General features: G+C 66.2%; 38 protein-coding genes and 2 pseudogenes (1 of these 40 running past the window's edge). 17 read left to right on the top strand and 23 right to left on the bottom strand.

Features of this window, described 5'->3' with window-relative positions:
* Positions 1 to 205: 205 nt before the first annotated feature.
* The 6 genes from CHB74_RS10545 to CHB74_RS10520 all read right to left on the bottom strand — a co-directional run bounded on the left by CHB74_RS10545 (position 206) and on the right by CHB74_RS10520 (position 6,597).
* Positions 206 to 1,441, bottom strand: coding sequence for a threonine synthase (locus CHB74_RS10545; protein ID WP_089219587.1), 1,236 nt, complete (start codon positions 1,439 to 1,441; stop codon positions 206 to 208).
* Positions 1,438 to 2,220 (bottom strand): alpha/beta hydrolase family protein, encoded by a 783-nt coding sequence (locus CHB74_RS10540; protein ID WP_144033768.1) that lies wholly within the window; start codon positions 2,218 to 2,220, stop codon positions 1,438 to 1,440. The genes CHB74_RS10545 and CHB74_RS10540 overlap by 4 nt, the downstream gene beginning before the upstream one ends.
* A gap of 95 nt (positions 2,221 to 2,315) precedes the next feature.
* Positions 2,316 to 4,367 carry a TonB-dependent receptor gene (locus CHB74_RS10535; RefSeq protein WP_089219585.1) on the bottom strand — a complete coding sequence of 684 codons (2,052 nt, stop codon included), beginning with the start codon at positions 4,365 to 4,367 and terminating at the stop codon, positions 2,316 to 2,318.
* 19 nt (positions 4,368 to 4,386) lie between these two features.
* Positions 4,387 to 5,037 carry a maleylacetoacetate isomerase gene (gene maiA / locus CHB74_RS10530; RefSeq protein ID WP_089219584.1) on the bottom strand — a complete coding sequence of 217 codons (651 nt, stop codon included), beginning with the start codon at positions 5,035 to 5,037 and terminating at the stop codon, positions 4,387 to 4,389.
* Complete coding sequence (locus CHB74_RS10525; RefSeq protein WP_089219613.1) at positions 5,024 to 5,773, bottom strand: molybdopterin-binding protein; 750 nt, start codon at positions 5,771 to 5,773, stop codon at positions 5,024 to 5,026. The genes maiA and CHB74_RS10525 overlap by 14 nt, the downstream gene beginning before the upstream one ends.
* The gene (locus CHB74_RS10520; RefSeq protein WP_089219583.1) at positions 5,770 to 6,597 is read right to left on the bottom strand and encodes a cytochrome b/b6 domain-containing protein; all 828 of its coding nucleotides are present in this window, start codon (positions 6,595 to 6,597) and stop codon (positions 5,770 to 5,772) included. The genes CHB74_RS10525 and CHB74_RS10520 overlap by 4 nt, the downstream gene beginning before the upstream one ends.
* 166 nt (positions 6,598 to 6,763) lie before the next feature.
* Between CHB74_RS10520 and CHB74_RS10515 the strand changes: the two genes are divergently transcribed.
* The 5 genes from CHB74_RS10515 to CHB74_RS10495 all read left to right on the top strand — a co-directional run bounded on the left by CHB74_RS10515 (position 6,764) and on the right by CHB74_RS10495 (position 14,194).
* Positions 6,764 to 8,002 (top strand): acyl-CoA dehydrogenase family protein, encoded by a 1,239-nt coding sequence (locus CHB74_RS10515; RefSeq protein WP_089219582.1) that lies wholly within the window; start codon positions 6,764 to 6,766, stop codon positions 8,000 to 8,002.
* 101 nt (positions 8,003 to 8,103) lie between these two features.
* Positions 8,104 to 8,877, top strand: coding sequence for an SDR family oxidoreductase (locus tag CHB74_RS10510; RefSeq protein WP_089219581.1), 774 nt, complete (start codon positions 8,104 to 8,106; stop codon positions 8,875 to 8,877).
* On the top strand, positions 8,874 to 9,704 hold the full coding sequence (locus CHB74_RS10505; protein ID WP_245842817.1) for an SDR family NAD(P)-dependent oxidoreductase: 831 nt from the start codon (positions 8,874 to 8,876) through the stop codon (positions 9,702 to 9,704). The genes CHB74_RS10510 and CHB74_RS10505 overlap by 4 nt, the downstream gene beginning before the upstream one ends.
* 21 nt (positions 9,705 to 9,725) lie before the next feature.
* Positions 9,726 to 11,768: a 3-hydroxyacyl-CoA dehydrogenase NAD-binding domain-containing protein gene (locus CHB74_RS10500; RefSeq protein WP_089219580.1), complete on the top strand. Its 2,043-nt coding sequence runs from the start codon at positions 9,726 to 9,728 to the stop codon at positions 11,766 to 11,768.
* A gap of 98 nt (positions 11,769 to 11,866) precedes the next feature.
* Positions 11,867 to 14,194 (top strand): arylsulfatase, encoded by a 2,328-nt coding sequence (locus CHB74_RS10495; RefSeq protein WP_218821418.1) that lies wholly within the window; start codon positions 11,867 to 11,869, stop codon positions 14,192 to 14,194.
* Between the two features lie 39 nt (positions 14,195 to 14,233).
* Here the strand turns inward: CHB74_RS10495 and CHB74_RS10490 are convergent, their stop codons facing one another.
* Positions 14,234 to 14,596, bottom strand: a complete 363-nt coding sequence (locus tag CHB74_RS10490; RefSeq protein WP_089219579.1) for a VOC family protein — start codon at positions 14,594 to 14,596, stop codon at positions 14,234 to 14,236.
* 84 nt (positions 14,597 to 14,680) lie between these two features.
* Between CHB74_RS10490 and CHB74_RS10485 the strand changes: the two genes are divergently transcribed.
* Complete coding sequence (locus tag CHB74_RS10485; protein ID WP_089219578.1) at positions 14,681 to 15,997, top strand: cystathionine gamma-synthase family protein; 1,317 nt, start codon at positions 14,681 to 14,683, stop codon at positions 15,995 to 15,997.
* Between the two features lie 144 nt (positions 15,998 to 16,141).
* Positions 16,142 to 18,091 carry a pyrroloquinoline quinone-dependent dehydrogenase gene (locus CHB74_RS10480; protein ID WP_089219577.1) on the top strand — a complete coding sequence of 650 codons (1,950 nt, stop codon included), beginning with the start codon at positions 16,142 to 16,144 and terminating at the stop codon, positions 18,089 to 18,091.
* A 178-nt stretch (positions 18,092 to 18,269) separates the two neighbouring features.
* Here the strand turns inward: CHB74_RS10480 and CHB74_RS22775 are convergent.
* The 3 genes and pseudogenes from CHB74_RS22775 to acnA form a co-directional block, all read right to left on the bottom strand.
* Positions 18,270 to 18,374 (bottom strand): annotated as a pseudogene (locus tag CHB74_RS22775) (PEPxxWA-CTERM sorting domain-containing protein); the annotation flags it as partial.
* Positions 18,375 to 18,452: 78 nt separating this feature from the next.
* Positions 18,453 to 19,319 (bottom strand): annotated as a pseudogene (locus tag CHB74_RS10475) (NF038122 family metalloprotease); the annotation flags it as partial.
* Positions 19,320 to 19,706: 387 nt separating this feature from the next.
* Positions 19,707 to 22,385, bottom strand: coding sequence for an aconitate hydratase AcnA (gene acnA, locus CHB74_RS10470; RefSeq protein WP_089219575.1), 2,679 nt, complete (start codon positions 22,383 to 22,385; stop codon positions 19,707 to 19,709).
* A gap of 258 nt (positions 22,386 to 22,643) precedes the next feature.
* Here acnA and CHB74_RS10465 point away from each other — a divergent pair, with 258 nt between their 5' ends.
* On the top strand, positions 22,644 to 23,513 hold the full coding sequence (locus CHB74_RS10465) for an LLM class F420-dependent oxidoreductase (RefSeq protein ID WP_089219574.1): 870 nt from the start codon (positions 22,644 to 22,646) through the stop codon (positions 23,511 to 23,513).
* A gap of 127 nt (positions 23,514 to 23,640) precedes the next feature.
* Positions 23,641 to 24,429: a metallophosphoesterase gene (locus tag CHB74_RS10460; RefSeq protein WP_089219610.1), complete on the top strand. Its 789-nt coding sequence runs from the start codon at positions 23,641 to 23,643 to the stop codon at positions 24,427 to 24,429.
* Positions 24,430 to 24,668: 239 nt separating this feature from the next.
* Here CHB74_RS10460 and CHB74_RS10455 read toward each other — a convergent pair whose 3' ends face one another.
* From CHB74_RS10455 to CHB74_RS10425, 7 genes are all read right to left on the bottom strand, one after another.
* Entirely contained in the window at positions 24,669 to 24,935 is a 267-nt protein-coding gene (locus CHB74_RS10455; protein ID WP_089219573.1) for a hypothetical protein, read from the bottom strand.
* 205 nt (positions 24,936 to 25,140) lie between these two features.
* Positions 25,141 to 26,169, bottom strand: coding sequence for a M48 family metallopeptidase (locus tag CHB74_RS10450; RefSeq protein ID WP_179220802.1), 1,029 nt, complete (start codon positions 26,167 to 26,169; stop codon positions 25,141 to 25,143).
* A 13-nt stretch (positions 26,170 to 26,182) separates the two neighbouring features.
* On the bottom strand, positions 26,183 to 27,187 hold the full coding sequence (locus CHB74_RS10445; protein ID WP_089219571.1) for a fumarylacetoacetate hydrolase family protein: 1,005 nt from the start codon (positions 27,185 to 27,187) through the stop codon (positions 26,183 to 26,185).
* Between the two features lie 67 nt (positions 27,188 to 27,254).
* Positions 27,255 to 28,574 carry a UDP-glucose dehydrogenase family protein gene (locus CHB74_RS10440; RefSeq protein WP_089219570.1) on the bottom strand — a complete coding sequence of 440 codons (1,320 nt, stop codon included), beginning with the start codon at positions 28,572 to 28,574 and terminating at the stop codon, positions 27,255 to 27,257.
* A gap of 269 nt (positions 28,575 to 28,843) precedes the next feature.
* Positions 28,844 to 30,280, bottom strand: coding sequence for an efflux transporter outer membrane subunit (locus tag CHB74_RS10435; protein ID WP_089219569.1), 1,437 nt, complete (start codon positions 30,278 to 30,280; stop codon positions 28,844 to 28,846).
* Positions 30,273 to 33,428, bottom strand: coding sequence for an efflux RND transporter permease subunit (locus tag CHB74_RS10430; protein ID WP_089219568.1), 3,156 nt, complete (start codon positions 33,426 to 33,428; stop codon positions 30,273 to 30,275). Before CHB74_RS10430 ends, CHB74_RS10435 begins: the two co-directional genes overlap by 8 nt.
* Before the next feature lie 4 nt (positions 33,429 to 33,432).
* Positions 33,433 to 34,632 (bottom strand): efflux RND transporter periplasmic adaptor subunit, encoded by a 1,200-nt coding sequence (locus tag CHB74_RS10425; RefSeq protein ID WP_179220801.1) that lies wholly within the window; start codon positions 34,630 to 34,632, stop codon positions 33,433 to 33,435.
* A 161-nt stretch (positions 34,633 to 34,793) separates the two neighbouring features.
* Here CHB74_RS10425 and CHB74_RS10420 point away from each other — a divergent pair, with 161 nt between their 5' ends.
* Both CHB74_RS10420 and CHB74_RS10415 read left to right on the top strand, forming a co-directional pair.
* Complete coding sequence (locus CHB74_RS10420) at positions 34,794 to 35,450, top strand: TetR/AcrR family transcriptional regulator (RefSeq protein WP_089219566.1); 657 nt, start codon at positions 34,794 to 34,796, stop codon at positions 35,448 to 35,450.
* A complete protein-coding gene (locus CHB74_RS10415; protein ID WP_245842815.1) occupies positions 35,447 to 36,217 on the top strand; it encodes an NUDIX hydrolase in 771 nt (256 codons plus the stop codon). Before CHB74_RS10420 ends, CHB74_RS10415 begins: the two co-directional genes overlap by 4 nt.
* 60 nt (positions 36,218 to 36,277) lie before the next feature.
* Here the strand turns inward: CHB74_RS10415 and CHB74_RS10410 are convergent, their stop codons facing one another.
* The 4 genes from CHB74_RS10410 to hisS all read right to left on the bottom strand — a co-directional run bounded on the left by CHB74_RS10410 (position 36,278) and on the right by hisS (position 40,484).
* Positions 36,278 to 37,039, bottom strand: coding sequence for a DUF4167 domain-containing protein (locus CHB74_RS10410; protein WP_089219565.1), 762 nt, complete (start codon positions 37,037 to 37,039; stop codon positions 36,278 to 36,280).
* Positions 37,040 to 37,337: 298 nt separating this feature from the next.
* Positions 37,338 to 38,162 (bottom strand): peptide chain release factor N(5)-glutamine methyltransferase, encoded by an 825-nt coding sequence (prmC, locus tag CHB74_RS10405; RefSeq protein ID WP_089219564.1) that lies wholly within the window; start codon positions 38,160 to 38,162, stop codon positions 37,338 to 37,340.
* Positions 38,152 to 39,237, bottom strand: a complete 1,086-nt coding sequence (prfA, locus tag CHB74_RS10400) for a peptide chain release factor 1 (RefSeq protein WP_089219563.1) — start codon at positions 39,235 to 39,237, stop codon at positions 38,152 to 38,154. Before prfA ends, prmC begins: the two co-directional genes overlap by 11 nt.
* The gene (gene hisS / locus CHB74_RS10395) at positions 39,237 to 40,484 is read right to left on the bottom strand and encodes a histidine--tRNA ligase (RefSeq protein WP_089219562.1); all 1,248 of its coding nucleotides are present in this window, start codon (positions 40,482 to 40,484) and stop codon (positions 39,237 to 39,239) included. Before hisS ends, prfA begins: the two co-directional genes overlap by 1 nt.
* A gap of 87 nt (positions 40,485 to 40,571) precedes the next feature.
* Between hisS and ppa the strand changes: the two genes are divergently transcribed.
* Together ppa and CHB74_RS10385 are read left to right on the top strand one after the other, a co-directional pair.
* A complete protein-coding gene (gene ppa, locus CHB74_RS10390; protein WP_089219561.1) occupies positions 40,572 to 41,120 on the top strand; it encodes an inorganic diphosphatase in 549 nt (182 codons plus the stop codon).
* A gap of 61 nt (positions 41,121 to 41,181) precedes the next feature.
* A complete protein-coding gene (locus CHB74_RS10385) occupies positions 41,182 to 43,305 on the top strand; it encodes an AsmA family protein (RefSeq protein WP_089219560.1) in 2,124 nt (707 codons plus the stop codon).
* A gap of 112 nt (positions 43,306 to 43,417) precedes the next feature.
* On the opposite strand, the gene hisN is transcribed toward CHB74_RS10385, so the two are convergent.
* Entirely contained in the window at positions 43,418 to 44,185 is a 768-nt protein-coding gene (hisN, locus tag CHB74_RS10380) for a histidinol-phosphatase (protein WP_089219559.1), read from the bottom strand.
* A gap of 283 nt (positions 44,186 to 44,468) precedes the next feature.
* Here hisN and CHB74_RS10375 point away from each other — a divergent pair, with 283 nt between their 5' ends.
* Positions 44,469 to 45,722, top strand: coding sequence for a glycosyltransferase family 39 protein (locus CHB74_RS10375; RefSeq protein ID WP_144033767.1), 1,254 nt, complete (start codon positions 44,469 to 44,471; stop codon positions 45,720 to 45,722).
* A 6-nt stretch (positions 45,723 to 45,728) separates the two neighbouring features.
* Here CHB74_RS10375 and thrS read toward each other — a convergent pair whose 3' ends face one another.
* Complete coding sequence (thrS, locus tag CHB74_RS10370; RefSeq protein ID WP_089219608.1) at positions 45,729 to 47,726, bottom strand: threonine--tRNA ligase; 1,998 nt, start codon at positions 47,724 to 47,726, stop codon at positions 45,729 to 45,731.
* Positions 47,727 to 47,810: 84 nt separating this feature from the next.
* On the opposite strand from thrS, the gene CHB74_RS10365 reads away from it, so the two are divergent.
* The 3 genes from CHB74_RS10365 to recQ all read left to right on the top strand — a co-directional run.
* Positions 47,811 to 48,551 (top strand): alpha/beta fold hydrolase, encoded by a 741-nt coding sequence (locus CHB74_RS10365; RefSeq protein WP_089219557.1) that lies wholly within the window; start codon positions 47,811 to 47,813, stop codon positions 48,549 to 48,551.
* Complete coding sequence (locus CHB74_RS10360; protein ID WP_179220800.1) at positions 48,548 to 49,294, top strand: tetratricopeptide repeat protein; 747 nt, start codon at positions 48,548 to 48,550, stop codon at positions 49,292 to 49,294. The genes CHB74_RS10365 and CHB74_RS10360 overlap by 4 nt, the downstream gene beginning before the upstream one ends.
* Before the next feature lie 73 nt (positions 49,295 to 49,367).
* A protein-coding gene (recQ, locus tag CHB74_RS10355) for a DNA helicase RecQ (protein WP_089219556.1) crosses the window boundary here: on the top strand, positions 49,368 to 49,494 show its start. Its footprint extends 1,640 nt past the window's final position; only the first 127 of its 1,767 coding nucleotides appear in the window; the start codon lies at positions 49,368 to 49,370; its stop codon lies beyond the right edge, outside the window.

Below are 49,494 nucleotides of genomic sequence, written 5' to 3'. Positions count from 1 at the left end.
CCCGTTACGACAAGCTCGCCGCCAACTTCCTCGGCTTCGTCAAACTCGCCAGCATCATGCTCTGGATCAAATAATTAAATCGTCACTACAGCCTAAAGCGATTTCAAGTCGGGTGACATTATCCGGCGGCACGGAAATCGCGGTATATCAACAAAATAGAGCGGCGGATCCGGTGCAAGCAGATCGGAAACCGCTCTACGTTGCGTCACAGCGCGGCGTAGTCGATCGGCGCGTTCAGGTCGATCACGCCCGAATGGTCGGCCAGCGGATATTTCAGGCCGGTCGCGCAGTTGAACAGCAAGGCGCGATCATCGGCGCCCACGTCGCCGGCGGCCAGCGCCTTGGCATAGGCCGCCAGCGTTGCGCCGCCTTCCGGGCAGAGCAGCACGCCATCCTCCCGACCGACGCGCACGACCGCCTCGGCAATGGCATCGTCCTCCACCGCGATCGCCTTGCCGCCGCTCGCCCGCACCGCGTCGAGGATCAGGAAATCGCCTACCGCCTTGGGCACGCGGATGCCCGATGCGATGGTGTGGGCATTGTCCCAGCGTTCCGCATGGCGTTCCCCGGCTTCGAATGCGCGCACCATCGGCGCGCAGCCGGCGGCCTGCACCGCGAACATCTTGGGCCGCTTCGATCCGATGAAGCCCAGCGCCTCCAGCTCGTCGAACGCCTTCCACATGCCGATCAGGCCGGTGCCGCCGCCGGTGGGGTAGAAGATCGCGTCGGGCAGTTCCCAGCCCAGCTGTTCGGCCAGCTCCAGCCCCATCGTCTTCTTGCCCTCGATGCGATAGGGCTCCTTCAGGGTCGACAGGTCGAACCAGCCATTCACCTTGGCGCCTTCGCCGACGATCGCCCCGCACTGGTCGATCAGGCCGTTGACGCGATAGACGCGCGCGCCCTGCGCGGCGATCTCGCGCACATTGATCTCGGGCGTGTCGTCGGGGCAGAAAATCACCGATTCCATGCCCGCGCGCGTCGCATAGGCCGCCGCCGCCGCGCCGGCATTGCCGTTGGTCGGCATGGCGATTGTGCGGATGCCCAGTTCCTTCGCCATCGAAATCGCCATCACCAGCCCGCGCGCCTTGAACGATCCGGTCGGCAGCCGGCCTTCGTCCTTGACCAGCAACTGGGTGGCGCCCAGCCGCTTCGCGGTCGCCGGCAGGTCGAAAATCGGCGTCTCCTGCTCGCCCAGGCTCACCACATTCTCACTGCGCCGCACCGGCAGCAGCTCGCGCCACCGCCACAGGTCGCGCGGCCGATCACGCAACGCCGCCTTGGTCAGCGCCTGGCGCACGCCATCCAGATCGTAACGCACCAGCAACGGCCGGCCGGCATTCGACAGGCCATGGACGCGATCCGCTTCATAACGCGTGCCGGTCAGCGAACATTCGAGATGGGTGACGAAGGTGGGGCGCTCGGGGAAGGTGGGGAAGGTCATGGCATAAGTGTCCGATCGAGATAATCGCGCAAATCCATGGTTGGCTTGTTCGTGGTGGAGCCAAAGCGGGTACGTGGGTGACGATTGTCCGGCCGGAACATGGTTTGGGTCTCCACGTTGGTGCCTTGGTTTTGTAGTGCTTTGGCGAAGCTTGTCGCCGCGCTCAGGCGGCCTACCGCCGAGTCGACCGATAGCAGATAAAAGCTCGGTGCATTGATGCCTTCGACATGGGCTTTCGCCTCCACGACGTATTCGCTGTCGTCGGTCAGGTCCGGATCGACCAGCGCAACGCCCTTCAGTGCGTGGAATGCCAATACCCCGTCGCCGATGGCCGGGTCGGTGCCGATCAACGCTGCGATCCATGCAGCGCCGCCACTGGCCATGATCGCGATCGCGTTGGGCCGAATATCCTTCTGAAACTCTGATCCTTGCAGCATCGCAATGCCCCGGGCGACATCCTTGGCCGCCTCACGTGGGCCCACCTCGTCCGGATCGCGATAATCGATGCAGGCAACGGCATAACCATGACGCGACAGCATGTCGGGCATCCAGTCGTCGAGCACGCACCCGCGGCCGACCATGGCAATCAAGGGGGCCGGTCCGCGCTTGCTGGCGCGAATCAAGCTGAGCAATTGCCATTTATCGGGGCCGTAGCGTTTGGTTACCCCCTGGCGTCTGGGTGGGTAGAGTTCGTCAAATTCTAGCGCTTGAGCCGACAGGCTGGAGGCCGGCATCAATACGGCTGCGAACATCAGCAAGGCACGTGTCACGAACCGCATCGGTCTGTTCCCCCGGATGCCTGCTAAACCTGTCGCGAAATTGCTGAGGATCCTAGCTGTTTTCTGGTGCTTTGCTGGGCAGTTCGTCAATAGGTTCACCGCCCGCCATAGCGCAGCCCGATCCAGATCGTGCGCGGCGTCGCGCGTTCCACGATGTCGGCGCCGGAAATCCCGGCTTCGACCCGCGTATCGGCCAGATTCTCGGCGCGTGCCTCGATCGCGAAGCCGGCGGCGACGGGCAGGCTGAAACTGGCGTCGAAGGTTGTCGCATCGTCCAGCCGGCGCAGATTCTGGTCGTCTTCATATTGGCCGGAAAGATGGCGGGCGGTCAGCGATGCGGCGGCGCCGTTCGCCGGCAGCCAGGCCAGTGTCGCGCTTGCCTGATGGCGGGGCGTCTGCGCGGGGCGCAGACCGTCGAGCGCGGCCGCCGCCCCCGTCCCGCGCACTTCGGCGTCGATCAGCGTATAGGATGCCGCAAGCTGCCACGGCCCATGGCGCGCGGCGGCCTCCAGTTCGATGCCCTGCGAACGCACCGCATCCAGATTTTGCCGCTGGCGATAGGCACCACCCGCCGCGACGAAGCCGACGCCGGGGAACAGCCCCGGCCCGTTGCCCAGCGTCACGTTGGCGATGGCGTTGTCGAGCCGGTTGTAGAAGGCCGTCGCCGACAGGCGGAAGCCGGGCAGCGGGCGATAGTCGAAACCGGCGTCCACGCCCTTCAGCCGTTCGGGCTTGAGCAGCGCATTGGCGGCGGTGGCGTCGGTGCCGGCGCGGAACGGGCGGTAAAGCTCGTTCAGGCTGGGCAGGCGCCAGCCGAGATAAGCGGCGCTGCGCAGCGTCACCGCCTGCGCCGGCTTGAACGCGATGCCGCCGCGCGCGGTCGGCTCCCAGCCCGAACGGTCGGCAAAGGCGTCGTCGGTCAGCGTTGCACCCGTGGCGATGGTCTTTTCGAACAGATGGCCATTCTCGATCCGCCAGCGGTCGATCCGTCCGCCCGCGGTCAGCGTCCAGGCATGGTCGGGCGTGAAGCTCGCTTCGGCAAAGCCGCCCAGCGTGCGCGTGCGTCCACCCGCCTGGCGCAGCCGCGTCGGCGCGCCGGCGACAAAGCTATAGCGTTCGCGGGTTTCGCCGGTGGCCTGCCGCGCATCGGCGCCGATCCGCAATTCGATCCCTTCGCCGATCGGCGGGCGGATTTCGAAACGCGCGCCAAGGCCGGTGGCGGGCACGGCATATTGGTCCAGCGTCGGGTTCACCTCGGTCCGCGCAGCGTTGACGCTGGCGAAGCCGCTCGAAAATTCGCGCAGCTGCGCCCATGCGCTCGCTTCCCAGCCCCAGCGGCCACGCCCCACCAGCCGCACGCTGGCATCGGCGCCAATATTGCGGTTGGGGGTGAAATCCACGCCCCGGTCGCGCCGGTCGAGGAGGCCGAGCAGGCTTGCCTGAAACTCGGTGTCGGCGCCGATCGCGAAGGCGCTGCGGGCCGACAGGCTCGCCTGCTCGTAAAAGGCCGGGCGGTCGACCGGGCCGCGATCCTCCTTCACCACCGGGGTAAAGCCGTCGCCGCGCGCATAATTGCCCGACAGCGTGGCATAGCCACCGGCAAAGGCACCGCTCAGCCCGGCATCGGCGGCCAGGCTGTCGCGGCTGCCATAAGCCACGCCGCCCCACAAAGGCGCCAGTTGGTCTGGCCCCGCGCTCATCAGCTCGATCGTGCCCGCCAGCGCGCCCGGCCCGGCGACGCCGCTGCCGCCGCCGCGCGTCACCCGCACCAGACCCAGCCTCTCGGGCTGATAGGCGGACCAGGGCAGCCAGCCGCCGAACGGATCGGTCTGCGGCACCCCGTCGAGCAGGATGAGCGCGCGGGCCGAGGCATTGCCGCCCAGCCCGCGCAGCGTGGCGCCCTGCGTCGTCGGGTGCGCCGATCGCGAATCCGAACGGCGGAACTGCTGGAAACCGGCCACGTCGCGCAGCACGTCCTCCAGCCGCCCGCTCGCCGATCGGGTCAGCCGATCGCGATCGATCAGGCTGACGTCATAAGCGGCGAGGCCCGCCGGCTCGGTCAGCCCCGCGCCGGTGACGATGATGTCGCCGGGATCGGCATAAGCCACGGAAGGCAGGAAGAAAGCGGTCAGGATCAGATGGCGCATGGCGCGCCTCTATACGGCATCAGCCGGCCGGCGCCACCGCATCAGGATGGGCGGCGGCAAAGGCCGGCAGCGCGGTCAGCGCCGCGTCGATCCGCACCAGATGGGGAAAGTCGTCCAGCGCGACTTCGAAACGGCGGGCATTATACATCTGCGGAACCAGGCAGATATCGGCGATTCCGGGGCTCTTGCCGCCCAGATAAGGGCCGCTTTCCGCCGCCGCCATGGTTTCGAGCGAGGCGAAGCCTTCGCGGATCCAGTGGCGATACCAGTCGTCGCGCGCGGGCTCGGCCACGTCCAGTTCACGCTTCAGATAATTCAGCACGCGCAGATTGTTGATCGGGTGGATGTCGCAGGCGATCATCAGCGCCATGGCGAGCTGGCGGCTGCGCGCGACCGGATCGGGCGATACGAAACGCGGCTCGGGCACGCGCGCGTCGAGATAGTCGATGATCGCCAGACTCTGGGTCAGCTTCAGCCCGTCCATCTCCAGCATCGGCACGAAGCCCTGGGGGTTGAGCGCGCGATAGGCCGGCGCGCTCTGTTCCGCCGCGCGCAGGTCCACGCTCACGCTGTCATAAGCGATGCCCTTGAGGTTGAGCGCGATGCGCACGCGATAGCAGGCCGACGACCGGAAATAATCGTGCAGGCGCACCGCTTCAGATGCCGGCATACCATTCATAATCGCCCCGATCCTCCCAATAGCCGCCTTTGCCGCCGCCGATCGCGGCCAGACTCGCAACCGCCTCGATCCGCTCGACATATTTGGCGTGCTTGTAGCCGAGCTGGCGTTCCACGCGAAGCCGCAGCGGCGCGCCATTGGCGATCGGCAGCGGCTGGCCATTCAGCGCCCAGGCCAGGATCGTCTGGGGGTGGAGCGCATCCACCATGTCGATGCTCTCATAATAGCGCACCGGCCCCATATCGTCGGCGCAGTGGAACACGATATAGCGCGCGCGGGGCGAGGCGCCGGCGCCGTCGAGCAGAAGCTTCAGCGGCACGCCGGTCCATTTGCCGATCGCGCTCCACCCTTCGACGCAATCATGGCGGGTGATCTGGGTGCGCGCGGGCAGCGACCGGATCTGCGCCATCGACAGCGCCAGTGGCCGCGCGACCAGCCCGTCGATGCGCAATCGCCAGTCGGCGAAGCCGGCGGCCGCGTGCGCGGCATAAGCGGGCGATCCGGGGTGGCGCGTGCCGTTCGATCGGAACACCGGCGACAGATCGGCCTCGTCGAATTCGCGGGCCAGCGCGCTGCGGTTGGAGATCAGGCGCTGGGCGGCCATGGTCAGCCCCTCGGCCGCGCGCAGGCCATCGCGAAAGCCCTCGCTATAGGTCAGCCGGTCGCAACCGGTGACGAGCGGGGCGGCGGCCAGCGATCCGATCAGGCGGCGGCGGCTCCACATCAGGCGCGCTCCGCCGGCAGGCGATAACGGCCGGTGATCATCGAGCGGATCTCGTTGATCGGCCCGGCGATCACCACCATCGCCAGATGGACAAGGATGAAGCCCAGCAACGCCGTCGCGCAGAGGAAATGGATCGACCGGGCGGACTGGCGGCCGCCGAGCAGATCGACGATCCACGGCCAGCCCGCGTCCACGCCCGGCGCCATGCCCAGCCCACTCAGCACCATCAGCGGCAGCAGGCCGAAAATGACGGCAAGATAGCTCAACTTCTGCAGGATGTTGTAGCGGGCTGCCGCCTCGCCACCGGGCAGCCGGCCCCGCGCATGATCCTTGATGTCCCGCCAGATATGGCGGGGTGCGAGTTCGCCGCGCGACGGCGCCAGATCGCGCTGGATATGGCGGTTGATCAGGCTGGCGACGCCGTAAAGCGCGCCGCCGATCACCAGCACCCAGGCAAAGGCCAGGTGCCAGCGCCGGGCGCCCGCCAGGCTGTAATCGGTCGGGATCGTCGCCCAGCCGGGGAAGGCGCGGGTCTGGACGACGCCATGGCGGTCGGTCCAGCGGCCGAGCACGCCGGTGGTCGGCAAGGTCAGAGCGCCGACCTTCAGAATCCCTTCCGTGGGTGTCGCGCCGATCTCCAGCCAGGCCGGATCGGCGTTGGCGCCCGCATGCCCCCAGTAAAGACGGGGATGGGCGTTGAAGATCATCAGCCCGCTCATCAGCATCACGATCACGGTCAATGCGTTCAGCCAGTGCCAGGCACGAGTCGAAAGCCGGTGACGGAACACCGTTCGCCCGGCTGTCGACTTCGTTGCGTCTGCCGCCATCTGTCTGCTCCCGTGAAAATCTCTTTCCTATTTACGCCGCGTCAGGGCCGAAAGTTACGTGGTTGATGGCCCGATTGCGATTTTCGCTTCGTGCGGGCGCTGGACGAACGTGCCGCCGCCGCTTAGCGCGGAAGCCAAAGAGTGAATCAGCGGGAGAGGAACGACCATGGATTTCACCCTCAGCGAACGCCAGACCTATTGGCGCGATCGGGTCCGCGATTTCGTCGAGACGCATGTCCGCCCGCGCGATCCCGAATATCACGAACAGCTCGAAACCGGCGAACGCTGGAAGGTTCTGCCGGTGATCGAGGAGGCCAAGCTCAAGGCCAAGGAAGCCGGGCTGTGGAATCTGTTCATGCCGCCGCATTCGGGGCAGTCGCATGTCGACGACAGCTTCGAATTCGAAGGGCCGGGGCTCACCAATCTCGAATATGCGCTCTGCGCGGAGGAGATGGGCCGCGTCTATTGGGCGTCCGAAGCGATGAACTGCTCGGCGCCCGATACCGGAAATATGGAGGTGCTCCACCGCTATGGCACCCGCGCGCAGAAGGATCGCTGGCTCAAGCCGCTGATGCAGGGCGAAATCCGCTCGGCCTTTTTGATGACGGAGCCGGGCGTGGCCTCATCCGACGCCACCAATATCGAGACACGGATCGAACGCGACGGCGATCATTATGTCGTCAACGGCCGTAAATGGTGGTCGAGCGGGGTGGGCGATCCGCGCTGCAAGATCAACATCGTGATGGGCAAGACCGACCCGGGCGCCGCGCGCCATGCCCAGCAGTCGATGATCCTCGTGCCGATGGACGCGCCGGGGATCGATGTCGTCCGCATGCTGCCGGTCTTCGGTTATGACGATGCGCCGCACGGCCATGCCGAAGTGATCCTCAACAATGTCCGCGTGCCGGCCGAAAACATGTTGCTCGGCGAAGGTCGCGGGTTCGAAATCGCGCAGGGCCGGCTCGGGCCGGGTCGCATCCACCATTGCATGCGCACCATCGGCGTGGCCGAGGAAACGATCGGCAAGATGGCGCGGCGGCTGATGAGCCGTGTCGCCTTCGGCAAGACGATCGCCGAACAGTCGATCTGGGAACAGCGCATCGCCGAGGCGCGGATCGATATCGAAATGACGCGCCTGCTCTGCCTGAAGGCGGCGGACATGATGGACAAGGCCGGCAACAAGGCGGCGCAGGCCGAAATCGCGATGATCAAGGTCGCCGGTCCGCGCATGGCGCTCAAGGTGATCGACGATGCCATCCAGGCGCATGGCGGCGGTGGCGTCACCTCCGATTTCGGGCTGGCCCGCGATTATGCGACGATCCGTACGCTCCGCCTCGCCGATGGGCCGGACGAGGTCCACAACCGCGCGATCGCCCGGCTCGAATTCGGCAAATATCGCGCCTGACATTTCCGCGCCGCCGCCGTCCCGGCACGCGGCCGGGAATGCGGCGGTGCCTGGGTGGCCGCACCGTCGCGGCCGGCACGACGATAAGGGGAGGAAAATTGATGTCCCTGTTCGATCTTACCGGAAAAGTCGGCGTCATCACGGGCTCGTCGCGGGGCATCGGCCGCGCGATCGCCGAAGCCATGGCCGATCAGGGGGCCAGGGTCGTCATTTCCAGCCGCAAGCAGGATGCCTGCGATGCGGTGGCCGCCGAAATCAACGCCCGGCACCCGGGGGCCGCGATCGCCATCGCCGCCAGCATCTCGTCGAAGGACGCGCTTCAGGCGCTGGTCGATGAAAGCCGCGCGGCGCTCGGCCGGATCGACGTGCTGGTCTGCAACGCCGCGTCCAACCCTTATTATGGCCCGATGGACGGGATCAGCGACGAACAGTTCCGCAAGATCTTCGACAATAATGTCCTCGCCAACCATTGGCTGATCTCGATGGTCGCGCCGGAAATGCGGGCGCGCAAATCGGGCTCGATCATCATCGTCTCGTCGATCGGCGGCTTGACGTCATCGACGACGATCGGCGCCTACAACGTCTCCAAGGCGGCCGATTTCCAGCTTGCCCGCAATCTTGCGGCGGAATTCGGCGGGGATAATGTTCGCGTCAACTGCATCGCGCCGGGCCTCGTCCGCACCGATTTCGCCCGCGCGCTCTGGGAAAATCCCGAAACGCTGAAGGCGGTGACGCGCGGCACGCCGCTCGCCCGCATCGGCGAACCGCACGAAATCGCCGGCGCCGCCGTCTATCTCGCGTCCGATGCCTCCAGCTTCATGACCGGGCAGGCGATGGTCGTCGATGGCGGCTCCACCATCGGCGTCGGCCTGTGAACGCGCAGCCCGTGGCCGGCCCGCCGGCTGGCCGGCTCGCCGGGCGGGTCGCGGTCGTCACTGGGGCAGGGGGCGGCATCGGCCGCGCCACCTGCCGGCTGTTCGCCCGCGAAGGCGCGACGGTGGTCGCCGCCGATCTGGGCGACAGCGTCACCGAAACCGTCGAACTGATCCGCGATGAAGGCGGCCGCGCCGATCCGCTCCGGCTCGATGCTGGGCGCGAGGCGGATGTCGCGAAGCTTGTCGGCTATGCCGTCGACACGCATGGCCGGATCGACGTGATGTTCGCCAATGCCGGCATTTCGGGCGGGCTCAAAAGCCTGTTCGAACAGGATGAGGGCGATTGGGCGGAAATCCTCCGCATCAACCTCACCGGCCCATTCCTGGCGATCAAGCATGCCGCGCGCCACATGGCTGATCGCCGGCAGGGCTCGATCATCTGCACCGCCAGCGTCGCCGGGCTGCGTTCCGGAGCGGGCGGGCCGGCTTATTCGGCGTCGAAGGCGGGCGTCGTCAATCTCGTCCGCGTCGCCGCGCAGCAGCTTTCGACCAGCAATGTCCGCGTCAACGCGATCTGCCCCGGCCTGATCGAAACCGGCATGACCGAAATGATCTACACCCGCGCGCGCCAGGCCGGCCGGGCCGACATGATCGGCCATCTCAACCCGCTGCGCCGGGGTGGCGAGCCGGATGAGATCGCGCAGGCCGCCTTGTTCCTCGCCTCCGATGAATCGAGCTACGTCAACGGCCACGCGCTCGTCGTCGATGGCGGGCTCTCCACCTCGCACCCCTTCAACCGTCAGGATTTCGGCAAGACCGCGATCTGATTGCCTTTCAGGAGATTGTAGATGAGCGTCATCACCACCCATCGCGACGGCGACGTGCTGGTCGTCGTGTCGAACAACCCGCCGGTCAACGCGCTCGGCTTTGCGGTGCGCGACGGGCTGGCCAAGGCGCTCGACGAAGCCGCCGCCGATCCGGCGGTCAAGGCGGTGGTCATCCGCTGCGACGGCCGCACCTTCTTTGCAGGCGCCGACATCACCGAATTTGGCGGGCCGATGAAGGATCCGCAGCTTCCCGAACTGCTCGAACGGCTCGAAGCGCTCGACAAGCCGGTCGTCGCCGCGATTCACGGCACCGCGCTCGGCGGTGGCCTCGAAACCGCGCTCGCCTGCCATTATCGCATCGCCGTGCCCTCGGCGAAGCTCGGCCTGCCCGAAGTCAAGCTCGGCATCCTGCCCGGCGCCGGGGGCACCCAGCGCCTGCCGCGCGTCGTCGGCGTTGCCGCGGCGCTCGAAATGATCGTCGGCGGCGCACCGATCGGCGCGAAGAAGGCCTCCGACATCGGCCTGCTCGATCGGCTGGCGGGTGAAGACAGCCTCGCCGCCGAAGCAGTCGCCTTCGCCCGCGACATCGCCGAAAAGCGCCCGCTGCCGCGCACCAGCGAAAAGCAGGCCGTGGCCGAACCGGGCGTGTTCGATGCCTTCCGCGCCGCCAATGCCCGCAAGATGAAGGGCTTCGAAGCGCCGGAAGCCTGCATCCAGGCGATCCAGGCCGCCGCCGAACTGCCCTTCGCGCAAGGCCTGGAGGTCGAACGCAAGCTGATCCGCCAGCTCATGGCGTCGGATCAGTCCAAGGCGCAGCGCCACATCTTCTTCGCCGAGCGCGCCGCCGCCAAGATCGACGGGCTCGCCCCCGGCACGCCGCTCATCCCGGTCAAGTCGGTCGGCATCATCGGCGCGGGCACGATGGGCGGCGGCATCGCGATGAACTTCCTGTCGATCGGCATCCCCGTCACCATCCTCGAAATGCAGCAGGAGGCGCTCGATCGCGGCGTCGCGACGATCGGCCGCAACTATGCCGGCAACGTCAAGAGCGGCCGGATGACCGAGGATCAGGCGAAGCAGGCGACAGGCCTGCTCAAGCCCACGCTCGATTATGCCGATCTCGGCCAGGTCGATCTGGTGATCGAGGCGGTGTTCGAGAATATGGACGTGAAGAAAGAGGTCTTCACCCGGCTCGACAAGATCGCCAAGCCCGGCGCGATCCTCGCCACCAACACCTCCTATCTCGATGTCGACGAGATCGCGGCGGTCACCTCGCGGCCGGAATCGGTTGTCGGCCTCCATTTCTTCTCGCCCGCCAATGTGATGAAGCTGCTGGAAGTGGTGCGCGGCGCGAAGACGTCGGACAGCGTGCTCGCCACCGCCATGGCGCTCGCCAAGCAGATCCGGAAGATCGCGGTGGTCGCCGGCGTCTGCCACGGCTTCATCGGCAACCGCATGCTCAAGCCCCGACAGGATCAGGCCGGCCAGCTCATCCTCGAAGGCGCCAAGCCCGCCGACGTCGATCGCGTCTTCCTCGATTTCGGTTTCCCGATGGGGCCGTTCCAGCTCGCCGATCTCGCCGGGCTTGATATCGGCTGGCATCGCGATCCCACCCGGCGCGAAAGCGTGCGCGACGCGCTCTGCGCCGAAGGTCGGCTCGGCCAGAAAACCGGCGGCGGCTTCTATGATTATGACGAGAAGCGCAACCGCACGCCATCGCCGGTGGCCGAAAGGATCATCGCCGAATTCGCCGCTGCCAAGGGCATTGCCCAGCGCGCCATTTCGGACGAGGAGATCCGCGAACGCTGCCTCTACACTATGGTCAACGAAGGCGCGAAGATCCTGGAAGAAGGCAAGGCTCAGCGCGCGTCCGACATCGATGTCGTCTGGGTGTTCGGCTATGGCTGGCCGGTCTATCGCGGCGGCCCGATGTTCTGGGCCGATCTCGTCGGCGCGCGCACGATCGTCGACGGGCTGAAGCGCCAGCAGGATCGGCTTGGCCCCGATTTCACTCTCTCGCCGCTGCTCGTCGCCAAGGCCGAAAAGGGCGAGACGTTCAACTGATCCAGATTCGGCCTGCCATCCGGGTTTACCCCGATGGCAGGTCCGGCCATCGGCTGTGAGACTGGTTCCCGACGTTCCATGCCGTCGGAGATTCAGCCGTGACCAACACCATCCTGCCTTATCCGCAGACCGACACCCATTTTTCCGGCCGGATCGGACGAACCTACACCGATTCGGAAGCCGTTATTCCCGGCGTGCCCCGCGCACCCGATGGCGCCCCCAACATCCTGCTGGTGCTGCTCGACGATGTCGGCTTCGGCCATGCCAGCACCTTTGGCGGGCCGGTCAACACGCCGACGCTCGAAAAGCTGGCGGGCGAAGGCCTGCGCTACAACCGCTTCCACACCACGGCGCTCTGTTCGCCCACGCGCGCGGCGATCCTGTCGGGGCGCAACCATCATTCGATGCACACCGGCATCATCATGGAACTGGCGACCGGCTTTCCCGGCTATGACGGGCGCTGGCCCGAAAATGCGGTCTGCGTCGCCCAGACGCTGAGGATGAACAATTACAACACCGCCGCCTTCGGCAAATGGCACAACACCCCCGATTTCGAAACCAGCCCGGCGGGCCCGTTCGATCGCTGGCCGACGGGCCACGGCTTCGAATATTTCTATGGTTTCCAGGGTGGCGAAACCAACAATTGGGATCCGCCGCTGATCGAAAACACGCTGCCGATCGAGAAACCCGAAGGGGATGACAATTATCATCTCAGCAGCGCCATGGCGGACAAGGCGATCGCCTGGATCAGCAGCCAGAAGGCCGGCGCGCCCGACAAGCCCTTCTTCTGCTACTGGGCGCCGGGCGCGGCCCACGCCCCGCATCACAGCCCCAAGGAATATGCCGATCGCTACAAGGGCAAGTTCGATCAGGGGTGGGACAAGGTGCGCGAGGAGACACTCGCGCGGCAGATCAAGCTTGGCGTCGTGCCCAAGGGCACCCAGCTTACCCCGCGCCCCGATTCCATGCCGGCATGGGATTCGTGCAGCGCCGACGAAAAGCGGCTCTACGCCCGCATGCAGGAGGTGTTCGCCGGCTTCCTCGAACATGTCGACGATCAGCTCGGCCGGCTTGTCGACGCGATCGAAACCATGGGCCTGCGCGATGACACGCTGATCATCTATGTCGTCGGCGATAACGGCCCCAGCGCGGAAGGCACGCTGACGGGCACCGTCAACAACATGAAGTCGCAGCACGGCTATCCTGACGACGTCCAGGCAATGCTCAAGATCATCGACGAGATCGGCAGCACCCAGCATGAAAACCATTATCCGGTGCCGTGGTGCTGGGCCGGTTCCTCGCCCTTCCAATGGTGCAAGCAGGTCGCCTCGCATTTCGGCGGCACGCGCAACGGCATGGTGATGAGCTGGCCGAAGCGGATCAAGGACAAGGGTGGGCTGCGCAGCCAGTTCCACCACGCGATCGATATCGTGCCAACCCTGCTCGAAGCCGCGGGGGTCACCGAACCGATCGAGGTCAACGGCGTGCCGCAAAAGCCGATCGAAGGCGTCAGCATGGCCTATAGCTGGGATGACGCGAAGGCGCCGTCGACGCGCACCACCCAATATTTCGAAATGTTCGGCAACCGGGCGCTCTACCACAATGGCTGGGTGGCCGGGGCGCGGCACGGCAAGCTGCCCTGGCAGACATCGGGTTCCGCGCCCGATTTCGACAATGACACCTGGGAACTCTACAATATCGAAGAGGATTTCAGCCAGGCGAACGACCTGGCGAAGAAAGAGCCGGCCAAACTGCGCGAGCTGCAGGATATGTTCTGGGCGGAAGCGGCCAAATATAATGTGCTCCCGCTCGACGATCGCTTCGTCGAACGCGCCGACGTGAATCTGAAGCCCAGCTACCTGCGCGGCAAGACGCAGTTCATCTTCCTGCCGGGCACCACGCGCATTCCCGAAGCCGCGTCACCCGCGACCAAGAATATCGATCACACGATCGCGGCCGAAGTGGTGATACCCAAGGATGGCGGCGACGGCGTGCTCGCCTGCTGCGGTGGGGAGGCCGGCGGCTACAGCCTCTTCATGAAGGACGGGAAGCTCTATTGGGAACATAATTGGTTCAACACCGAACGTTATCGCGTGGAATCGAAGGAGAAGATTCCCGCCGGCGATCATGTGCTATCGGTGCGGATCGAATGCGACAAGGAAGGCGAATTCGCCACCGGCGGCAAGGCCATCTTGCGCATGGGCGAAAAGGTGATCGGCGAAGGCCGCTTCGAAAAGCAGGTCGGGGCGCGTTTCACCGTCGGCGAAAGCTTCGATGTCGGGTGCGATCTGATCACCCCGGTGTCGAAACTCTATAAGAGCCCGGCAAAGTTCAACGGCACGCTGAAGCGGGTGTTGGTCGATATCAGTGACGTCAGTTTCGATGATCTCGCCCATCAGGTGAAGATCGCGATCGCCACCCAATGATTGATGGCGGGCGGGGCGGCCGGATGGCCGGCCCCGCCGTCACCCCGCGCTCAATGTGGCCACTACCCAGCGATTGCCGTCGGGGTCGCTTAGCATCGTGTAACGGCCCCAGGCCTCGGCGCTGATCGCCGTCACCACCATGCCCAGCTTCGCCAGCCGGGCATGTTCGGCGTCCACGTCCGCCACGCCCAGCATCAGGCCCTGCTGGCAGCCGGGCGGCATCGCGTCGAACCAGTTGACCAGCGTGATCGAAGCGCCGCCGCCGGGCGGCTGCAGCTGGATCCAGCGTGATTGCGGCCCCATCGGGTCGTCGCGCGGCACCGCGAAGCCCATGACGTCGGTGTAGAAGGCCTTGGCCCGGTCCTGATCGGCCACCGGGATCGATACGATCGCGATCGGCATTTTCCCCTCCCTTTCGCATGGGACTGCGATAGGCTCGCCTCATGATACCCGCGGCCTCGCGGGACAAGCGATACAGGATGGCCCATGAAAGACGAAACCGAAGCCGATCTCAGCGGCGTCTCCTCCCGCCGCCGGCCCAAGGCCGATGCCGTCGAACTCAACGGCCGGCGGCTCAAGCCTGCCACGCTGATGATGGGGCATGGCTATGATCCGATGCTGTCCGAAGGCGCGCTCAAGCCGCCGATCTTCCTCACCTCCACCTTCGTTTTCGAAAATGCCGCCGCCGGCAAGCGCCATTTCGAAGGCGTCACCGGCAAGCGCCCCGGCGGGGCCGAGGGCCTCGTCTATTCGCGCTTCAACGGCCCCAATCAGGAGATATTGGAAGATCGATTGGGCGTCTGGGAAGATGCCGAAGACGCGCTCACCTTCTCCTCGGGCATGGCGGCGATCGCCACGGTCCTGCTGGCGATGGTCCAGCCGGGTGACGTCATCGTCCATTCCGCGCCGCTTTACGCCGCCACCGAAACGCTGATCGGCAAGATCCTCGGTCGCTTCGGCGTCCAGTGGCTCGATTTTCCGGCGGGTGCCAGCCGGGATGAGATCCACGCCGTGCTGGCCCGCGCGCAGGGACTGGGGCGGGTCGCGCTCATCTATCTCGAAAGCCCGGCCAACCCGACCAACCAGCTGGTCGATATCGAAGCCGTCCGCGCCTCGCGCGATGCGCTGTTCGCCAGCGGTGGCCATGTGCCGCCGATCGCGATCGACAACACCTTTCTCGGTCCGCTCTGGCAGAAGCCGCTCCACCATGGTGCCGATCTGGTGCTCTATTCGCTCACCAAATATGCCGGCGGGCATAGCGATCTGGTGGCGGGCGGCGCGGTCGGGTCGAAGGCGGTGATCGGCCAGATCCGCGCGATGCGCAACACGATCGGCACGATCGTCGATCCGCATTCGGCGTGGATGCTGCTGCGCAGCCTCGAAACGCTCGAGCTACGGATGAGCCGCGCGGGCGAAAATGCCGCGCGGGTCTGCGCCTACCTCCGCGATCACCCCAAGGTCGAGCGGGTCGGCTATCTCGGCTTTCTTGAGCCCGGATCCAGCCAGGCCGATATCTATCGCCGCCACTGCACCGGCGCCGGCTCCACCTTCTCGCTCTATCTGAAGGGGGGCGAGCGCGAGAGTTTCGCTTTCCTCGATGCGCTCAGGATCGCCAAGCTCGCCGTCAGCCTCGGCGGCACCGAAACGCTGGCCAGCGCGCCGGCCGCGATGACGCATCTCTCGGTGCCTGATGATCGCAAGCTCGCGCTCGGCATCACCGACAATCTCGTCCGCATCTCGATCGGGGTGGAAGATGCCGATGATCTGCTGGCCGATATGGAACAGGCGCTGAAAAGCATCTGATTTGCGCCCCCGCCCCGGCTGCGCGCCGGGGCGGTTTGGCCGGACCGGCGCATTCGGCCCGATCGCCGCACGCTTTCCCTGTTGCACAAGACCTTGCCGATGGTCGATGGACTGTCGCCAAGAAAATAGTGGAGGGGTTTGGGAATGCGTGGCGCCAGCAAGATGGCAATGTGGGGCGGCGTCTTGCTGCTTGCGGGGTGCGGCCCATCGGCCGGCCCGATCGATCATTCGGGGCCGCTGGCCGATTGGCGCTTTTATGGCGGCGATGGCGACGCCAGCCATTATTCGCCGGCGACGCAGATCACGCCGGCCAATGTCGGCGCGCTCAAGCCCGCCTGGACCTATCATATCGGCATGCTCGACGTGCCCGAAGGCGTCTCGCCGACGTTCGAGGCGACGCCGATCGTCGCCGACGGCAAGATGTTCGTCTGCTCGGGTCTCGGCAAGGTCGCCGCGGTCGATCCGGAAACCGGCAAGGAGCTGTGGGCCAACGAGCATAAGGCCGATCCCACCAACGCCTATCTGATCAACTGCCGCGGCGTGACCTATTATCGCGATCCCGCGCCGCAGCCCGCGAGCCCGGAATGCGCGGCGCGCATCCTCGTCGGCAGCCTTGACGGGCGCCTGCGCGCGCTCGACGCCGAAACCGGCAAGCCTTGCCAGAGCTTCGGCGACAAGGGCGTGCTCGATCTGACGCAGGGGCTGGGGCCGGTGAAACCCGGCGATTATGCGATCTCCTCGCCCCCCGTGGTGGTCGACGGCAAGATCATCCTGGGCGGCCGCGTGCCGGATAATATGCGGACCGACGTTCCGGCCGGCGTGATCCGCGCCTTCGACGTCCATTCGGGCAAGCTCGCCTGGGCGTGGAACCCCCTGCCGCCGGGCGTGACCGACGCGGCCGATGCACCGCCGGGCGAACCCTATGTCCGCGCGACCGCGAACAGCTGGGCGCCGCTTGCCGCCGATCCCGCGCGCAACCTCGTCTTCGTGCCGACCGGCAATGCCGGGCCCGATCATATCGGTATCGATCGCGGCGGCCGTGATTACTGGTCCTCGTCGGTCGTGGCGCTCGACGCGCGCACGGGGGCACCGCGCTGGCGCTTCCAGACGGTGCACCATGACGTGTGGGATTATGACGTCCCGGCCCAGCCGCTGCTGTTCGATCTCAAGCGCGACGGGCAGTCGATCCCCGCGCTCGCGCAGGCGACCAAGCAGGGCCATATCTTCATCCTCAACCGTGAAACCGGCGAACCTTTGTTCGGGGTCGAGGAACGGCCGGTGCCGCAGGAAGGCGCGCTGCCCGGCGAAAAGCTGTCGCCGACCCAGCCTTTCCCCAAGGACGCTGCGCTCAACGTGCGGCGTGAACTCACCCGCGACGACATGTGGGGCTTCACGCCGTGGGACAAGGCCAAGTGCCGCGCCTTGTTCGATAGCGCCAACTGGCAGGGCGTGTTCACCCCGCCGTCGACGCGCGGGACGATCTTCTTCCCCAGCTTCATGGGCGTGAACAATTGGGGCGGCCTCGCGATCGATCCGGTCAACCAGATCCTCGTCGTCAACACCACCCAGGTGCCGGCGATCGTGAAGATGGTGCCGCGCAAGGAAACCGATGCCATGCTCGCGCGGGGCGAACGGCTGCTGCCCAGCTTCGGCGCGCCTTATGGCAATACGATGAACCCGATGCTGTCGCCCTTCGGCGCGCCGTGCGTGAAGCCGCCATGGGGCACCCTGGTCGCCATCGATCTCAAATCGGCGAAGAAGCTGTGGGAAGTGCCGCTCGGCTCGACGCGCGATCTCGCGCCCTGGCCGATGTGGATGGATCTCGGCGTGCCCAATATGGGCGGCGCGATCGTCACCGCGTCCGGCGTGGTGTTCATCGGCGCCACGACCGACAATTTCCTGCGCGCGTTCGATATCCGCACCGGGCGCGAACTGTGGAAGGGGCGGCTGCCGGCGGGCGGCCAGGCGACGCCCGTCACCTACCGGCTCAAGAAGGATGGCAAGCAATATGTCACCATCGCGGCCGGCGGGCACAAATATCTCGGCACCACGATCGGCGATGCGCTCGTCACCTTCGCGCTCGACGACAAATAAGGGGCGCCTGACACTTAGAGCGGTCGATCTGCTTGCATCGGATCGACCGCACGATTGATGGGATAGGGCGCGGCTTCGGCGCCGGCGGATGATGCCGCTTGGCCTGGAATCGTTCTAACCGAAAAGCCCCGGCCGCATCGCTGCGGTCGGGGCTTTTTCTTGTCGGCCGGTCGGTCGATCAGGCGTAGGTCACCGTCACCCGCGTCTTGCGGCTGCGGCGCATGGCCCCGCCCAGCAGGCCGAAGCCCATGATCATCTGCGCCCAGGTCGCCGGTTCGGGGACGAAGGAGGTGAACATCTGCCCGGTCGAGAAGATGTAATCCGGGTTCGCCGCGACATCGAAACCGATGTTCCAGCCAATCGCATCGAGCAGTGCGAGGTCCAGCCCCTCGGCATGATCCTCCACGCCGTTGCAGATATAGGGGTTCATGATCCCCAGGAAATCGGTGCAGGGCACCGTCGGTTCCTTCCAGTGCGATGCCTGCCAGCCATCGCCGCGGGTGCTGCCGGTCGACCAATAGCCGCCTTCATAAGCGGTCGCGCCGCCATCCAGCGAGAAATAGGACGGTGTGCCGAACGTCCAGTCCAGCTGCCCTTCGGAGCTGTAGCGGAACAGATCGGCGGTATAGCCCCACCAATAAGTATCGACTTCGCCGGGCAGGCCCGAAACATAGTCGAAATCCTCGACCGCGCTCAGAAAGCCGAGCGCATGGCCGATTTCATGCACGGCGACGCCGATGAAATCATAGGTGCCGGCGCTGATCCCGTCGGTCGGGTCGAAATCGAAGGCGAAGGTGCTCGAAAAGGCGATCTCGGCATCGATGACGCCGGCATTGAAGGTCGGATCGTTGATCAGCGCCTTCGCATTCGCGCTGGAAATGGCGATGGTGTTGCCGATCTCCTCATTGGTCGGCGCCAGCCGCGTGCCGTTGCCGGCGGTGACGCCGTCCTGCGTCGCGGGGGTCAGATAATCGGGCACCAGCACGTTGACGCCGCCACTGGCGTCGGTCGGCGCCAGATTGGCCAGCGCCATATTGTCGATGGTGCTCTTGGTCGAATTGAAGTTCAGCAGCGCATAATATTGGTTGATCTCGATAAAGGGGATCAGCGCCGTGCTGGTGCCGCCAAGAATGCCCGGTCCCAGATCTTGGTAGCTGACATTGAAGTTCAGCGTCACATCGTTGGTCAGCACGCTTTCCCAATAGCGCGCGGCGATGGTGAAGCCCATTTCGGCGGCCGAGCCGGCCACGCCGCCCTGGTCGATCAGGTTGATCTTGGCGGCGCTGGCGGATGACAGCGGCACAGCCAGCGCAGCGGCGGCGATCGCCGAGCGCAGCACAACACGGCGCAATTCCAAAGCTACATTGGACATGATCGATTTCCCCTGTTCAGGACAACCGGGCCATGTTCCGGGGCGCGACCGCGTCTCGGAAGACGGATTCGGTTAAAGCCTGTTTACCAATAGGGACTGATCGACATTGACGGTCAAGCCACCCAAGTGGCGGCTTTTTCCGCTGCCCTGTTTTGGGACGGTAGCGAAAGCAAAAGGCCCGGGGGCTTGCGCTCCCGGGCCTTTTGTCTTGCTGGCGGGTCATGCCCGCCGCGCGGTGGCCGATCAGGCGGCCAGCTTGCGCAGCACGTAGGGCAGGATGCCGCCGTTCAGGAAATAGTCCAGCTCGTTCACGGTATCGATCCGGCAACGCGTCTGGAAGCTTTCGGTCGAACCGTCGGCCCGCGTCAGCTTCACCGTCACGCCCTGGCGCGGGCGCAGGCCGGCGACATTCTCGATCGTGAAGGTTTCGGTGCCGTCCAGCTTCAGCGTGTTGCGGTCGACGCCATCGGCGAACTGCAGCGGCAGCACGCCCATGCCGACGAGGTTCGAACGGTGGATGCGTTCGAAGCTTTCGGCGATCACGGCGCGAACGCCCAGCAGGTTGGTGCCCTTGGCCGCCCAGTCGCGCGACGATCCGGTGCCATATTCCTTGCCGGCGATCACGACCAGCGGGGTGCCGTCGGTTTTGTACTGCATCGCCGCGTCATAGATCGCCATCACTTCGCCGGTCGGCACATGCTTGGTCATGCCGCCTTCGATGCCGGGGATCATCTCGTTCTTGATGCGGATATTGGCGAAGGTGCCGCGCATCATCACTTCATGGTGGCCACGGCGCGCGCCATAGCTGTTGAAGTCCGCCTTGCTGACCTGGTGGTCGAGCAGATAGCGGCCGGCGGGCGAATCGGCCTTGATCGAACCGGCCGGGCTGATGTGGTCGGTGGTGATCGAGTCGGCGAACACCGCGAGCGGGCGTGCGTCGCGAATGTCGGTCACCGCCGCCGGGGTCATCGACATGCCGGCGAAGTAAGGCGGGTTGGCGACATAGGTCGAACCGGCCGGCCAGCTATAGGTGTCCGAACCCGTGACGTTGATGCCCTGCCAGCGGGCGTCGCCCTTGAACACATTGGCATAACGGCTCTGGAACATGTCGCGCGTGATCGCGCCGTCCATCACCGAACGCACTTCGTCGTTGGTCGGCCAGATGTCCTTCAGGAACACGTCCTGGCCGTCCTTGCCCTGGCCGATCGGGGTGTTGACGAAGTCGGTCGTCACGCTGCCCTTCAGCGCATAAGCGACGACAAGCGGCGGCGAGGCGAGGAAGTTCGCGCGCACGTCGGGCGACACGCGGCCTTCGAAGTTGCGGTTGCCCGAAAGCACCGACGCGGCAACGATGTCATTGCCGTTGATCGCGGCCGAAATCGGCGCGGCCAGCGGGCCGGAATTGCCGATGCAGGTCGTGCAGCCATAGCCGACGAGGTTGAAGCCGATCGCGTTCAGCGGTTCCTGCAGGCCGGCCTTTTCCAGATAGTCGGTCACCACCTGCGAACCGGGCGCGAGCGAGGTCTTCACCCACGGCTTCGGCTTCAGGCCCTTTTCGACGGCCTTCTTGGCGACGAGGCCGGCGGCGACCAGCACGCTCGGGTTCGACGTGTTGGTGCAGCTGGTGATCGCGGCGATCACGACGTCGCCGTCGCCGATGTCATGGTCGCGGCCTTCGACGGCCACGCGCGCCGGCTGGGCCTTCTTGTAGACGGCTTCCAGGTCGGCGTTGAACACTTCGTCCACCTGGGTCAGGACAACCTTGTCCTGCGGGCGCTTGGGGCCGGCGAGCGACGGCAGCACCGTGCCCATGTCCAGTTCCAGCGTGTCGGTGAACACCGGATCGGCGGCATCGGTGTTGAGCCAGAAGCCCTGCGCCTTGGCATAGGCTTCGGTCAGCGCAATCTGCTCCTCGGTGCGGCCGGTCAGGCGCATATAATCGAGCGTCTTGCCGTCGATCGGGAAGAAGCCGCAGGTCGCGCCATATTCCGGCGCCATGTTGGCGATGGTCGCGCGGTCGGCGAGCGACAGCGCGGAGACGCCCGGGCCGTAGAATTCGACGAAGCGGCCGACGACGCCCTTGGCGCGCAGCATCTGGGTCACGGTCAGCACCAGGTCGGTCGCGGTGATGCCCTCGGCCAGCGCGCCGGTCAGCTTGAAGCCGACGACTTCGGGGATCAGCATCGAAACCGGCTGGCCGAGCATCGCGGCTTCCGCCTCGATGCCGCCGACGCCCCAGCCGAGCACGCCCAGGCCGTTGATCATCGTCGTGTGGCTGTCCGTGCCGACGCAGGTGTCGGGATAGGCCACGGTCGCGCCGGAGGCGTCGGTCGAGGTCCACACCGCCTGCGCGATATTCTCAAGATTCACCTGATGGCAGATGCCGGTGCCCGGCGGGACGACCTTGAAATTGTCGAGCGCCTTCGAGCCCCACTTCAGGAACTCGTAGCGTTCGCCGTTGCGCTGATATTCCAGCTCGACATTGTCTTCGAACGCCTTGGGGCTGCCGAACTCGTCGACCATCACGGAGTGGTCGATGACGAGGTGGACGGGCACCTGCGGGTTGATCTTGGTGGCGTCGGCGCCGAGCGCGTTCATCGCGTCGCGCATCGCGGCCAGGTCGACGACGCAGGGGACGCCGGTGAAGTCCTGCATCAGCACGCGGGCCGGGCGATACTGGATTTCACGTTCGGAGGTCGGGTTCTTCTGCCAGTCGACGATCGCCTGGATGTCTTCCGGGGTCACCGTCACGCCATCTTCGAAGCGCAGCAGATTCTCGAGCAGCACCTTCATCGAGAAGGGCAGGCGCGAAACGTCGCCCAGCTTCTCGGCGGCTTTGGGGATCGAGTAATAATGGACGGTCGTGCCCCCGACCTCAAGGGTCGCGCGGGTGTTGAGCGTGTCCTGTCCGACGGCGGTCATGGGCTATATTCCCTATGCTGCAATGCGAGAGTCACGCGGCCCTTAGCAGGGGGTGTCGCGTCGGGCAAAGCCCGAATCTGGCCGATCGCCCGTGCTTGGCAGGAACGGCCGGGATGGGTGATCGGGCCATCGAAACCCCGCCATGGCCAACCAACCCCGCAATCGGGCCATCCCTCATTTGCTTAGGCCTTCCCAACCCCGCGCGACCGGTGCGAACCTGCCCGCCAACAACAAGCAGACCAATCGCCGGAGAGCATCATGAAATTCGTCCTGTCGGCCGCCTTCGCGCCCGTTCCCGCCTTGCCTGAACTCGCCGTTGCCGCCGATGAATCCGGCTGGGCGATGATCACCATGTCCGATCATGTGGTGAACCCGGAGACGTTGACGACGCCTTACCCCTACACCCCCGATGGCTCGCGCCGCTGGCCAGAATTCACCGACTGGCCGGACCAGCTTGTGATGATGGGGGCCTATGCGACGATCACCAAGCGCATCCGCTTCACCACCAACGCCTTCGTCCTGCCGATGCGCAATCCCTTCCTGGTGGCGAAGGCGGTGTCGACCGTTTCGGCGATCTCGAACAACCGCGTGGTGCTCACCTGCGGGGTCGGCTGGTCGAAGGATGAATATGGCCTGCTCGGTCAGGACTTCCACACCCGCGGCAAGCGCGCGGACGAGATGATCGAGATCATGAAGCTGCTCTGGTCGGGCGAATATGTCGAATATCACGGCCAATATTATGATTTCCCCCGGATCGAGATGAACCCCAAGCCCGCCGGGCCGGTGCCGATCTGGATCGCCGGCATTTCGGATGCGGCGCTGCGCCGCGCGGCCCGCGTCGGCGAAGGCTGGCTCACCGATCTGCAGCCGGCGGCTGAAATCGTCGCCAGCATCGAGCGAATCCGGGCGCTTCGCCGCGAATATGGCCGCGATCGCCTGCCCTTCGACGTGCTCGCCTCGCCATCGGATGTGTTCGATCTCGATGGCTATAAGCGGCTGGAAGATCAGGGCATCACCCATATTCTGATGCAGCCCTGGCATCTTTATCACCCCGGCACCCAGGATCCGCGCCAGATGATCGACAGCGTCAAGCGCTATGCCGACGATGTGATCGCCAAATTCGGCTGATCGGGCCGGGCTTTCGGGTGGACGCGCGCATTCCGGCCACGCCGGGCGGGCATATGTCGACGGGGCCGCACGGCATGGCGATGCCAAGCTTGCGTGCTGGCCCCAAGGGTGTATGCCGCTGTGCACCATGGTGCTGAAGCGTTTGTTCAAGCTCTCGCGGCCGAGCGGCCGCCCGGAAGCCTCCCTGCCGGCCGGACGCCGGGTCTATGCGATCGGCGACGTCCACGGCCGCCTCGACCTGCTCGACGATCTGCTTGCGCAGATCGCGCAGGACGATGCGCGGCGCGGTTCGTGCGAGACCGACATCATCATGCTGGGCGATCTGATCGACCGGGGGCCGGAGTCTGCCGGTGTCGTCGAACGGTTGCGGCTGCTGGCGTCGCATGGCCGCCGCATCCGCTTCCTGATGGGCAATCATGAAGAGATTTTTCTGAAGGCGCTGGGCGGCGACGTGCAGGCGCTGCGGCTTTTGATCAAGGTCGGCGGCAAGGAAACCGCGCTGAGCTATGGCATCACTGCCGAGGAATATCTCGCCTGCGACTTCGACGAGCTGCTGATTCTGCTGCAACGGAAGGTGCCGCAGAGCCACGTCGATTTCCTGTCGGGCTTCGAGGATTGCATCGTCCTTGGCGACTGCATCTTCGTCCATGCCGGGCTGCGGCCCAATCTGCCGATCGACGAGCAGCGGACGAGCGATCTGCGGTGGATCCGCAAGGAATTCATCGACAGCGATGCCGATTTTGGCGGCCTCGTCATCCATGGGCATAATGTGACCGACGAAATCGACCGTCGGAACAATCGGATCGGGATCGACACCGGCGCCTATGCCAGCGGCCGGCTCACCGCGCTCGGGCTTGAGGGCAGCGAACAATGGAGCCTCGTTGCCGACGAGCAGGCGGCCCGCCTGTCAGCCTGATTCGGCTGCGCGCGTGAAGCGCGCGGACCTTCCCGGGCGAAATCCTGATTTGTGGAAATCATTGCCGCGGCTCGCGGCGGCTGCTCTCTGCGTGGAATCGGTCGATCCAGGGCAGGAGATTGATGGCGACCATCGGAGCGCCATATGGCGGGCCGTGACCGTTGCGACGATCCGGTTCGCGAAACCCGTATAATTGTGGGGCGGCTGGCGCCGCCCCACATCGAAAATCAAATCAGCGATTAGTTGCTGACCGGACCCTCGTTGTCGTTGCCGCCATCAACGGCGACGACGATGCCACCGATCACGGCCGCAGCGGCGAGCACGGCGAGGATGACGCCGCCGCCGCCCAGCTTGCTTTCATCGCTGCGATCAGCACCGGCGCGAGCGCCCGAAACCGCCGAACCAACCGAAAGACGGCTGGCGGGCGAAGCGGCCTGTGCCAGCGTCGGCACGGCCATCATTGCCACGGCGACGGTGGCGGCCGTGACTGCCTTACGAAAACCCATGAGACAACTCCCTTTATGCTGACGGCATTTGGGCGCAATCAGCTAGCGTGCCATGCATTCAAAACGTTAAAGATTCAACCCCCAAACCGCCGAAGAGCTTGTGATCTGCGGCGGATACCTTGGAAAGTCAGTCGAACTTCAAAGTAGAGCCAATAGTCTGCGACTGATTTGTTTGAATGATGGATTCGTTCCGGCGGCAGAGGGATCATTGACATTGGGGCCTGGGTTCGAGCGGCAGTCCCTTCGCGCGTTCATCGGCGATCTGCACTAATGCCGCCGAAGCACTTTCGGCGCGTTGCTTGCCGCTGGGATGAGTCGGGTCGGACAATGGGCCGAAATCATAGGTGCGGCCGAATCGTCGCCAGAATTCCGGTGCTTGCTCAACCGCAAAGCCCGCCCGCGCGGCCATGTAGAGGCCGACATGATCGGCTTCGCATTCGGTTTCCTTGATCCGGCGCGCATTGGCGCCGACAATACTGAGCAAGCCGCGCGAAACCTTCTGATCATCGAGCCGTGCACGATGTCGCAGGGCATTATGCGCCATTTCGTGGGCGATGATGAAGGCGAGCTCGTCGTCATTGCGGGTGAAATCGACCATCGCGCTGGTGATTGAGATCATGCGCCCGTCCGCCGCCGCGTCGAGCTTTCCCGATGGGAGCAGTTGAATCCGCGATGCGCAGGTCGCGAGCGGCGTGATGCTGACGTCGATCGTCTGCCCGTCGCGCACCAATTGCATCGCGACGGGGCCGGCCTCGGCGGCGGCGTCAAGTTGGTCAAGCAATTGCTGAACCGGTTCATAATCGCCGCCCTTGCGGCTGCGCGGGCTATCGGCAGCGTCCACCGCCACGCCATTGATCGCGACCAGGCGATCATTGGCCTGGATACCCGCCAGTGCGGCGGGGCTGCCCGGGACCACGCCCATCACGCCCGGCGAATCACCCAGCAGGAACAGGCGTTCGGCGGCTTCGCGATATTTGCCGCGATACTGCCGGCCATCATGGATGACGAGCCCGGTGGCGGCCGAATGATCGGCGCAAAGCGGCAGATTCGCCGTAGCCAGCCGAAAGGCGATCGCGGCCACGCGGACATCCCCGTCGCGCAGCGCGAGCAGGCCGGCGTCGATAGCCGAGATCGGCTGCGGATCGGCCGCAGGTTCGGCGCTGGCCGGTGCTGCCGCCTGCACCAGCGACGCGCCGACCAGAAGTTTCAGCCAAATGGACGTGCCGACGGCCATGCCCGGAACGCGATCAGCCGCCGACGACCTGTTCGATCGTACCGAAAATGGGATGGCCGTGATCGTCCTCCACCCAGATCCGCACGCTGTCGCCATGCTTGAGGAAGGGCGTGACCGGGGCGCCGGAGAGAATCGTTTCGATCATCCGCACCTCGGCGATGCAGCTATAGCCGCGCCCGCCCTGGGCGATCGGCTTGCCCGGTCCGCCATCGGCGTCGCGGTTGGAAACCGTGCCCGATCCGATGATGCTGCCGGCGCACAGGCTGCGCGTCTTGGCGAGATGCGCGATCAGCGTGCCGAAATCGAAGGTCATGTCCTCGCCGGCCTCGGTGCGGCCGAAGGGCTGGCCGTTGAGATCGACATGGAGGCGGCGGACGAGCTTGCCATCCTGCCAGCCGGGGCCAAGCTCGTCCGGGGTAACGAACACCGGCGAAAAGGCCGAGGCGGGCTTGGACTGGACGAAGCCGAATCCCTTGGCGAGTTCCGCCGGGATGAGGTTGCGCAGCGAGACATCGTTGACGAGCCCGACGAGCCGGATCGCATCGAGCGCGGCGTCGCGGCCCGCACCTTGCGCGACATCGCCGGTGACGACGACGATCTCGGCCTCAAGGTCGCAACCCCATGCCTCGTCGGCGAGCGGGATGGGATCGCGCGCGCCGAGAAATCCGTCCGAACCGCCCTGATACATCAGCGGATCGGTCCAGAAGCTTTCGGGAAGTTCGGCACCGCGCGCGCGGCGCACCAGTTCGACATGGTTCACATAGGCCGAGCCATCGGCCCATTGATAGGCGCGCGGCAGCGGGGCGGCGGCCTGACGTTCGTGGAAGCGCATCATCGGGATGACTTCATGCGCGAGATCGGTGGCGAGCAGTTCGAGCTGCGGCGCCACCCGATCCCAATCGTCCAACGCGGCCTGCAGGGTCGGCGCGATATGCGTCGCATCGGCGCACCAGGCGAGATCGCCGCTGACGACCACAAGCCGCCCGTCGCGTCCATCCTTGAGCGATGCCAGCTTCATTACGCCTCTCCTTGCCGTGGGAAGCGAGGATTAGAGCTTAAGCTGCCCGAGAGGAAGGGGCCGGAAATCAGTCCGGCGCGCCGTCGCCCCGCCCGACGCCCGTATAGACGAGGCCGGCCCGGCGGGCTTCCTCGGGCGGATAGACGTTGCGCAGGTCGATCAGCGCCGGGTGGGCGAGGAGGCCGGCGACGCGCTTGAGATCGAGCGCGCGGAACGCGTTCCACTCCGTCACCAGCACCAGCGCGTCGGCGCCGTCGGCCACCGCATAGGGATCACTGGCGAATTCGACATGGGGGAGGAGCGGGCGGGCCTGATCATGCCCTTCGGGATCGAAGGCGCGGATCTTCGCGCCGGCATCCTCCAGCGTCTGGATCAGCGCGAGCGAGGGGGCGTCACGCATGTCATCGGTATTGGGCTTGAAGGTCAGGCCGAGCACGCCGACCGTCTTGCCGCGCACATCGCCGCCCATCGCCTTGATGACCTTGCGGCCCATCGCGCGCTTGCGGGCGTCGTTCACCTTCACGGTCGCTTCGACGATGCGCAGCGGCGTTTCGTGATCGTCGGCCGTCTTGAGCAGCGCCAGCGTGTCCTTGGGAAAGCAGGAGCCGCCATAGCCGGGGCCGGCATGGAGGAATTTGGAGCCGATGCGATTGTCGAGGCCGATGCCGCGCGCGACCTGCTGGACGTCCGCGCCGGCCACTTCGCAGAGGTCCGCGATCTCGTTGATGAAAGTGATCTTCACCGCCAGGAAGGCATTGGCGGCATATTTGATCAGTTCCGACGTCCGGCGGCCGGTGAAGACCAGCGGCGCCTGGTTGAGATAGAGCGGGCGATAGATTTCCTGCATCACGCCGCGCGCTTCTTCGTCCTCGATACCGATGACGATGCGGTCGGGCCGCTTGAAATCCTCGATCGCGGCGCCTTCGCGCAGGAATTCGGGGTTGGAGACGACCCAGGCGGTGGCATCGGGCGCGACTTCGCGGATGATGCGTTCCACCTCGTCGCCGGTGCCGACCGGGACGGTGGACTTGGTGACGACCACCGTCGGCCCGTCGATCGCGGCGGCGATTTCGTGGGTGGCGGCGAACACATAGGACAGATCGGCATGGCCATCGCCACGGCGGGAAGGCGTGCCGACCGCGATGAACACCGCGTCCGCGCCGCTGACCGCGGTCGCCAGATCGGTGGTGAAAGCGAGGCGGCCGGCGCGGACATTGCTGGCGACGAGCGTATCGAGGCCGGGTTCGTAGATCGGCATCCGGCCCGCTTCGAGCGCGGCGATCTTGCCGGCATCCTTGTCGACGCAGACAACATCGTGGCCGAAATCCGCGAAGCAGGCCCCGGACACCAGGCCGACATAGCCGGTGCCGATCATCGCAATACGCATCGAGGGTCGTGTCCCTTCGCTAACCGTGAGGCGGGTTCCGCTACCATTGATCCTTGCTGCACCGCAACCACCGCACGGCGATTCGAGCGGTGGGCATGATGACGGGTGCGGACATCAGGTTGAGGAAGTTGAGGCTTGCCACCGGCGCCGGCCCGACCGCCCCGGAACGAGTCGATTGCCCCACCGAAAGCGCGGGCATCAGCGGACGCTAGCCGGTTGCCGGGCGGTAGGACAGCGGCGGGTGGGCGATCGCACCCACCCGGCCGCCTTCATTCGCGGGGCGTGAGCCCGCCGCCGAGCGCGACATAGAGCGACACCAGATTGGTGAGTTCTGCCCGCCGCAGCTGGATGAGCGTCTGTTCGGCCGAGAACAGGTTACGTTCGGCGTCGAGCACCTCGATATATTGCGCCACGCCGTTGAGGTAGCGCGAGCGCGCCAGTTCAGCGAGCTGGCGCTGCGCGGCGGCGGCGCGTTCCTGCGCGGCGACCTGATCGGCAAGGTAGCGCCGCCCGGCCAGCGCGTCGGCGACTTCGCGGAACGCCGTCTGGATCGTCTTTTCATAGGTGGCGACCGCGATATTCTCCCGCGCCTCGGCGACGGTGAGATTGCCCTTGGTGCGCCCCCAATCGAAGATCGGCAGGCTGATCGACGGGCCGAAGCTCCACACGAAGCCATCGTCGTCGAACAGGCCGTCGAGTTCGGTGGAGGCGAAGCCGGCCGATCCGGTGAGGCTGATCGTCGGGAAGAAGGCCGCGCGTGCCGCGCCGACATTCGCGCGGGCCGCACGCAGCTGTTCTTCGGCGGCGAGAATGTCCGGCCGGTTGTTGAGCAGATCGGATGGCAGGCCCGGGCCGATATCGCGGATGATGCCCTGACGGGCCATCGGCAGCGCTTCGGGCAGGTTTTCCGGCACCGGCTGGCCGATCAGCACATAAGAGAAGTTGCGGGTCTGCGCGCGGGCGAGGCGCAGATTGGCCAGTTCGGTTTCGGCCTGGGTCAACAGCGTTTCGGCCTGACGATAATCGAGCGCCGAGGTGACCCCGGCATCGAGGCGCAGGCGGGCGATCCGCAGCCCTTCCTTGCGGCTGGCGAGCGTGCGTTCGGCCAGCGCGATCCGTTCGGCCTGTTCGCGGGCCTGCAGATAATTGATCGCGACATCGCGGATCAACGACAGGCGGAAGGCGCGTTCGGCCGCCACCGTCGACAGATAATTGGCGCGCGCGGCTTCCGACAGGCTGGCGACGCGGCCCCAGAAATCCAGTTCGAACGCGGTGACGCCGACCTGAACATCATAGCGATCGGCCGTCGCCGCGCCGCCGACCGTGCCGACGCCGGGAATCTCGAACGGGGCCGTGTTGGTCCGCGCCCGCGCGGCGCTGCCGCCGACATCGACCTGGGGCAGGCGGGCCGCGCCCTCGATGCGATATTGCCCGCGCGCTTCCTGGATCCGCGCGACCGAGATGCGCAGATCGCGATTATTCTCCAGCGCCATCTCGATCACCGCCTGCAGGCGGGGATCGGTGAAGAAATCCTGCCAGCCGATCTCGGTCGCCATGCGGCTGCCGGCATCGGGCAGATAATCGACCGGATAGCTTTCCGCCGCCGGGAAGGGTGGGCGGACATGCTTGGGCGCCATCGAGCAGCCGGCCAGCGCAGTGGCCAGCGCGAGCGGGACGGCGAAGCGGAGGGCGCTGCGCTTAAACATTGACGCCCTCCTCCGCATGGGCGGCGCCCGGGGCGTGGGGCGGCTTCTTGGTCAGCCAGCGGCGCACCAGCAGGTAGAAGAGCGGGATGAAGAAGATGCCGAGGATGGTGGCAGCGATCATCCCGCCCATCACGCCGGTGCCGACCGCGCGCCGGCTGGCGGCGCCCGCGCCCGTGGAGATGAACAAAGGCACCATGCCGAGGATGAAGGCCATCGACGTCATGATGATCGGCCGCAGGCGCAGCTTCACCGCCTGCAGGGTGGCGTGGAGCACATCTTCCCCTTCGGCTTCGCGCTCGATCGCGAATTCGACGATCAGGATCGCATTCTTGGCGGCAAGGCCGATGATCGTGATCAGGCCGACGTTGAAATAGACGTCGGCGGACAGGCCCCGCATCATCGAGAAGAGCACCGCGCCGAGCACACCGAGCGGCACGACCAGCAGCACCGCGACGGGCACCGACCAGCTTTCATACAGCGCGGCGAGCAGCAGGAAGACGACGATCAGCGACAGGCCGAGCAGCGCGCCGACCTGGCCGGCGGACTGGCGTTCCTCATAAGAGGTGCCGGTCCATTCGAAATCGAAACCTTCGGGCAATTGCTGGGCGAGCCGTTCCATCTCGTCCATCGCTTCGCCCGACGAGCGGCCGGGGGCGGCCTGACCCGAGATCGTCATTGCCGGATAGCCATTATAGCGCTGGAGCTGCGGCGAGCCCGACGTCCACCGTGCGGCGGTAAAGGCGCCGAAGGGCACCATCTGCCCGGCGGAATTGCGCACGCGCAGGTTGAGCACGTCTTCCGGCGTCATCCGCGCGCGGGCATCGGCCTGCAGCATCACCTTGAGGATGCGGCCGTCATGCGTGAAATCGTTCGCATAGGCCGAGCCGAAGGCGATCGACAGCGTGGCGTTGACGTCGCCGATCGACAGGCCGAGCGCGCGCGCCTTGACCCGATCGATCTCCACCTTGAGCTGGGGCCCGTCTTCCTGACCTTCCGGGCGGACGCCGGCGAGGATCGGGCTCTGGCTGGCGAGGCCCAGCATCATGTTGCGCGCCTCGACCAGCTTTTCATGGCCCATCGCGCTGCGATCCTGCAGCATGAAGGTGAAGCCGCTGGCATTGCCGAGTTCGCGGATCGGCGGCGGATTGATCGTGAAGATCATCGCCTGCTTGGCCTGCATCAGCGTGCCGAACGCCTTGTTGACGAAGGTATCGATTGAATTTTCGACGCCCTTGCGTTCCTTCCAGTCCTTCAACGCGACGAACATCATCGCCGTGTTCTGGCCCTGGCCGAAGAAGCTGAAGCCCCGGATCAGCACATAATGGCTGACCTGCGGCTGCTGGGCATAATAGGCCTTGGTCTGCGCGATCGCTTCCTCGGTCCGTTCCAGCGTTGCGCCGGCGGGGGCCTGGATGATCGTGATCGCATAGCCCTGATCCTCGCTCGGCAGGAAGCTGCTCGGCAGGCGCAGGAAGAGGAGGGCGATGAGCCCGACAAGCGCGAGGAAGATGGCGAGCCAGCGCATCGGGCGCGACAGGATGCGGCCGACGCTGCCCTGATAGCGATCGGTGGTCCGGCCGAACCAGCCATTGAACCGATCGAAGAAGCGCTGCAGCCAGGGCAGGCGCCGCTTGGCGTTGGGATCATGCGGCTTCAGCATCGTCGCGCACAGCGCCGGCGTGAGCGTGAGCGCCAGCAGGGCCGAGAAGGCGATCGACACGACCAGCGTGATCGAGAACTGGCGATAGATGCCGCCGGTAGAGCCGGGGAAGAAGGCCATCGGCACGAACACCGCCATCAGCACCAGCGTGATGCCGACGATGGCCGTGGTGATCTGGCCCATCGCCTTGATCGTCGCGAGGCGCGGCGAAAGATGCTCCTCCGTCATGATGCGTTCGACATTTTCGATCACGACGATCGCGTCGTCGACGAGGATGCCGATCGCCAGCACCATGCCGAACAGCGTGAGCACGTTGATCGAGAAGCCGAACAGCCAGAGGCCGAGGCAGGCGCCGGCCAGCGCGATCGGCACGACCAGCGTCGGGATCAGCGTCGCCCGCAGATTCTGCAGGAAGAGGAACATGACGAGGAAGACGAGCAGCATCGCTTCGCCCAGCGTCTTGACCACCTCTTCCACCGAGATGCGGATGAACGGCGTGGTATCGTAGGGGACTGACCAGGTGATATCCGGCGGGAAGCTCTTTTCGAGCTCCTTCATCCGTTCGCGCACGCCTTCGGCCGTCTTGAGCGCATTGGCGCCCGGCACGGTGACGACCGCGATGCCTGCCATCGGCTGGCCCGAAAGCTCGGTGCCGATGCCATAGCTTTGCGCGCCCAGTTCCACCTTGGCGACGTCGCCCAGCCGGATCGTCGAGCCATCCGGGTTGGCGCGCAGGATGATGTTGCGGAACTGATCCGCATTGGTGAAGCGATTCTGCGCGATGATCGTCGCGTTGAGCTCGCTGCCCTTGGCGATCGGCTGATCGCCGAGCTGGCCGCCCGCGGTCTGGCTATTCTGTTCCTGCACCGCGGCGAGCGCCTCGGCCGCCGACATCTTGTAGCCGGCGAGCTTGTCGGGATCGAGCCAGACGCGCATCGCATATTCGGAACCGAGCAGGCGCAGATCGCCGACGCCCGGCACGCGGCGCAGTTCGTCGATCACCTTGGCCGAGGCGAGGTTGCCGAGCGCGAGCTTGTCCGTGCCGCCGCTTTTCGACGAGATCGCCATGATCATCAGGAAGCCCGAGGTCGCCTTGTTGACCTGGATGCCCTGGCGGCGGACTTCTTCGGGCAGGCGCTGTTCGACGCGGCGGAGGCGGTTGTTCACCTCCATCTGCGCGACGTCGAGATCGGTGCCCGAGCGGAAGGTGACGGTGATGCTCGCCGTGCCGTTCGACTGGCTGTTGGAGAGCATGTAGAGGAAGCCCTCGACGCCGTTCAGCTCCTGCTCGATCACCTGGGTGACGTTGGTGGAGAGCGTCTGGGCGTCGGCGCCGGGATAGGTGACGCTGACTGTCAGCGACGGTGGCGCCACGCTGGGATATTGTTCGATCGGCAGGCCGCGCAGCGCCATGATACCGGCGAGCGCGATGCCCAGCGCGATCACCCAGGCGAAGATCGGGCGATCGATGAAGAAACGGGCGAACATCGGATCAGCGCCCCGTGGCGGGAGCGGTGGCGGGCTTGGCGCCCGGCTTGGTGCCCGGCTGGCCGGCGGCCTGGCCGGCGGGCGGACTGATCGTCACCGGCTGGCCGGGGCGCACCTTCTGCAGGCCGTTGACGATCACGCGATCGCCGGTCTTCAGCCCTTCGGTCACCACCCACGAATTGCCCTGGAGATTGCCGACCTTGATCGGCCGCGCGGTTGCGATGTTGTTCGGCCCGACGATGACCACCGCCGCGCCCTGCTGGCTGATCTGCACGGCGCGTTGCGGCACGAGGATGCCGTTGGGGTTGATGCCCGCTTCCACCCGCGCGCGGACGAACTGGCCGGGCAGCAGGATGCGCTGCCGGTTGGGGAATTCGGCGCGCAGCGAGACGGTGCCGGTCGATTCGTCGACCGCCATGTCGAGGAAGTCGAGATGGCCGGCGGGCGCATAGGTGCTGCCGTCCTCGAGGATCAGCGTCACCGAGACGCGATCGAGATTGCTCGCCTGGATCGCCCCGGTCGACATCTGGCGGCGGACCTGGAGCAGTTCGCTGCTCGACTGCGAGAAATTGACATAAACCGGATCGAGCTGTTCGACCGTCGTCATCAGCGTTGCCGATCCGGCGCTGACCAGCGCGCCTTCGGTCACCTGCGCGCGGCCGGCGCGGCCGGCGATCGGCGAGGTGACGAGCGTGTAGTTGAGATCGAGCCGGGCGCGATCGAGCGCCGCGCGGGCCGAGGCGACATCCGCCTCGAACTGGCGGGCCTGGGCGACGGCGGCGTCATATTCCTGGTTGCTGATCGCCTGCTGCTTGACCAGCGGCGCATAGCGGCCGACGACGGCGCGGGCATTGGCGGCGCCCGCCTCGGCACGGGCAAGGGCGGCCGCAGCGCTGTTGTACGACGCCTGATTCTGGCGCGGATCGATGCGGAACAGCGGCTGGTTGGCGCCGACATCGGTGCCTTCTTCATACAGGCGGCGTTCGACGATGCCGTCGACGCGGGCGCGGACCTCGGCCGTGCGGACCGCCTGGACGCGGCCGGGCAGCTCGATCACGTTGGTCACGGCACTGGGCGCGACGGTGATGATGTCGACCGCGGGCGGCGGTGGTGTCTGTTGCGGCTGACCACCGCAGGCGGAAAGAAGGACAAGCCCCGCCAAAGCGGCGAGGCGCCGCGGCGTTTCCCCAATGACAGCGCGCATGCGCACCAACGCTCCCTTGCAAGCCTGGCCGATCGGGAGACCGGCCGAATACATCGTTGCGCAAACGACCCGGAGAGTCGATTGCGCTTGTGAATTTTGTGTAATGTAGGCTACACTACGCGTCAAGCGATCGATGACGCAGCGCACAACGTGAGAGGAAAATGCGCGGTTCCACAACGTCGTCCGAAAAAAAGGACGAACCCGACCGGCGCGAACGCCGCCGGCTGGCGATGCTCAATGCCGCCCGCGAATTGTTCGTGGAGCGGGGCTATGATGCCGTCAGCCTGTCCGAGATCGTCAAGCGATCGGGCGGGTCGCTCGCCACGCTCTACGAACTGTTTGAAAACAAGGCGGGGTTGCTGGGCGCGATCGTCGCCAACAAGCGTTTCGGCACGCATGAGCAGATCGACGCGCTGATCGCGCGCGGCGGGGTGCCGGCCGAGATGCTGAAGGGCGTCGCCGAGATCCTGATCGAGAATTTCTCCGAACCCGAAACGGTGGGCATGATCCGCGTCGTGATGGGCGAAACGCTGCGCGATCCGGGCTTTGCAGAAGCGATCTTCAAGGCTTCGCACGTCCCCTCGGTCGAGCGGATCGCCGAATTGTTTGCGGACTGGAATGCCAGCGGCCGCGCGGTTATTCCCGATCCGATGCTGGCGGTGCACCTCTTTTTCGGCCTGACGGTTCATCGCGCCCAGAACCGCGCGATTTTCGGCGAGCTGGCGGATGCGACCCAGCCCCCGCCCGAACGGCTGGTCGCGGAGGCGACGGCGCTGTTCACCAGCTTTTACAAGATCGAGGGTGCGGAGACGACGTGAGCGAGGAAATGGCACCGGCGATTCCGGCGGCGACGCTGGTGATGATGCGCCCGCGCGACAAGGCGCCGCCCGAACTGCTGATGATCGAGCGGGCAGGCACGATGGCCTTTGCTGCGGGTGCGCTGGTATTCCCCGGCGGCCGCATCGATCCCGGTGACGAGGCGCTGGCCGCGAACGAAGCCGTGGTCGGCGCAAGCGTGCCGGATGACGCCGCCGCGCGGATCGCGGCGATTCGCGAATCGATCGAGGAAGTGGGCATCGCGATCGGGATCGTCCCGCCGCCCGATCATGCCGCGACCGCCGCGATCCGCGAGGCGCTGGCCGAGGGGGGCGATCTGGGCGCGCTGCTGGCCGCCGGCGGCTGGACCATCGATCTGGACGCGCTGGTGCCGTTCGCGCGCTGGCGACCCAATTTCAAGGAAACGCGCCTTTTCGACACGCGCTTCTATCTGGCGGTGGCACCGGCGGACGCCGAACCCGACGCCGATGGCGGTGAGAGCGTGCATGCCCTGTGGATCGGCGCTGGCGAGGCGCTGGACGGGGCGGCCGAGGGGCGTTTTCGCGTGATCTTCCCGACGCGCCGCAATCTTGAGCGGCTGGCCTTGTTCGCCGATTTCGGTGAAGCCCGTGCCCATGCCGCTCAATTCGCGATCGAGCCGGTGACCCCGTGGGTGGAGGACCGCGATGGCGAGAAGTTCCTCTGCATCCGGGCGGACCTGGGCTATCCCGTCACCGCATCGCCGCTGGCCAACGAATTGCGCGGCTGACACGAAAAAGCCCGCCATCCGAGGGGAGGGCGGGCTGTTCCGTTCAGGCTGATGCCGGAATCAGGCTTCGGCGGTCGCCGCATCGCCACGCGGGCGGCGGGTGCGACGCTTGGGCTTTTCCTCGGCAGCGGCTTCGCCATTTTCGTCATTGGCGGCTTCACCGGCCAGCGACGGGGGCAGGCGATCGACCTCGATCCGTTCGACCGCTTCGCCTTCGGGTGCGCGGCGCGGACGGCCACGGCGACGCGGCGCTTCTTCCGCAGCCGGCTCGGGCGCGGTTTCGGCAGCGGCGACGGGAGCCTCCACCGCCTCGACCGGCGCTTCATCGCGCGGCTGGCGGAATTCGCGCGGGCGGCGATCTTCGCGCGGTCCACGATCTTCACGCGGGGCGCGCTGATCGCGGCGGTCCTGATCGCGCCGATCCTGATCCCGACGGTCGCGGAAATTGCGTTCGCCGGTCTCGCCTTGCTGGCGATCATCGTCGCGGTCGGTGGCGCCGGCGGCTTCCGCTTCGTCGCCATCATCCTCGAAATCACCATTTTCATAGCGATCGCGACGCTGCTGTTGCTGCTGTTCGTCGACGCGCGGCCGGCTTTCCGCCAGCACGCGGAAATAATGGTCCGCGAACTGCAGATAATATTCGGTCATGACCCGATCGCCCTGGGTCTGGGCGTCACGCGCGAGCGTCTTGTATTTCTCGAGCAGCTGGGCGGCATTGCCCCGCGCGCGATTATCGATCCGGTTGCCGCCCTGGTTGTTGCCGCCCTGCCGGGGCGCGCCACCGCGTCCACGGCGGCGGCCGTTCTGACGATTGTTGATCAACGTTTCGCTGCCTTCGTCACTGGTGGTCGTTCGTCGCCACTCCCAATCCGGGCCCGCCCCGGACCTTTCGGATTTCCGCCCTCGAAGGGCACGGCAGGCCAGCCGCAACGCCGCACGCGGCGTGCAACCGCCTATCGCAAAACCGGCGCCGCATCAGCGGACAACACGGCAAAGCCATCGGGGGTCGGCGGGGGTTCTTACAGCCTAATGCTTCACGAAGCCCCCAGTCCTGATGCCCGATGTAGTGGCTTGGGCAGCCGATTCCAAGGGAAAATATGTGCGGTGCGACGATCCGCCGTCAGCCGTGGACGAGAATGCAACGATCGCGCCCGGCGAGATCCTGCCGCACCGAACAGCGCAAGCCCTGCGCGGTGAACAGCGCGGTGACGGCCAGGGCCTGAAGGTGGCCGATCTCGATCGCGGCCAGCCCGCCGGGGGCGATGAGCCGGCCGAGCATCGGCGTGATCCGGCGATAATCGTCGAGCCCTTCGGCACCCGCGAACAAGGCGGAATGCGGTTCATGATCAACCACATCGCGGGCCAGGGCGGCATCGGTTTCGACATAAGGCGGGTTGCACAGGACGAGATCGAAGCGCGCGTCGATCCCGTTCGCCCAATCGCCGGGCTGGAAGCGGGCGCGGCCATCCATGCCGAGATCATGGGCGTTCTGCCGGGCAAAGCCGAGCGCGGCTTCCGACGCGTCGACGCCGAGCCCGGTGGCCGCCGGCCATTCGGCGAGTGCGGCGAGCAGCAGGGTGCCCGGCCCGGTGCCGAGATCGATGATGCTGGCCGGGCCCTGACGGCCGAAATGTTCGACGGCGGCCTCGATCAGCGTCTCGCTGTCGGGGCGGGGAATCAGGGCGCCGGGGCCGACCGCCAGTTCGATCGTCCAGAAGGCGCGCCGGCCGGTGAGATAGGCGACGGGCTCACCGCGCGCGCGCCGATCCGCCAGCGCGGCGAAGGCGGCGGGTGCCGGCGCATCGAGATGGCAGAGCAGCATCGCTTCGCGGGTCAGCCCCAGCGCATGCGCCATCAGCAGCTCGGCATCGAGCCGGGGCGTATCGCTGGCGGAAAGGCGCGCGGATGCGGCCGTGATCGCCTGGCGGGCGGTTTCAGGCGGCATCCAGATTGGCCAGCCGCGCGGCTTCGTCCTCGGCGATCAGCGCGGAGATCAGTTCGTCCAGCCCCGGCCCTTCCAGAATTTCCGACAGGCGGTGGAGCGTCAGGTTGATCCGGTGGTCGGTGACGCGGCCTTGCGGGAAATTATAGGTGCGGATCCGTTCGGAGCGATCGCCCGAACCGACCATCGCCTTGCGTTCGCCCGCCCGCGCGCTCGCCAGCCGTTCGCGCTCCTGCTCGTAGAGCCGGGTGCGGAGCACCTTGAGGGCCTTCGCCTTGTTCTTGTGCTGCGACTTTTCGTCCTGCTGGATGACGACGAGGCCGGTCGGAAGGTGGGTGATGCGGACCGCGCTGTCGGTGGTGTTGACCGACTGGCCGCCGGGCCCCGACGAGCGATAGACGTCGATACGCAGATCCTTGTCGTCGATCTGGACGTCGACCTCCTCGGCCTCGGGCAGCACCGCCACCGTCGCGGCCGAGGTGTGGATGCGCCCGCCGCTTTCGGTGGCCGGCACGCGCTGGACGCGGTGGACCCCGCTTTCGAACTTCAGCCGGGCGAACACGCCCGCGCCGGTGACCGAGGCGACGACTTCCTTATAGCCGCCCAGTTCGGCCGCATTGGCGGAGATCAGTTCCACCTTCCAGCCGCGATCCTCGGCATAACGCTGGTACATGCGGAACAGATCGCCCGCGAACAAGGCCGCTTCGTCGCCGCCGGTGCCGGCGCGGATTTCGAGCATCGCCGCGCGTTCGTCCGCCGCGTCGCGCGGCAGCAGGCTGACGGCCAGCGAGCGTTCGGCATCGGGCAGCCGTTCGCGGATCGCTGCCGATTCCTCCTCGGCCATCTCGCGAATCTCGGCATCGGCGTCCGGGTCCGCCATCATGTGCTGGAGATTGGCGAGTTCGGCCCGCAGCCGGCGCACTTCGCCCGCCGCTGCCGCCACCGGCTCCAGCTCGGCATATTCCTTGGACACGGCGACGAAGCGATCGGCGGTGAGATCGCCGCGCGCCATCATCGCCTGCAATTCATCGCGCCGGGCCTCGATCTGCGCGATCCGCGCGGGGGGGATGGAAACCATCAGCCGGCCAGCGCCTGCGCGAGGGCAGGGATCGCGACATTCTGCTGCGTGCCATCGACGAGATTCTTGAGCGCGACCTCGCCCCGGGCGAGCTCGTCATCGCCGATGATGACCGCGAAGCGGGCGCCCCTGGCATCGGCCTTCTGCATCCGCTTCTTCATATTGCCCTTGAAGGCCATGTCGCAGGCGATGCCGGCGCGGCGCAGATCGGCGATGATGCCGGTGGCAGCCAGTTCGGCGGCGGCGCCCATCGGCACGACCGCGACCGCGATCGTTTCGGCAGCCGGTGCATCAATCAGCATCGCCAGCCGCTCGATTCCCGCCGCCCAGCCGACCGCGGGGGTGGGCTGGCCGCCCAGCGCCTCGATCAGCCCGTCATAGCGGCCGCCGCCGAGCACGGTGCCCTGCGCGCCCAGCCGATCGGTGATGAATTCGAACGCGGTGTGGCGGTAATAATCGAGCCCGCGCACCAGCGCGCCGTTGCGGACATAGGGTACGCCGGCCGCCTGCAGGCCCTTTTGCACGGCATCGAAGAAGGCGCCGGCTTCGGCCGACAGATAATCGTCGATCACCGGCGCGGCATCGGCCACCGGGCGATCGCGCTTGTCCTTCGAATCGAGGATGCGCAGCGGATTCTTGGCCAGCCGCTCGACGCTTTCCTCGGACAGCGCATCGCGATGCGCCTCGAAATGCTTCACCAGCGCCGTCCGCCACGCTTCGCGCGTTTCGGCATCGCCCAGCGTGTTGAGGGTCAGCGTGACGCCGTCGGCCACGCCCAGTTCGCGCAGCAACTGATCGGCGAAGACCAGCAGTTCGACATCCGCCGCGGGCTCCGCCGCGCCGATCACTTCGGCATCGAGCTGGTGGAACTGGCGGAAACGCCCCTTTTGCGGCCGTTCATAACGGAATAGCGGGCCGTGCGTCGCCACCTTGAGCGGGGCATGCTGTTGCCAGCCATTGGTGAGGAAGGCGCGCGAGATGCCGGCGGTGAATTCCGGCCGGAGCGTCAGCGAATCGCCGCCGCGATCCTCGAAGGAATACATTTCCTTCGACACCACGTCGGTGGTTTCGCCGAGCGAGCGCGCAAACACCGCCGTCGCTTCGAACACGGGCACCTCGACCCGGCCGAAGCCGTAGAGGCGGCGCACCTTATCGAATGTTTCGACCACCTTGGCGAAGCGCTGAACATCCTCACCCAGCATGTCCTGGGTGCCGCGAATGGCCTGGGGCGTGACGATCTTGGTCATGGGCCGCGGCCCTAGAACAACTCGTGGCCGGAAAAAAGCGGTCGATGCGGCTTGACCCGTCACAAAGGGGGACTATTGCGCCGCACCATGAACATCGAACTGATTCCGACGGGCGATAATCCGCCCGAGAGCCTGAACGTCATCATCGAGGTGCCCGTTGGCGGCGAACCGGTGAAGTACGAGTTCGACAAGAAGTCGGGCGCGCTGTTCGTCGATCGCATCCTGCACACGCCGATGCGCTATCCGGCCAATTACGGCTTCGTGCCGCACACGCTTTCGCCCGATGGCGATCCGCTCGACGCGCTGGTGATCGCGCGTTCGCCCTTCATCCCCGGCAGCGTGGTGCGCGTGCGCCCGATCGCCGTGCTGAAGCTGGAAGACGAAGCGGGCGGCGACGAGAAGCTGCTGACCGTGCCGGTGGACGCGACCTTCCCTTATTATGAGAAGGTGGACGAGCGCGAGCATCTGCCCGCGATCGTGATGCAGCAGATCGAGCATTTCTTCACCCACTATAAGGATCTCGAATCCAACAAGTGGGTGCGGATCGGCGCCTGGGGCGATGCCGCCGAAGCCAAGCAGATCATCCTCGAAGCGATCGAGGCCTATAAGGCGGACAAGGCCAAGTCGGCCGCCTGAACCCTGTCCCCCTCCCAGACGGGAGGGGAACAGTGACCACGCCTGAGGGGTTTAGCCCCTCATGGCAGATCGCGATTCCAGCGATTTCGTCGATCTCGCCGCGCTCGACCGCGCGGCGAATCGGGCGACGAGGCCGGTCGAGACATCCCGGCAATCCACCGTACGCACGCCCCCTGTGCGCACCGCGCTGGCGGCGGGCGTGGCGATATTGGCATCGCTGATCGGGCTGATCCTGCTGGCCTGGGCGATATTGTTCGTCACCAAGGGCCGATTCCTGAAGCCGACATTCGAGCGGCTGGCGAGCAGCACGGCGGAGCGCGAGGTGCGCGTTGCCGGCGATTTTCAATTCTATTTCAATCCGATCGACCTCAGGTTCGTGGCCGAGGGGCTGAGCGTGGCCAACCCCGGCTGGACGAGCGAGCGCCATTTGTTCACGGCGCGCCACATCCAGCTCGATGGCGCAACGCTGCCTTTCCTGTTCGGCACCCGGCGGATCCATCGCCTCGACCTTGCCGACGGCCATCTCGACCTCGAATGGGATCGAACCGGGCGGCACAATAGCTGGACGCTGGGTGATCCGGCGCGGAAGGGCGAGCCGCTGGACCTGCCGGTGATCCGCAGCGCGACGATTCGGGGCACGACGGTGCGCTATCGCGATCCCCGGATGCGGCTGGCCGCGGATGTGCGCGTCGATGCGATCCGCGCGGCCGAAACGCGCGTGGCGAACGACGTGCGCTTCGCCGGCCGGGGCACGTTGCGCGGCCGGCCGTTCATGCTTTCGGGCGCGTTGCTTTCGCCCAACGAGACGGTGGGCGGCGGCCGCAACCGGCTGACCTTCCATGCCGAGGGGATGCGCACCGTGATGGACGTTGCGGGCACGCTGCCGGCGGCGACGCAGATCGACGGCGCCGATCTGCGGCTGGCGGTGCGCGGCGACAATCTGGCGCATCTGTTCGACCTGATGGGCGTCGCGATTCCCGAGACGCGTGCCTATCGTATGACATCGGCGGTGACCCGCGACGATGGCGTGTGGCGTTTCACCGGGTTGAAGGGCCGATTCGGCGCCAGCGACCTTTCCGGCCGGATGGATATCGCCATGCCCGACGATCGCCTGCGGATCGATGCGGTGCTGCGATCCGAAAAGGTGGACATCATCGATATCGGCCCGTTCGTCGGCTATGATCCGCAACGGCTGGCGGCCGAGGGCAAGGCGGGCGCGCTCCGCCAGGTGAACGGCGCGCCCCGCGTGCTGCCCGACGCACCGTTGCGCATCGATGCGATTCGCGGGTTCGATGCCCATGTCGATTATGCCGTCCGCACCATCCGGGCGGATAATCTGCCGGTATCCAATGTCGCGCTGACGCTGGACCTGAACCGCAGCCTGCTTCGGCTGTCACCGCTCAGCTTCGATCTCGCGGGCGGGCATCTCGCCTCCGATATCGCGATCAACGCCCGCGTGCGGCCGGTGCTGACCGATTATGACATCCGTCTGGCGCCGACGCCGATGGCGCGGCTGCTGAAGGGCTGGGGCGTCGAGCAATCGGGCACCAGCGGCGTGCTGAAGGCGCGCGCGCAGTTGAAGGGACGGGGCGAAACCGTGCATGAATCGCTGGCGACGGCGGATGGCCGCATCGCCATCATCCTGCCCGCCGGTAGCCTGTGGACGCGCAACATCCAGCTGTCCGAACTCGATATCGGAACCTTCATCACCAAGATGTTCGAGGACAAGCTGAAGAAGCCGGTCGAGATCAATTGCGGGCTGATCGCCTTCACGGTGCGGCAAGGCATCGCGGCGGCCGATCCGATCCTGATCGACACGCGCAAGAATGTGATGATCGGGCGCGGCGGATTCAGTTTTCGCGACGAATCGCTCGACGTCCGCTTCCGCGCCGACAGCAAGAAGTTCAGCCTGTTTTCGGCGCAGTCGCCGGTGGCGGTGAACGGCTATTTCGCGCGGCCCGGCTATAATATCATCAGCCCGGAATTGCTGGCGCGGGGCGGGGCGGGGATCGGCCTCGCCGCGCTGGTGACGCCGCCGGCGGCCGTGCTGGCCTTCGTCGATGTCGGCGATGCCAAAGCGGCGGCCTGCGGCCCGGTGCTGGCAGGCGCGCAGGCGACCGCGCAACGCACCACCAAGGGCAAGCCGCGCAAGGATGTCGGCAGCGGGCGACCGGACGGGCGCTAGAGCGCTTTCCAGGCAGGTGGAATCACCTGCTGACCCGGAAAGCGCGGTCAACAAAGAGCTTAGAGCATTCGAGCCGACGCAGATCGGATCGGAAACTGCTCTAAGGCGCCGTTCAGCCGATCAGCAGCGATCGTGCCGCGTCGAGCAGGGCGGCATCGCCGACGGCGATCACCTGGCCGTCGCTGTCGCGGGTCAGTGGCTGGCCCTGCCAGTCGCGCATGACGCCACCGGCGCCTTCGACCACGGGGACCAGCGCTGCGAGATCGTAGAGCTTGAGGCCGCCTTCCACCACGCAATCGAGATGGCCCGACGCGAGCAGCGCGTAATTGTAGCAATCGCCACCCCACAGCGTATCGCGTGCGGCATCCGATAGGCGATCGAATCCCGCTTTCTCGACATCGGTGAACAGGCGCGGGCCAGTGGTGGCAAGATGCGCGTCGGCAATGCGCGCGCAGGCGCGGGTGCTGGCAGGCACGCCGTTGAGCAGGGTCGGGTGCCCCGTCGCGCCGATCCAGCGTTCGCCGCTGATCGGCTGGTCGATCACGCCCAGCACCGGCACGCCGCCTTCGATCAATGCGATCAGCGTGCCGAAGATCGGGCGCCCGGCGATGAAGCTGCGCGTGCCATCGATCGGATCGAGCACCCAGAGCCGGTCGGCGCCTTCGCGGGCATTGCCATATTCTTCGCCGATGATGCCGTCGGCCGGGCGCTCATCCTCCAGAATCGCGCGAATCGCGGCCTCGGCGGCACGATCGGCCTGGGTGACGGGCGAGGCATCGTCCTTCGTCTCGATCTCGAAACGGGCACGGAAATAGGGGCGGATGGCCGCCCCGGCAGCGTCGGCGAGGCGGTGGGCCAGAGCGATGTCGGCGTCGATCATGCTGTTGCCGTAGCCGCTGGCGGGGATTCGCGATAGGCATGGTCGCGTGAATCATCAGCCACGCCAAACTCTTGTTGCCGCACCGATACATAGCGGGGATGCGAGTTCCCCGGTGGGGTGGCCGCTTCTCCCCGCATTGGCACTGGCCCTGCTGCTCGGCCTGATCAACCACGTCGGCTATATCGGCGGCGGCGGTGACGATTGGCACTATCTGGAGGCGGCGCGTTGCATCGTCGCCCATGGTTTCTGCCTGCCGGAAACCCATTGGGCCGCGCGATTGCCGATGACCCTTCCCACGGCTGGCGCCATTGCGCTGTTCGGCGAATCGCGCCCCACATTATGGCTGACGCCAATATTCTACGGGGCGATCGGCCTTTTCGCTTTCACTGCGATCGTGGGGCGCAGATTCGGACCAATGGCAGCAGGGATTGCCGCCTTTGTGCTGGTCGCGACGCCGACATTTGGTGGCCAGTTGCTTGCACTCAACGTCGGCATCGTCGAATTCGGCTGGGTGATGGCAGCGTTATTCTGTCTGGACAGGGCAACGATCGGCGGTGACCGGCGCTGGGGCGTCGCAGCAGGACTGTTGCTAGGGCTTGCGATGTTGAGCCGAACGACGACCGCCGTGTTGATGCCGATCCTCGCCGTCGCGTTGTGGGCGGGCGGGCAACGCCGGTTGTTGCCAGCAATGATCGGCGGCTGGCTGGTGCTGCTGATGCTCGAGGCTGGCGGCTATTGGCTGGCGACCGGCAACCCGGCGCATAGCTGGTCGCTCGCAATGGGCCATAGCAAGCTGCCGACGACCGCGCTGCCGCCCGGTGTCGACCTGACCCGTAGCCCGTTGTTCAACCCGGAATTTATTAGCAACTGGCACCGGGCGATGGGAATTCACGTCCACTGGACGATCGACGGCCTGCTCAACCTTTTGTTCGACCCGACCATCGGCCCGACGTTGTTGGCGGCGCTTGCCCTCGTCATGTTGCATCGCCGGGACATAGCGCCCGGCGGCATGGTTGGCGCGGCGCCATTGTGGCTGCTGCTCGCCGGCGCAACTTATTTTGGTGGATTGGCTTATGCCTTGGCGGTCGATCCGCAGCCACGGATGTTCTTGCCGGTTGCGGCTTGTGGCGCGGCGATTATCGGCGTTCTAGGTGCGCGAAGCTGGCTGGCTGGCGGTCGGCTCCTGATTGCTGCCGTGTTGGCAATGTTGGCCATCAATGCCGTGACGGTGGCATTCGCCAGGAGTTTTGACCTTAGCCGAATTGAGCGAACGGCATCGGCCTGGACGGCCGAGGCGCCCGATCGCATGGCCATGGACGAAACCGCGCGCCGTGTGCTGACGCTTGCTCCGGCGATCCGGTCGCTGCCGTCCCATCCTGCAAAGGGGCGCGACCGCATGATGCTGATTACGCGCAATCGCTGCCCTGCGGATATCAGGGCAGCGAACGGAGTGGCCTGGCCGCGCGCGCGGCAGGCGCTGTTCCCCGATTCGCACCAGCGCGACGCCTATCGGCTATGCGAATTCCGCGCGGCCTAAGGCCGGTCAGGCCTGATCGGGGGCGGTTGCTTCCTTGGCCAGTAGCGCGATCGCCTCGTCGAGCGGGAGGACGGACTGGGCCTGTTCGCCCAAGCGACGGACGGCGACGGTGCCTTCTTCCGCCTCGCGCCGGCCGACGACGAACATCGCCGGCACCTTGGCGAGCGAATGCTCGCGGACCTTGTAGTTGATCTTCTCGTTGCGGGTGTCGACTTCGGCGCGGATGCCGGCGGCGCGCAGGCGATCGACCACCTGATCGGCATAGCCGTCGGCGTCCGAGACGATCGTCGCCACCACCGCCTGCACGGGGGCGAGCCAGGCCGGGAGCTTGCCGGCGAAATGTTCGATCAGGATGCCGATGAAGCGTTCATAGGAGCCGAAGATCGCGCGGTGGAGCATCACCGGGCGATGGCGTTCGCCATCTTCGCCGACATAAGAGGCGTCGAGCCGTTCGGGCAGCACGCGATCCGACTGGATGGTGCCGACCTGCCAGGTACGGCCGATCGCATCGGTGAGATGCCATTCGAGCTTGGGCGCGTAGAAGGCGCCTTCGCCGGGCAGTTCTTCCCACCCATATTCCGGCGTGTTGAGGCCGGCGGCGGCGACCGCGTCGCGCAGTTCCGATTCGGCCTTATCCCACATCTCCTCGGTGCCGAACCGCTTTTCGGGGCGCAGCGCGAGCTTGATCGAATAGGTGAAGCCGAAATCCTTGTAGACCCGGTCGGCGAGCGCGCAGAAGGCCCGCACCTCATCGACGATCTGATCTTCGCGGCAGAAGATGTGCGCGTCATCCTGCGTGAACTGGCGCACGCGCATCAACCCGTGGAGCGCGCCATGCGGCTCGTTGCGGTGGCAGCAGCCATTTTCGTAGAGGCGCAACGGCAGATCGCGATAGGATTTGATGCCCTGGCGGAAGATCAGCACGTGCGCCGGGCAGTTCATCGGCTTCAGCGCCATCCAGTCGGCATCGGAGGAGACGATCGGGCCCTCATCGTCGACATTGGGCACTTCGTCGGGGATGACGAACATGTTTTCGCGATATTTGCCCCAGTGGCCGGACTGTTCCCACTGGCGGGCGTCCATCACCTGCGGGGTCTTGACCTCGCGATAGCCCGCGCCGTCGATCGCGCGGCGCATATAGGCTTCCAGCTCGCGCCAGATGCGATAGCCCTTGGGGTGCCAGAAGACGCTGCCATGCGCTTCCTGCTGCAGATGGAACAGGTCCATCTCCGCACCCAGCCTGCGATGATCGCGCTTGGCGGCTTCCTCCAGCTTGTGGAGATGCGCGTCGAGCTGCTTCTTGTTGAGCCAGCCGGTGCCGTAGATGCGCGTCAGCTGCGCGTTACGCTGGTCGCCGCGCCAATAGGCGCCCGCGACGCGCATCAGCTTGAAGGCTTGCGGGTCGAGCTTGCCCGTCGAGGCAAGGTGCGGGCCACGGCACATGTCGAGCCAGTCGCTGCCCGACCAATAGACGGTCAGTTCCTCGCCTTCCGGCAGCTCCTTGGCCCATTCGGCCTTGAAGCTTTCGCCTTCGGCTTGCCATTTGTCGATCAGCCGCTGGCGGCTCCACACCTCGCGGCGCAGCGGCTTGTCGGCACGGATGATCTCGCGCATCTTCTCTTCGATCGCGGGCAGATCGTCCATCGAGAAGGGCTCGCGCGAAGCCGGGGCCATCACGTCATAATAAAAGCCGTCGTCGGTGGCGGGACCAAAGGTGATCTGCGTGCCGGGAAAGAGCGCCTGCACCGCTTCGGCCAGCACATGCGCGAAATCGTGACGGGCGAGTTCGAGCGCGTCGGCCTCGTCCTTCGCGGTCACCAGCGCGAGCGCGGCATCGGCCTCGATCGGCCGGTTGATATCGCGCAGCTCGCCGTCGACGCGGGCCGCGAGCGCGGCCTTGGCGAGGCCCGGGCCGATCGCCGCCGCGATGTCAGCCGGGGTGGTGCCGGCGGCGACTTCGCGCACGGACCCATCCGGAAGGCTGATCTTGATCATGGCGGACATCGGCTGAAGCATCCCTGAGACTGGAGAAAACGCGCGCTTATGCCCGCGATGGCGGCGAAAGGGCAAGCGCGCTAGGGATGAGCGATGAGCAATCCCGATTTTCTCGCCCGGCCCGATGGCCTCCGGCTCGCTTATCGCCACCGCACGGGCTGGGGGCCGACGATCGTCTTCCTGCCCGGCTACATGTCCGACATGGAAGGCGGCAAGGCAACCGCGCTGGACGCCTGGGCCGCCGAAACCGGGCGTGCGATGCTGCGGCTCGATTATGCCGGCTGCGGGGCCAGCGAGGGGCGGTTCGCCGATGGCACGCTGGCGAGCTGGCGCGACGATGTGCTGCACGCGATCGATTCGCTGGTCGAAGGCCCGGTGCTGCTGGTCGGATCATCGATGGGTGGCTGGCTGATGCTGCTGGTCGCGCTGGCCCGGCCGGATCGGGTGACGGGGCTGGTGGGCGTGGCCGCCGCGCCCGATTTCACCGAATGGGGTTTCGACGATGAGGACAAGGCGCGGCTGAAGCGTGACGGCCGGATCGAGGAACATAGCGAATATTCGGACGAGCCTTATCTGACGACGCTCGCTTTCTGGGAAAGCGGGCAGGCCAACCGGCTGCTGGGCGACGGCATCGGCTTTGACGGGCCGGTGCGGCTGATTCAGGGGCAGCAGGACGACGATGTGCCCTGGCTGATCGCGGTGAAGCTGGCGGCGGCGCTCCGTTCAGCCGACGTGCAGACGCTGTTGATCAAGGACGGCGACCACCGCCTGTCGCGGGGCGAGGATATTGCCCGGCTGATCGCGACGGTGGACGAGATATTGGAGCGCCTGTGATCCTGTCCCTTTTCCTCGCCTTGCAGGTCGGCCCCGTCGCCCCGGTGACGGTCGATCCCGCGCAGAAGCGTTTCGAGGCCTGCGCCGCGCTGGTGAAGAGCGACCCCGCCAAGGCGGTGGCCGAGGCGGAGGCGTGGCGCAATGGCGGCGGCCTGCCGGCGAAGATGTGCCTGGGCCTCGCTTATTCCGCGCAGGAACGATGGGGGCCGGCGGCGATCGCCTTTGAGCAGGCGGCGAAGGAGGCGGGGATCCAGCGCGATGGCCGCGCGGCCAATCTGTGGGTGCAGGCGGGCAATGCCGCCCTGGCCGGCGATGATCCGGCGATGGCGCGCAACCATTTCGATCGGGCGCTGGCCTTGCCGGTTCTGTCCGACGAGATGCGCGGCGAGACCCATCTCGATCGCGCGCGCGCCGATGTGGCGATCGGCAATCTCGGCGATGCGCGGGCCGATCTCGACCGGGCGGTGAAGCTGGTGCCGGGCGATCCGATGGCCTGGCTGCTCTCCGCCACGCTCGCCCGCCGGCAGAATGATCTGCCGCGCGCGACCAGGGACATTAATGAGGCGGCCCGGCTGGCGCCGCAGGAAGCGCCCGTCGCGTTCGAACAGGGCAATATCGCGCAGCTTGCGGGCCGGACCGACGAGGCGAAGGCCGCGTGGACGCGGGCGGCGACGCTGGCACCCGAAAGCGATGCCGGGCAGGCCGCGATTCTGGCGCTGAAGGGCGGCGCGCCGCAGCCGTGATCGGCAAGGTGTGTGGCGCGCCTTGCGCCAGCCAATGATTCCCTTGGCCGCGAATCCGCTCTAAGGCCCGGCGATGCCCGCGCCGCTCGACATATTGCACGCCACGTTCGGCTATGCCGCCTTTCGCGGCCGGCAGGCCGAAGTGATCGACCGGGTGATGGCGGGCCAGCACAGCCTGGCGGTGATGCCCACCGGTGCCG

Source organism: Edaphosphingomonas laterariae, assembly GCF_900188165.1.
GTDB classification, from domain to species: Bacteria; Pseudomonadota; Alphaproteobacteria; order Sphingomonadales; family Sphingomonadaceae; genus Sphingomonas_E; species Sphingomonas_E laterariae.
Note: the sequence above shows the minus strand (reverse complement) of the source record. Positions and strands in the feature narration are given on the sequence as shown.

Bases quoted from the DNA above. Each gene is read 5' to 3' on its own strand.
- CHB74_RS10510 (WP_089219581.1), top strand. From the start codon at position 8,104: ATGTCCCTGTTCGATCTTACCGGAAAAGTCGGCGTCATCACGGGCTCG.
- CHB74_RS10545 (WP_089219587.1), bottom strand. From the start codon at position 1,441: ATGACCTTCCCCACCTTCCCCGAGCGCCCCACCTTCGTCACCCATCTC.
- CHB74_RS10535 (WP_089219585.1), bottom strand. From the start codon at position 4,367: ATGCGCCATCTGATCCTGACCGCTTTCTTCCTGCCTTCCGTGGCTTAT.
- hisS (WP_089219562.1), bottom strand. From the start codon at position 40,484: ATGACCAAGATCGTCACGCCCCAGGCCATTCGCGGCACCCAGGACATG.
- CHB74_RS10425 (WP_179220801.1), bottom strand. From the start codon at position 34,632: ATGCGCGCTGTCATTGGGGAAACGCCGCGGCGCCTCGCCGCTTTGGCG.
- CHB74_RS10460 (WP_089219610.1), top strand. From the start codon at position 23,641: ATGGTGCTGAAGCGTTTGTTCAAGCTCTCGCGGCCGAGCGGCCGCCCG.
- CHB74_RS10375 (WP_144033767.1), top strand. From the start codon at position 44,469: ATGACCCTTCCCACGGCTGGCGCCATTGCGCTGTTCGGCGAATCGCGC.
- CHB74_RS10445 (WP_089219571.1), bottom strand. From the start codon at position 27,187: ATGAAGCTGGCATCGCTCAAGGATGGACGCGACGGGCGGCTTGTGGTC.
- CHB74_RS10520 (WP_089219583.1), bottom strand. From the start codon at position 6,597: ATGGCGGCAGACGCAACGAAGTCGACAGCCGGGCGAACGGTGTTCCGT.
- CHB74_RS10500 (WP_089219580.1), top strand. From the start codon at position 9,726: ATGAGCGTCATCACCACCCATCGCGACGGCGACGTGCTGGTCGTCGTG.
- CHB74_RS10465 (WP_089219574.1), top strand. From the start codon at position 22,644: ATGAAATTCGTCCTGTCGGCCGCCTTCGCGCCCGTTCCCGCCTTGCCT.
- CHB74_RS10540 (WP_144033768.1), bottom strand. From the start codon at position 2,220: ATGCGGTTCGTGACACGTGCCTTGCTGATGTTCGCAGCCGTATTGATG.
- CHB74_RS10455 (WP_089219573.1), bottom strand. From the start codon at position 24,935: ATGGGTTTTCGTAAGGCAGTCACGGCCGCCACCGTCGCCGTGGCAATG.
- maiA (WP_089219584.1), bottom strand. From the start codon at position 5,037: ATGCCGGCATCTGAAGCGGTGCGCCTGCACGATTATTTCCGGTCGTCG.
- prfA (WP_089219563.1), bottom strand. From the start codon at position 39,237: ATGGTTTCCATCCCCCCCGCGCGGATCGCGCAGATCGAGGCCCGGCGC.
- CHB74_RS10385 (WP_089219560.1), top strand. From the start codon at position 41,182: ATGGCAGATCGCGATTCCAGCGATTTCGTCGATCTCGCCGCGCTCGAC.
- thrS (WP_089219608.1), bottom strand. From the start codon at position 47,726: ATGTCCGCCATGATCAAGATCAGCCTTCCGGATGGGTCCGTGCGCGAA.
- hisN (WP_089219559.1), bottom strand. From the start codon at position 44,185: ATGATCGACGCCGACATCGCTCTGGCCCACCGCCTCGCCGACGCTGCC.
- acnA (WP_089219575.1), bottom strand. From the start codon at position 22,385: ATGACCGCCGTCGGACAGGACACGCTCAACACCCGCGCGACCCTTGAG.
- CHB74_RS10430 (WP_089219568.1), bottom strand. From the start codon at position 33,428: ATGTTCGCCCGTTTCTTCATCGATCGCCCGATCTTCGCCTGGGTGATC.
- CHB74_RS10480 (WP_089219577.1), top strand. From the start codon at position 16,142: ATGCGTGGCGCCAGCAAGATGGCAATGTGGGGCGGCGTCTTGCTGCTT.
- CHB74_RS10485 (WP_089219578.1), top strand. From the start codon at position 14,681: ATGAAAGACGAAACCGAAGCCGATCTCAGCGGCGTCTCCTCCCGCCGC.
- CHB74_RS10450 (WP_179220802.1), bottom strand. From the start codon at position 26,169: ATGGCCGTCGGCACGTCCATTTGGCTGAAACTTCTGGTCGGCGCGTCG.
- CHB74_RS10515 (WP_089219582.1), top strand. From the start codon at position 6,764: ATGGATTTCACCCTCAGCGAACGCCAGACCTATTGGCGCGATCGGGTC.
- CHB74_RS10440 (WP_089219570.1), bottom strand. From the start codon at position 28,574: ATGCGTATTGCGATGATCGGCACCGGCTATGTCGGCCTGGTGTCCGGG.
- CHB74_RS10420 (WP_089219566.1), top strand. From the start codon at position 34,794: ATGCGCGGTTCCACAACGTCGTCCGAAAAAAAGGACGAACCCGACCGG.
- prmC (WP_089219564.1), bottom strand. From the start codon at position 38,162: ATGCCGCCTGAAACCGCCCGCCAGGCGATCACGGCCGCATCCGCGCGC.
- CHB74_RS10435 (WP_089219569.1), bottom strand. From the start codon at position 30,280: ATGTTTAAGCGCAGCGCCCTCCGCTTCGCCGTCCCGCTCGCGCTGGCC.
- CHB74_RS10365 (WP_089219557.1), top strand. From the start codon at position 47,811: ATGAGCAATCCCGATTTTCTCGCCCGGCCCGATGGCCTCCGGCTCGCT.
- CHB74_RS10490 (WP_089219579.1), bottom strand. From the start codon at position 14,596: ATGCCGATCGCGATCGTATCGATCCCGGTGGCCGATCAGGACCGGGCC.
- ppa (WP_089219561.1), top strand. From the start codon at position 40,572: ATGAACATCGAACTGATTCCGACGGGCGATAATCCGCCCGAGAGCCTG.